The organism is Bacillus sp. FG16 (assembly GCF_057809515.1).
The window spans coordinates 1-40,726 of record NZ_JBMDKC010000053.1; the positions used below are offsets into that span (position 1 = coordinate 1).

Genomic DNA, 40,726 nt, shown 5'->3' on the forward strand with positions numbered 1-40,726 from the left:
GGCATATGAAACTAGTAAAATTAAAAAAGACACCAAAAGGTGGCTGAGTAGTTACGCAAAAAAATATCATATTGATTTGTACGGTAAAGATATATATCAAGTGTTAAGAGAAATTAATGAACAAAAGGTGCTACAATTGGCAGATGAGCTTAATATGGACAAAGCGAACATGAATATTCAAGAGCTAACAGAAAAAATAAAAAAAAATCAACCTGAGAGAGAAAAAGAACTAAATTTTGTACCAGTGATTCGAACGGATGCTGACGCATTTTATTCTTATTTAACGAACTAAAAAGGGCGTGAGAGTGATACGGAGGTTTAAGTGGTATATATGTATATCATTACTAGCTATAGCGGTATGGAGTGTATATACAAATGGAATTACAAAGTATGTGGAGAAGTTGACATTCTTCAATATACAAAACGGAAAAGAATCGGAATTTAGTAACAATGATGAAAAGGTCATTTTATCAAGTGTACCATTAATTCAGCAATTACCAGAGCTAGATAGAGGTTGTGAAGTGACAAGCTTAGCGATGATGTTACAATACGCTGGTGTTTCAGTAGATAAGATGACGTTAGCAAATGAAATAAAAAAAGTTAATTTTATAGAAGATGGTGTGCGCGGGAATCCGAATGAAGGATTTGTAGGTAATATTTATACATTCTCTGAATCAGGATACGGTGTATATCATGGGCCACTTTTTCAGTTAGCGGAAAAATATTTACCTAATAAAGCTGTAGACTTAACAGGGAAGAATATAGAAGAAATTTATAAGAGTGTAAAAGCAGGGCAACCTGTAGTCATGATCACAAATGCAACATTTGCACCATTAGATGAAGATGAATTTACTACATGGGAAACAAATAGTGGAGATGTTTCTATTACGTATAATGAACATTGTGTTGTACTTATTGGGTATGATCAGGAATCTGTATATATTCGAGATCCACTTGAGGATAGCTTAGATGTAAAAGTACCGAGAGAAACCTTTGAACAGGCATGGGTACAAATGGGAAGTCAGGCAATTAGTTATGTAAAGAGCGCTAAATAAATTAGGACGAAGATTTTTAGTAATATGACTATAAGGTGAAGGATAAACATTTGAGGATTATAAGAGAAGTTCTATAGAGTAGACGCTGTTAAGAAATAAGAGAACTTTAGCATATATAATGCTAAAGTTCTCTTATTTTTATGATTAAAATACGTATAAGGAATGAATATGCAAAAATGCATAATTGAAGAAAAAATTACATTTTATCATTATATATTGTTTTATACATGTTAATTGTATAAAATGACACAAGTATCCACATTACATAAAGGAGGCTTATTATGCAAAAAATATTTAACTGGGTTAAATGTATGAGTATCAAGAAAAAATTAATCATTTCATTTTTTATTATTTTAACTATACCAGGAATTATTATCGGTGGTGTTTCATATCAAACTGCCAAAACAAATTTTGAACATCAAATGACAGATAAAGCAAAGGAGAATATTTCAGTTTTAAATACTGTTATTTCTCAAAATATAGAAGAGAAATTTGTTGATGCGACGTACTTTGCAGACATCTTAACAGAGGATACATATCCAAATGGACAAGAAGAAATAGTAAGAACGAAGTTAGCACAATATATAAAGCTTCATCCAGAAGTAGAAGGTATTTATATTGGAACAGAGACGGGAAAGTTTATAAGAGAACCATTTATCCAAATGGCTGATGGGTATAATCCAACAGATAGATCTTGGTATAAAGAAGCACATGAAAATAAAGGGAAAGTAATTGTTACTGCGCCATATCAGTCAGCATCTACAAAAAATATGGTAGTGACAATTGCGAAAGAAGTAAAAGATGGTAAAGGTGTTATAGGAATTAATTTAAACTTAGATAACATCTTAAAAATTTCCAAAATGATTAACATTGGTGAAAAAGGTTATGCAGTTATTTTAGATCAAAATAAGCAAATTGTTAGTCATCCATCTAGAAAACCAGGTGCAAAAGTTACTGATCCTTGGATTAAACCAATCTATGAAGATAAACAAGGAAATGTGTCTTATACAGAACAAAATGATAAAAAGAATTTAATCTTTGCAACAAATGAGAAAACAGGCTGGAAAGTAGTTGGAGTTATGTTCGATGAAGAAATTACCCAAGCTGCCAATCCAGTGTTTTATAAGACTTTGATTGTCATTGCTATTGCTATTGCATTTGGTAGTGTATTAATTTATTTCATTACAAAGTCTATTACAAGGCCATTACGAAAAATAGCTGAATCGGCATATAAAATTAGTAAGGGAGATTTAACAGAGAAAATTACAATCCATTCCAAAGATGACATAGGGAAATTAGGGGATTCATTTAATGAAATGTCTACGTCTTTACAAGATGTTATTACCCAAATTAGCTTTTCAGCAGAACATGTTGCAGCATCGGCAGAAGAGTTAACAGCGAGTGTACAGCAAGCAAATGATGCGACAGACCAAATTACAATTGCAATGGAACAAGTATCAGGTGGCGCTGAATCACAAAGTCAAGGTGTTGAAGAAGGGGCGGCTACATTACAACAAGTAAATACAGCAATTCAAGATGTAACTGGCAGCGCAGAGTCAATTTCTATTTCCTCATTACATGCGCGAGAAAGAGCTGAAGAGGGAGAAGATTTAGTTGAACAAACCGCAAAACAAATGCAATCTATTTCTAGATCGGTATCCGAGTCAGATGTTATTATTAAACTTCTTGATGAGAAATCAAAGCAGGTAGGAGCTATTTCTGAAGCAATTCAAAACATCGCTACTCAAACGAACTTATTAGCTTTGAATGCGGCTATTGAAGCAGCAAGAGCAGGTGAACAGGGACGAGGATTTGCTATTGTAGCAGATGAGGTTAGAAAATTAGCAGAGCAATCAGGAGAGTCATCTGGAGAGATTGCAAATTTAATTGCAGAAATTAAGGCGGATATTGAACATACTGTTAAGGCAATGGATAATGTGAATGGAGAAGTCCAAGAAGGCCTTGATGTTGTAACAAAAACGAAAGTAAGTTTTACGGAAATTTTAAGTTCTACTACACATATTGTTTCTCAAGTTAATCAAATGGTAGAAACAACGAAGAGAATTGCTGGAGATGCAAATGAAGTGACAAATGCTATTGATGAAATTGCAGCTGCTGCAGAAGAAAATACAGCTAGTATGCAAAGTGTTGCAGCTTCAACAGAAGAACAGGTTAATTCCATGGAAGAAATTAGTTCAGCTTCGCAAAACTTAGCTGAGATGGCAGAAGAACTACAAGCGATGACTAGTAAATTTAAAGTATAATAACAGCAGATAAGTAAGGTGAAAATAATATCACCTTACTTATTTTTCTATTCAGCAATTAGGGGAGTCATTAATGGGATGAAAAAAAGAAAAAGACTATGGAATTTATGGAAAACGATTACATTGTTAGTTTGTACAGTTGTAATTTTTTCTTTACTTGTGACAGATATATTAATTAGTCATAATGTGGAACGGACGACGGAGGATAGCCAAGCAGAGAAAGCAAAAACAATTGCACACATTGTGGCGAATGATTCGATTGTAATAGATGGTCTGGTTGGGAAAGCAGATACCTCTGCAATCCAAACGTATACAAATAGGATATTAAAAAACACAGGTGTTCAATTTATTGTAGTTATGGACATGGATGGAATAAGAAAACCTCATCCAGATCCTCAAAAAATAGGTCATCATTTTATTGGCGGGGATGAAGGGCCTGTATTGAAAGGAAAAGAACATGTATCGTTAGCAGAAGGAACTTTAGGTATTTCCATGCGCGTGTTTGTACCAATATTTTCTGAAACAGGTGAACAACTTGGAGCAGTGGCCGTTGGTATTTCAGCAGATAATGTAAAAGAGAGAGTTAGGGAAAGTAGATATATCATTTATATTGGTGTCGGAGTTGGCGTGTTAGTCGGGATTGTAGGAGCGATATTACTAGCTAGACATATAAAGAAAAGTTTATTCGGTCTTGAGCCGCACAGGATAGCAAAAATTCTTGAAGAAAGAAATACGATGCTACAATCTGTAAAGGAAGGTATCATTGCTGTCGATAAAGAGGCTAGAGTAACGCTAATTAATAATGAAGCGAAACGTCTATTTAAAAAAAGCGGACTTGAAGAAGATTTTATCGGTAAAGATGTTGAGTTATATATGCCAAATTCACGTATAAAAGAAGTATTGCAAACGGGAGAAGTACAATTAAACGAAGAACAAAATATTTACGGAATTACGATTGTGACGAATCGAGTTCCTTTATATGTAAAAGGAGAAATAGTTGGTGCAATTGCAACATTTCGTGATAAAACAGAGATTAGAAAACTAGCAGAGGAACTAACTGGTATTAGACTATATGCAGAAGCATTACGGGCACAATCTCATGAGTTTATGAATAAGATGCATGTCGTATTAGGGCTTACACATATGAAACAGTATGAAGAATTACAGAAGTATATAAGCGGCATGGTATCAGAGCATCAATATGAAATTGGTGGAGTTATGAAAAAAATAAAAAGTCCAGTATTTGCTGGTTTTTTACTCGGTAAGCTCAGCTATGCTAGAGAGAAAAATATAAAATTAATTATAAGTGAAGATTCTTATATGCCGGAAATAGATGATGAAAGTATTACTCATGAACTTATTACGATTGTGGGAAATTTAATTGATAATGCATTAGAGGCAGTGACGAATTGTGAAAAGAAGCGAGTTGAAGTTGAGATACAACATGGGGATATATTAACTATTACAGTACAAGATACGGGAAAAGGTATACAAGAAAAAGAAATAGAGGAATTATTTACGAAAGGGTATTCCACAAAGGGAGATAACCGCGGTTATGGCCTGTATCTTGTAAAAGAAAGTATACAGCGAATAAATGGGGAAATTCATATGCATTCATTAGTAGGAAAGGGAACAACGATAACGATTGAAATACCTAAAGGTAGGGATGAGAGGCAAATATGATTAAAGTTTTAATTGTAGAAGATGACCCGATGGTAGCAATGTTAAATACGCATTATTTAGAGCAAGTAGGAGGGTTTGAACTTGTTCAAGCAGTTAACTCAGTAAAGTCAGCGATAGAAGTATTAGAGAAATCACGAGTAGATTTAGTATTACTTGATATTTTTATGCCTGAAGAGACTGGCTTTGAGCTTTTAATGTATATTCGGAACCAAGAAAAAGAAATCGATATTATGATGATTTCAGCTGTACATGATATGGGGAGTATTAAAAAAGCATTACAATATGGCGTAGTAGATTATTTAATTAAACCATTTACATTTGAACGATTTAAAGAGGCATTAACTATATATCGAGAAAAACTTACTTTCATGAAAGAACAACAAAAAATTAGTCAATCGGAATTAGATTCGTTAATTTTACAAAAAGAAAAAAGGGAGCCTATTGTCACGAAAGAGCTTCCGAAAGGGTTAACGAAGCAAACGTTGCAATTAATTTGGCAGAAGATCGAGTCGCTGAATGGAAGAGTGTTTACAACAGATGAAATGGCACAATTAGTTGGAATTTCAAGAGTTTCTATTCGAAAATATGTAATGTTTTTGACTGACATTGGGGTGTTAGAAAACGAAATGATGTACCAACATGTGGGAAGACCTGTAAGTAAATTAAGATGTGTTGATCAAAAGAAAATAGAGTTTTACGTATAAGCGACTTAGTATAAGTCGCTTATACTTTTTTTAATTACAAAATCAATTACAAAACTTACAAAAACTATTTTTACTATTGAAAGCGTTTTAATATTGTTATTAAGAAAACGAGGGGGTGCCATATGGGAATTCAAAAGAATGTGGAAGCGGTATCATTTTCTGAAGGAAATGAAGTACAAGGAGAATCTTTCACTTCTAAAATTATGAATGTAAAAATCGGTGTTATACCTTTACCGTTATATGTAGTATTGGCTGCTATTATTTATGGGGCATCTGTATATAATAAATTGCCAGCAGATATGATTGGTGGATTTGCAGTTATTATGATTATGGGGATTTTCTTAGGAGATATTGGGATGAGAATTCCAATTTTAAAAAATATCGGCGGTCCAGCAATACTTTCGTTATTTATTCCATCATTACTTGTATTTTTTAACTGGATGAATCCAGCTTCAATGGAAGCTGCGACTATGTTAATGAAAAAATCGAACTTTTTATATTTATATATTTCTTGTTTAGTAGTCGGAAGTATTTTAGGAATGAACCGTAAAGTGTTAGTACAAGGTTTCGTTCGTATGTTTATTCCTTTAGTAGTAGGGACGTTAGCTTCTGTAGCAGTAGGATTATTGGTCGGTTCATTATTTGGATTTGAAATGAAGCAGACATTCTTCTTTATCATCGTACCAATTGTGAGTGGTGGTATCGGGGAAGGGATTTTACCATTGTCGCTAGCTTATAGTGATATTTTAAATGAATCATCAGCAACGTTTGTATCACAGCTTATTCCAGCAGCTATTATTGGAAATATGTTCGCAATTGTAAGTGCAGGGTATATGAAGTGTTTAGGTGAGAAGAAACCGGAGCTTAGTGGTAACGGTGTATTAGTGAAAACAGACAATCAAGCAGAATTATTAAAAGAACAAAATACAGAGCAGCCAATTGACTTCTCATTAATGGGAGCAGGTTTATTAATTGCGTGTACGTTCTTCATCTTCGGAGGATTTGCTTCTAAGTTCATCGGTATTCCTGGGGCAATCATTATGATTTTCTCAGCAGCACTTGTGAAATATTTTAAATTAATGCCAGCAAAAATGGAGCAAGGAGCATTCCATTTATATAAATTTATTTCGAAGAATTTAACTTGGCCTTTAATGGTTGGATTAGGATTGCTATATATTCCGTTAAAAGACGTAGCAGCAGTTCTTTCAGTAGGATATGTTGTTGTGTGCGCATCGGTTGTTCTTACGATGGTAGCATCAGGTTTTCTTGTAGGGAAAGTGATGAAAATGTATCCAGTTGAATCGGCGATTGTAACTGGATGTCATAGCGGTTTAGGTGGAACTGGAGATGTTGCTATTTTATCAGCTTCAAATCGTATGGAATTAATGCCGTTCGCGCAAATTTCGACTCGTTTAGGCGGGGCAGCAATGGTTGTAACAGCGACAATATTATTAAAAATGTTTTCATGATCAAACAAGCTAGCTATATTCATATAGCTAGCTTGTCAAATTAAGGGGCGATTATAAGTATGTTAGAAAATGAAATTAATGAAAGATCATTGTTATTGCATAAAGAATTAGTAGGGAAAATTGAAATTACAAGTAAAGTAGAAGTAAATTCAGCGGATGATTTAAGCCTGACGTATACACCAGGTGTAGCGGAGTCTTGTAAGGCAATTGCGGCAGATGAAGAAACAGTGTATGACTATACAGCACGTGGCAATATGGTGGCAGTTGTTTCAGATGGAACAGCGGTACTCGGCTTAGGAAACATTGGACCGAAAGCGGCAATGCCTGTTATGGAAGGAAAAAGTATTTTATTTAAGAAATTTGCGAATGTAGATGCTTTCCCATTATGTTTAGGCACAACGGATGTAGATGAAATCGTTACCCTTGTAAAAAATTTAGAGCCTACATTTGCAGGGATTAATTTAGAAGATATTGCAGCACCGCGTTGTTTTGAAATTGAAAAACGATTAAAAGAAGAAACGAATATTCCTGTATTCCATGATGATCAACATGGAACAGCTATTGTCGTTTTAGCAGCTGTTATTAATGCATTAAAAGTTGTTAGCAAACAAATGGATAATGTGAAAATCGTTATTAACGGTGCGGGTTCGGCAGGAATTGCAATTGGAAAATTATTATTAAAGGCTGGTGCAAAGCACATTACGTTAGTTAGCTTAGAAGGTATTGTTTGTGAAGGTGAAACATGGATGAACGAAGCGCAAATTGAAGTTTCAAAAAAGACAAATCGTGAACATGTGCGTGGAACGTTAAAAGAAGCGATTCACCAAGCTGATATTTTTATTGGCGTATCTGCTCCTAACGTATTAACGAAAGAACTTGTACAGACGATGAGTGAGAAAGCAATTGTATTTGCAATGGCGAATCCAATTCCAGAAATCTTCCCGGAGGATGCATTAGAGGCTGGGGCAGCTGTAGTAGGAACTGGGCGCTCGGATTATGCGAATCAAGTAAATAATGTATTGGCGTTTCCCGGAATATTCCGCGGTGCGTTAGATGTGCGCGCGACTGATATTACAGAAGAGATGAAATTAGCGGCAGCATATGGGATCGCTAACATTATTACGGACGAAGAACGTAATGCGAATTATGTAATCCCGAATCCATTAGATAAAAGAGTTGTTCCAAGTGTTGCAGAAGCAGTAGCGAAAGCAGCTATTGATTCAGGCGTGGCGCAAATTACGAAAATACCAAGTTATTAATAGCTAAAAGCAGTGCCTAAAAAGGCACTGCTTTTTTGAGATAAGAAATCAAAATAATGAAGAAGTGTAGAATTATTTATGTTTCTTCACTATTTATTTAATTCCATTGCAACTTGTTTACCATTCACTAAAACCTCAGTTACTGCTACGATCACTTCTATCATTTTTTTCATCTCTCATCTCTCCTCGTTTCATTTCTTACTTTAAGTATAAGAGAAGAGAGATAATTCAACTATCGAAGTACATGACGTAGAAATTACATTGTTGTAAGAAAGTGGTTTATTTTTGTCACTTTACTCAGCGGTGATTACAAACTGATCATAATATTTTTCATTCACGTATATATTTAATAGCCATAATCCAGATGAAGGTAGTGACATAGTGAGAGGGAGTTCGTTTGTAGTAGAATCGATTGTATTTGAAGTAGTCCACGTTTGCTTGGAAATTTCTTTTTGAAAGAGTATTGGTATTGGAGTTACAGATCCTTGTTTTAGCGCAATAATAGACAATTTTCCAGTTGGTATTTCAGAATCTAGAAAGTACCACATTATTTCATTTTGTTCATTTGCGATAATAGGACTATCAGCCATTGCGATTTTTCCTTCGATGCCTTTTAAAGGTATTTTTCCGTCTATGAATGAGGGTGCTTCTTCCCAATTTACATCTTTTAAAACACTAAGGTGAAAGAAGGAAGGTGCGTTCACTTGAGTGGATGACGTTGTGACAGCTTCTGTTTTAGGTGCTTTTGAATCAGGTTGTGCTTGTGCGCATCCAGTGATGAGGAAGGAGAGAAGTAGCATAGTTCCGATTTTTTTCATGGTGCCACACTCCTAGTTTTTATTGTTAGTGTAATTGTATTTGCTAGAAGGCGGGACAATTCCTTTAAAGTATAAAAAGAGGTCGTAAGTTTTGTACGACCTCTTTTGACATTTTTTATCTCGTAAAAGCCCGATTGGTGTAGGTTAATAATCAGTGGGAGATAGCATCCCCCACTGATTAAAGTTTTACTTTATACTTGTTCCGTTGTATAGGTTGGTTCGTTTTCTTTTTGAGGCATCGTCAAAAAAATAACGGACAGAACGATACATACGCCGCCTAATAATTGATATGTTCCAAAAGATTCATTTAGCCAAGTGATTGAAACGATGGCAGCTACAAGGGGTTCAATGCTAGATAAAATGCTTGTTTCTGTTGCTGCTAAATATTTAAGACTACCGATATATAGAAGGAAAGAAAGGGTACCACTAATAATGATAAGAATAAGCATAGAAAAAGTTTTTAGTGTAAGGGTTTGTGAAAATTGATTCCACCCGAATGAACGATTATAAATAAGTAGTGCAATTCCTCCGATTAACATCCCCCAACCAATTACTACAGTTGTCCCGCATTCTTTAATGAGAGAAGCCGGATGAAGGGTATAAAATGCAAATCCGATTGCTGTTAATAGTCCAAAAATAATAGCCTCTTTAGATAAAACAATATTTTCAATTGAGCCATTTGTAATAATAAAGTATGTTCCTATTAGCGCGGCTATAATTGCGAATAGTTGCATGGAAGCAGGGAATTTTCTTTGTTCAAATGCAACGTACACGGTAATAAGAACAGGACCTAGAAATTGAAATAGCGTTGCTGTGACGGCGTTACTAATATGAACCGTTTCGATAAAGGCGTATTGCGCACCAAGCATGCCGAGAATAGAGAAAATAATAAGTTGTATAGAATATCTAGGGTGTTTCCAAATTTGAAATATGTTTTGTTTCTTTATAAGTAAGAAAGACAAAATAAATATTCCTGCAAGCAACAATCGAATTGTTAAAAAATCAATTGAGGATACATTAGTATGCTGAAATAGCCACTGAATCATTGGACCAGATAATCCCCATAATGTAGCCCCTGTAATAATCATAATGAGTCCGATACGTCTATTATTGTTCATGATCATGTTTCTCCTCTCAGGTATTTGATTTTTTATGTGTGACATGATAAAAGGAATTATATATAAAATCTGGTACTGTAAAAAGTATCAGATTTTAGTTTTATTAAGGGGTCAGATATTATGTTAGAATTAACGCCTAATTTAAATATGAATAGTAAAAAGGCATTGTATGTGCAATTGTATGAGTATATAAAAAAAGAGATTAAAGATGGATCGATTGTCCCTTTTACGAAATTACCGGCTAAGCGAAAGTTAGCGATACATTTACAAGTAAGTAAAAATACAGTAGAGGCAGCGTACGAACAATTACTTGCAGAAGGTTATATTGAGTCGGTGTCGAGAAGAGGTTATTTTGTTTGCGAGATTGAGCAAATTGTTCATGTAGAAGATAGAGGAGAGAGAATAGGAGAAGTATCGTTTCAGGAGAAGAGTTACAAATTTGATTTTACACAAACAGGAATTGATACAAATGCTTTTCCATTCAATATGTATCGGAAAATTGTAAATGAAGTATGGCAGCCGCATAATAATAACCTTCTCTTTCTGGGACACCCCCAAGGGGAATTGAGTGTAAGGGAAGAGATTACGAAATATTTGTATGAATCTAGAGGAGTGCGTTGCTCAGCTAGTCAAATTGTATTAGGAGCGGGGACACAAATATTAGTGAAACTACTTTTTCAATTGTTAAAGGGAAGCAATTATGCAGTTGAAAATCCAGGGTATCATAGGAAAATGGTCGTTTTTGAACAGGGAGAAACAAGGGTCCAAATGTTATCTTTAGATAGAGATGGAATTTGTATTGCAGATTTAGAAAATAGCGATGCGAATGTTGTATTTGTTACACCTTCTCACCAGTTTCCTTATGGAATGATAATGCCTATTACGAGAAGGATGCAGCTTTTACAATGGGCAAAGAAAGAAGAGGGTAGGTATATTATTGAAGATGATTACGATAGTGAATTTCGCTATTCGGGAAAGCCTATACCAGCGCTGCAAGGGTTAGATACAGAGGGGAAAGTTATTTATATGGGTACGCTATCTAAAGCATTATTACCATCGTTACGGATGAGCTATATGGTGTTGCCGAAGAAATTAATTAAAAGGTATCAGCAGCAATATTTATTTTATACACAAAGTGTTTCAAGAATAGATCAAGAAGTGATTAGAAGATTTTTAAATGAAGGATATTGGGAAAAACATATTCATAAAATGCGTGTTGTCTACCGAAAGAAGAGAGATCGACTTGTTTTTGAAATAGAGAAGTATTTCTCTAATCGTGTTGAAGTGATAGGAGAAGATTCGGGATTACACATTTTATTAAAAGTGCATAATGGAATGCGGGAAGAAGAATTAATTCAAGAAGCTGCGAAATATAGTATCAAAATATATCCTGTGTCTACGTACTATAAAGACGGTACGGCGCCTGAGAGTGTAGTTTTACTTGGGTTTGCGATTTTATCAGAAGAAGAAATTGCGAAAGCGATTCAATTATTAAATACAGCGTGGTCTAGAAAAAAGTAAAAAACATCCTCATATAGGAGAGGATGTTTTTTGTTATTTATTTTCATCTAAGAATAAGACCATATGCTCTTCGTCCCAATATTGTCCATTATATTTTAATGAACGTTCTTGTACACCGAATGTTTTAAAACCTAATGATTCATAAAGTTTTTTTGCTCCATCGTTGCCAACAACAACATCAAGCATAACTTGTTCTACTTCTAAAGATTTAGCAAGTTCAAGACATTCTTTAATAAGTGCTTTTCCTGCTCCAAGTCCGCGTGCTTTTGGAGACACATATACAGAACCGATTTTAGCTTTATGTTCCTGTTTTACATATGGTTTCGTTTCCAGCGTTGCAACTCCGATTAATTGTCCATCTTTAAATGCACCTAGCGTATAGTTTTCATCTTGTGCTAATTTTTGTGCTTTATATTCAATCGCACACTCTTTATTAATAATATCTTCATAAGAAGAGCTGAAAGCTTCAGGGTTTTGCTTTAATCCTTCTACACGAAGTTCTAAGTAAATTTCCGCTTCGTCTTTTGTTAATACATGGATATCCAATTATATCACCCTCCAAATCTTTGCAAATGTACCTTTATTTTATATTGAAATAAGAATAATTTCAAAAGCTTAGCTTATATGAGCTGATTTTATGAACAAAATAACACCAGTAGTGTTTACTACTACTGGTGTTTTCACACACATATTATTCAAAAGGTAGCTCAATTATAAAGTTTGTTCCTACACTTAATTTGCTTGTTACTAGAATGGAACCGTTATGCAATTCCACAATTTCTTTTGCAACAGCTAGCCCGATGCCTTTTCCACCTGTAGCTCGTGTTCTAGATTTATCGACACGATAAAAACGGTCAAAAATATGCGGGATATCTTCTTCAGGAATACCTTCACCTTCATCTTGTACACTTATTGTAAAAGAATCTGTTTCCGTGAGTACACGTATCATAATAGACGTGTTTTCTGGCGAATGTTGATAAGCGTTGTGTAATAAATTTAACATAACTTGTTCCATACGCCTTTCATCTATGCAAACTTCTAAATCATCTTTGCAATATACATCAAGTTGCATTTGCTTATTTGTTAATGTTGTTTTTGTTTTTTCTACCATTCGTTCTAAAAATGGCTGAAGAAGTACTTTTTGTTTTTTTATAACAAATTGGTGTTGTTCTAATTGTACAAGCATAAATAAATCTTGGACGAGATCGGTTACACTATCCGTTTCATCCTCAATGATTTGTAAGTATTCTTCTCGCTCCTCTTTTGTTAAAGAGTCTCTCTTTGCTACCTTCGCATAACCTTTCATATAGGTCAATGGAGTTAATAGTTCATGAGCGACACTAGCGAGAAATTCATTGCGCTCTTTTTTCATATACGTAAGTTCACTCGATAAATCTTCAATTGTTTTTGCTAAGCTTCCAAGTTCATCATTCCGTTTAATACCTAATTGAATTGGCCTATTTAATTTTGACATTTTTTCTGTTGCCTTCTTCATTTTTATAAGCGGTTCAGTAATAACACGAGAAAAAACAAAGACAGAAATAGTCGTTAAAATAATCGTCAAAATACTAATGATAAGAAATTGATGCAGTAGTTTAAGTAACATCTTTTCTAAGAAAGAGGTCTTTAATAACATATATAAATTACCTTGAAATCCTTGAATTTCAAGTGGACTTACTGTTGAAATGAATTTTGATTTTTTCCAGTTTCTTTCTACAATTAACCCGCTATTTGGGATAAGTTCTGTTTTACAAGTAAGTTGTTTTTTCATTTCTTTCGTTACGGGTTCGGAGTTAGAAATAATTTTGCCGTTATTGTCAGTTATAACGATTGTTATATCAGTATTAGCAATTAATTCGGAACCGATTAAATCTTCAGCCGCATGTTCGATAGTGAAATCCTGATACCGAGGATGTTTAGGACGTTCTGTGTATTGCTGTTGTTTAGAATATTCATTCCATCTTGCACGGTTTACAATCTTATCACGATACCGATTACCTTTCTCTAATAGAGCATCGGTTTCTTCTTTCACACGCATTGTTGATATGCTTTTATAAAAAGATACGAAAGCAATTGTTTCAATACATAAAGCTAATATTAAAAAGTATGTCCCAATTTTAAGGGAAAGTTTACTCATTTTCTCACCATACCTTATTCATAATAAAGAGTCAGTGGTATACGATTTCCCACTGACCGAAGTAATTATTCACTTTTCCATTTATATCCGACTTTATAGACCGTTTCTAAGTAATCTTCAATTGGAAATCCTTTTTTGCGTAGTTTATCACGGATATTACGAATGTGTGAATCAATGGTTCTATATTCGATATCTGTTTCATAACCCCAAATTTTCTCGATTAAATCATCTCGGCTATAAGCACGGTTTGTATTTTGCAAAAATAGCCCGAGTAACGAAAATTCGATAGGTGTCAATGAGATTTTTTCATCATAAACTGTGACAGTATGTTTCGTTTTATCCCACTCAATACCATTGAAACTAACAAAGCCATCTTTTTTTGTACGGCGTAATATAGCCTCGATTCGTGCGACTAATACATGCTCATCAAATGGTTTTGTAATATAGTCATCTGCCCCCATAGTAAGGCCTTTCACCATATCGTAGTTTTGGTTGCGAGCTGTTAACATAATGATAGGAACGTTGGAAATTTGACGAATTTGATAGCAAGTATCCCATCCATCCATATTAGGCATCATAACATCTAATAAAATAATATCGAATTCTTTTTGTTCGATTAATTTTAGTGCTTCAAGGCCAGAGGTAGCTTTCATACAAAAATAGCCGCGAGGGCTTAAGAACAGATCTAATAATCGCAACATACGTTCTTCATCGTCTACTAATAAAATTTTTACCATAATCTTGTGCACCCCAAACTGTTCATTCTACTTGTATAGTTTACATGAAAATAATAAAAAACTCTTTTTATGTGATTGAATGGAGGGCTGATTTTTTCGCTCAGAGTAATTGACATAAAAAATGCACTAGTTTTGCACAACTATTTTTTATAATAGAAAACGTAGCGACACAAAATACCCTATGTTGCGACATAACGTCATGTCATTTTATTTATAAAATGACAATTCCATTCTATTGTGTATGTGAGATAGAGAGGGTTTTCGTATTCACCTCGCATCGGATAAGAAAAATTTCCTATCTCACACTTTTTTTAAAAGGAGATCATACACATGAATTCAAAAGAAGAAATTTCAAAAAAAGAAAAGCAAGATCGTAATACGGTTGTAATGTGTGTTGCCGTATCTATGGTTATTATTATAAGTTGCGTAAATAAAATTTTGGGGATTTTATAATATAAAAAAGCTGATTGCTTCTTAAAGAAGCAATCAGCTTTTTTCGTTGTTAGGGGGAGTGTTCATATAATAAACCAAGGTAAAATTGCTAATCCAGAAGTTATAATTGCTGTAGTAAATATTAAAAGCATAGCTCGTTTGTTTTGTTTCATGTCACATTCTCCTCTACATATCAAGTACATGCGATCAGTGTGAGAGGGGGTTCCACACTGAGTAAAGTTTCATTTTATATTTTTAGTATAATGAATGGTAAGGATTGGTACGATCGATAAAGGTGACATGAAGATTACATTGTTGTAATGAAAAAAAGCATCTTTCTTATTAAGAAAGATGCTTTTTGAAAACTACCCCGCTGTTTGTGGGCAGTAACTGCCCGTAAAAGTCCGATTGGTTCAACTAATACTCAGTGAGGGGTGGAAAAATCTTCCACCGAGTAAAGTTTCACTTTATATTGAAGTATTAATCATTTAAGAACAGAACCATATGTTCCTCGTCCCAATATTGACCGTTATGTTTTAATGAACGCTCTTGTACGCCGTAAGTTTGGAAACCTAATGACTCATATAGTTTTTTGGCACCAACGTTACCAACTACAACATCGAGCATGAGTTGTTCTACATGTAATTTATTGGCATTTTCAATAATTGCTTTAATTAGAGCTCGTCCTGCTCCGAGACTACGTGCTTTTGGAGAAACAAAAACGGAGCCAATTTTTGCTTTATGTTCTTGTTTAATAAATGGTTTTGTTTCTAAAGTAGCGATACCAATTAAATCATTATCTTTGAAGACACCTAGAGTATACTTATCCGGATTGCTTAATCGTTTAGCCATAGCAGCCACAGGATCTTCATGTTTAAGAACATCTTCATAAGAAGAGCTAAAAGCTTCCGGATTCTTCGTTAAACCTTCCATACAAACTTTTAAATATATTTCTGCGTCCTCTGTTGTTAATAAGCGAATTTCCATAGTTGTAACCTCCCTGGTGGATTTCAAATAAATCCATTACTTTTTATAAGATTGAGTATGTGTTTTTTGTTAGTATTCTCTTTTAATTTGTAAAAGAATGAAAAGATATATGCTACAATGTTTTGTTTTAATTGTGTAATGAAATTATATATTAACTTTATTAACTATTCAAGTGTTTAATATATTACATTTTTATAACTAAAATAACTCCTCAATTGAGGAGTTATTTTTTAAACATTGGATTGATAGCCATCAATTCGTATTGGATGTGTGTAAATATTACAAGATTCATTTCTAATAAACCCTACAACTGTAATGCCTAAATCATGTGCAAGCTGCAATGCCAGTTTTGTTGGAGCGGATTTAGATAGAACAATTTCACATCCGATTTTTGAAACTTTGAGTAAAATTTCAGATGAAATACGTCCGCTAAATGCGATGATTTTTCCTTTAATGGATATATCGTTACGCAAACAATGACCATATATTTTATCTAATGCATTATGTCTTCCAATATCCATTCTTGATAGGAGGATATTGTTTCGATCACATAGCGCGGTATTGTGAACACCGCCAGTTTGGCGAAATGTAGTAGAAGATTGTTGCAAGGTATTCATTAAGTGAAAGCATTCTTCAGGAGTAATTTTTACATGTATATCATGTAAGTCTTTTGCTTTTGCTGCGTCGTTTACGAAAATAAAACCTTGTCTACCTTTTCCGCAGCAAGAAGTGATGTATCGTTTATTATATAAAGTTTGATAGAGCGGATTCACTTTTGATGATTTTACATGGACAATTCCGTTATCCTTTTGAACCCATAGTTCTTCGACATCTTTATAGGAAGAAATAATCCCCTCAGAAATTAAAAAACCAATTACCATATCTTCAATATAATTTGGTGTGCATACGACTGTTACATATTCTTCACCATTCAATTTAATAGTAATAGGAGATTCTGTAACAATCTCATCAAGTTGTTTTGAAAATGTACCAGATTGATAGCGTACAATTGTATAAGTCTCTTGCGTAGGCCCCATATTTAATTCCCCTTTTATATGTATTTCTCTCCCACATTTATCATAAAACAATGGGAAAAATAAAAACACCTATTAGCAAGAAGATCACAGATTATTTTGGTTATTATTGTATATGTACGATATAATAGAACTGTAGAATAGTGATATTTTCAAGCTTTCGTAGTTATACCTTATAACATCTAGAATCGACTTCATAAGAAAGTATTTGGGTAGAGCGTTTCAAAAATATGTACAGTAATGCGATTTTGAAAACGGATTCATAATTGTGTTGTACAGTTGGTTGTAAGGAGAGGGGAAACTATGGCAGAACAGACAGTCCGTGTAACCGTCGATGGTAAAGAATTTTCTGCATCAGGTGAAAAGACGATACTACAATTATTTAACGAGAGTAATTTGGAACATCCTCAAATTTGTCATGTACCAGAAGTAGATCCAATTCAAACTTGTGATACGTGTATTGTAGAAGTAAATGGAAAGTTATTGCGTGCTTGTTCAACAAAATTAGAGAACGGTATGCATATCGAAAGACAGTCCCGGCGTGCAAAAGAGGCACAGACTGAGGCAATGGATCGAATATTAGAGAATCATTTATTGTATTGTACCGTTTGTGATAACAATAATGGTAACTGTAAAGTCCACAATACAGTACATATGATGGGGATTGAGGAACAGAAATATCCGTATGAGCCGAAAGTAAGTGCGTGTGAAGTGGATATGTCACATCCATTTTATCGATATGATCCAAATCAATGTATTGCTTGTGGGCAGTGTGTAGAAGTATGTCAAAACTTACAAGTGAATGAAACTATATCGATTGATTGGAGCTTAGACCGTCCACGTGTTATTTGGGACAATGGTGTAAGTATAAATGACTCGTCTTGTGTAAGTTGTGGACAGTGTGTAACAGTATGTCCATGTAATGCGTTAATGGAAAAAACAATGTTGGGTGAAGCTGGATTCATGACTGGATTGAAACCGGATGTGTTAGATCCGATGATTGATTTTGTAAAGGATGTAGAGCCTGGATATAGTAGTATTTTAGCAGTTTCAGAAGTAGAGGCTGCGATGCGTAAGACGAAAGTGAATAAAACAAAAACAGTTTGTACATTTTGTGGTGTAGGTTGTTCATTTGAAGTATGGACGAAAGACCGCCACATTTTGAAAGTACAGCCTGTTTCAGATGCGCCGGTTAACGGTATTTCCACATGTGTAAAAGGCAAATTTGGATGGGATTTTGTAAACAGTGAAGATCGAATTACAAAGCCATTAATTCGCCAAGGAGATATGTTTGTTGAAGCTTCATGGGAAGAGGCTCTTGAAGTTGTTGCATCCAATATGCAGCATATTAAATCAGAATATGGCAGTGATGCATTTGGGTTTATTTCCTCTTCGAAAGTAACGAATGAAGAAAATTATCTTATGCAAAAACTAGCCCGTCAAATATATGGAACGAATAATGTAGACAACTGTTCCCGTTATTGTCAATCTCCAGCAACAGATGGTTTATTTAAAACTGTCGGTATGGGCGGGGACGCTGGAACAGTGAAAGATATTGCGGAAGCCGGCCTTGTCATTATCGTTGGAGCAAATCCAACAGAAGGACATCCTGTACTTGCAACTCGTGTAAAACGTGCTCATAAATTACATGACCAAAAATTAATTGTGGCGGACCTTCGTAAACATGAAATGGCAGAGCGTGCGGATTTATTCATTCATCCGCGCCAAGGAACTGATTACGTATGGCTCGCTGGTATTACGAAATATATTATTGATCAAGATTGGCACGATAAAAAGTTCATAGCTGAAAATGTGAAGAATTTTGATGAATATAGCAAAATGGTAGAAAAGTATACGCTTGATTATACAGAAGAAATTACGGGGATTTCGAAAGAAAATCTGAAAGAAATGGCTCGTATGGTATATGAAGCAGATGGTACTTGTGTACTTTGGGGAATGGGTGTAACTCAAAATACTGGAGGAAGTACAACTTCAGCAGCAATTTCAAATCTATTGCTTGTTACGGGTAACTATCGTCGTCCTGGTGCAGGAGCATACCCATTACGCGGACATAATAACGTACAAGGTGCTTGTGATATGGCAACATTACCAAACTGGCTTCCAGGTTACCAAGCAGTTTCAGATGATGCGCTCCGTGCGAAATTTGAAACTGCATACGGTACTACAATTCCGAAAGCACCAGGGTTAAATAATATTGCAATGTTACTTGCGGCAGATGAAGGAAAACTGCGTGGTATGTATGTTATGGGTGAAGAAATGGCTTTAGTAGATTCGAATGCCAACCATGTACAACATATTTTAGCGAATTTAGATTTCCTTGTTGTTCAAGATATGTTCTTGTCGAAAACAGCTCGTTTTGCTGATGTTATTTTACCGGCAGCACCAAGCTTAGAAAAAGAGGGAACATTTACGAATACAGAGCGCCGTATTCAAAGATTATATGAAGTATTGAAGCCGCTTGGTGATTCAAAGCCAGACTGGTGGATTTTACAAAAAGTAGCTCGTGCACTTGGCGGGGACTGGAATTATGAAAGTCCAAGTGAAATCATGGATGAAATTGCATCGCTTGCACCTTTATATTCTCAGGCGACATACGATCGTTTAGAAGGATGGAATAGTTTATGTTGGGGTAGCCATGATGGTAGCGATACACCACTATTATATGTGGACGGATTTAACTTCCCAGATAAACTAGCTCGTCTATCATTAGATGAATGGGTACCACCAGTTGTAGCGCCAGATGAGTATGATTTACTTTTAAATAATGGTCGTATGTTAGAACATTTCCATGAAGGGAATATGACGAATAAATCGGCTGGTATTTTATCTAAAGTATCTGAAGTGTTCGTTGAAATCTCGCCTGAACTCGCCCTAGAGCGCAATGTGAAAGATGGTGGTCTTGTAGAATTAGCATCACCATTTGGGAAAATTAAAGTACAGGCACTTGTTACAGATCGTGTAACGGGGAAAGAGCTATATTTACCGATGCATGCAACGGTAAATGAAGAGGCAATCAATATTTTAACTGGAACGGCGACAGATCTTTATACGTGTACACCAGCGTACAAACAAACGATGGTAAAGATGCGTGTACTACGTGAAAAAGGGAATCGTCCGTTACCATCTTCAAACCCGAGAGATAAAAAGCGTAATCCGCAAAACGGTGTTGAAATCCAGCAAAAATGGCAAAGAAAACAATACGTATCACTTGTGGACTAGGGGGCGGAGATAGTGGCGAAAGAAATTACTGTAATTAAAAAGAAAGTTGTAACAGAGGAAGAACAGAAACAGCAAGTAGCAGATGAACTTCTAAATGAGCTATCTAATAATCGTGAAGCAGTAGAAGAAACGATGCAGCTTTTAGCACAGTTGCAGAAGGCTGGTATATTAGATGCGGCAATTAGTTTACTTGCTGCGAAGGAAGATGTTTCAAAAATCGCTGTGGAGCAATTAAATCGTGAACCCGTTAAAAATGCGTTAAACAATATGATGGGGGCAGGAGAAGCGTTATCTTCAGTTGACCCAGAAATAACGAAGCAAATTACGTCAAGTTTAGTTACAGGATTGCAATTTGCAACAGACGAATTAAATAGTGGTAAAAAAACAAAAGTGATGGATTTCTTTAAAGTATTAAAAGATCCAGATATCAATAGAGCTATTACATTCGGTTTTAGCTTCTTGAAAGCATTTGGACAAGGGTTAGAGAAAAAATAGAATAAATGAAAAAGTGATGGGAAGTAGCCATCACTTTTTTCATTATATGTATAAGAGTGTTCATGTTAAGCGGAATATATTATTATTATTAAAAAGATGGATTAGAACTGGAAATGTGGAATCCATCTCAAATACCGTTTTAGAATTTGGAGGAATATATGCAACACCGTAAAAAACTATCTATACCAGGAGTAATGAGACATTCCTTTCAAACAGTTAAATTTGCTTTTTGGAATGTATTAACTTTTCAACTTGCTTATAAATTATTAGCAGCGATTGTGTTTGTTCCACTATTTGGAATCATTTTTAATAAGTTATTGTATTTTGGTGGTTATGCAAATGCGACAAATGATGAATTATTAGCGTTTTTAAAGACGCCTTATGGCATCTTAGCAATCGTAATTTTGTCATTGTTAGCACTGTTTCTTATCTTTACAGAATTTGCGGTGCTTATTATTATTTCGTATTTCGCTCATAAAAGACAGAAGGTGAAATTACGTCCGATTTTATATAAAACGGTAACGTATTTACCTACTCTTTTCACATATTGCTTACCAGGATTTATTTTATATGCTGTCGTATTGTTGCCTCTTTTAAATATGGGATATGAAACGGCATTAATCCCGCAAATTCAAATTCCTAACTTTATTACAGGAGAACTGTTTAAGACAACGATGGGGCAAGTTGGTTATTACACGTTCTTTGCTGTAGTCGCGTATTTGAATCTTCGATGGATTTTCGTTCTACCTATTGTTGTTTTAGAGCAAAAATCATTTCGCGTGGCAGCACGTAAAAGTGCAAATTTAGTAAAGGAAAGCTTTTTTAAAGTACTACTCTTTTTAGTAGGATTTTTTATTTCAATTGGAATTGTATATGTCGTATTTTTGGGAATATATTTATTGTGCCTATGGGGTGTTTATGAATTTACAAACCCGAAAGGAACATTTGCATTATTAGCTGAATCAACGATTTCTGTATTTTTAACGAGTACGTTGTATTTATTTAGTTTTATCGTGACGCCATTTTATATTATGGCGATTACGCGATTATACTTACAAAAGGTACCGGTTGAAGATGTTTTATTAGAAGAAGGATTAGATTATTCGAAAACGAAAGCAGATAAATGTTTCTTCCAAAAACATCGCTGGAAATTTATTGGCGTATATATTGTGGGGATTATTACTGCCGGAATGGTTGTTGCCTTCATTGTAACGTTTATTTCAAATTCGTATAAAGAACCAATTATTATGGCGCACCGTGGGTATATATCAAAAGGCGTAGAAAATACGAAAGAAGCTGTGCAAGGTGCTATTGATGCAAAAGCAGACTACGCTGAAATAGATGTATTACAAACGAAAGACGGTGAACTAGCGGTTATACATGATTTGAAGCTGAAACGTCTCGCAAATGCAAATGTGCATGTGTCAGATTTAACGATGGCTGAGTTAAGGCAGCTTACCCTTAGTCAAGATGGACTTTCAGGACAAATAAGTACACTTGATGAAATCATTAAGCTAGCAAATGGCAAAATCAAACTTAATATAGAAGTGAAGCTTCATGGGGGCGAAAAAGACTTTGTAAACAAAGTCTTAAAAACGATTAAAGATAATGAATTTGAGAAGCAATGTGTAATTCAAACGTTACACTATCCGCTTATTAAAGAGTTTAAGCGTGCAAATCCAGATATAAAAGTAGGGTATATATTGTATGCAAGTAGAGCTAACTTAAAGAATGTGAAGGCTGACTTTTACGTAGCAGAAGAATATATGTTAAATAAGAAATTAGTAAAAGAAGCAAGGAAGTTAAACAAACCAATTTACGTATGGACAGTAAATGATATGGAAAATTTAAAGGCATATTATAAGTTAAACGTAGATGGTATCATAACTGATTACCCTGAAGATGCACGTGAAACAATTAAGATGTTAAAAGAGCAAGAAGCGGAAGAAAGTGATCTGTTTGATAAAATTACTGAAACGACAGATGATTTGTTTTTAAAATTATTTATAAGTTACCCAGCTGCTAGCTAAATGCTAGCAGCTGTTTTTTTGTGAAAAGAATATATCTCTAAAGTATTAAGTAAAGTAATAACTGTATATGTATACGTTATCACTTAGTTTTTTACATTGTTACATTATTGTCAAATAATAAATGATTACTGTTTATTTTGAAGAAGTATAATAAAAATTGAGTGAAAGATAATGGAATGTCACGAAACCCCTAATAGAATCAATGTTTTATATATTTACACTATTCTAAATATATAAACTTTAGAAAAATGATATGTTAGCGTTTTCATAACTTTTAAGTTATGCTAGAATAAGGACATAAGTTATTAATTATTACAAAAAGAAAAAAGAATCTCTTTTTTCTGTTAATTATAAGGGGGCATTTCATTATGCGTATTGGGGTACCAGCAGAAATTAAAAACAACGAAAACCGTGTGGCAATGACACCAGCAGGTGTTGTACATTTAATTCGTAACAATCACGAAGTATTCATTCAAAAGGGTGCAGGTTTAGGATCTGGTTTCACAGACGCTCAGTATGTTGAAGCGGGAGCAAAAATTGTTGATACAGCTGAAGAAGCTTGGAACATGGAAATGGTTATGAAAGTTAAAGAACCAATTGAAAGCGAATACAAACACTTCAGTGAAGGCTTAATCTTATTCACATACTTACACTTAGCTCCAGAGCCAGAATTAACAAAAGCGTTAATTGAGAAGAAAGTTGTTGCGATTGCATACGAAACAGTACAATTAGAAAACCGTTCTCTACCATTACTTGCACCTATGAGTGAAGTAGCTGGTCGTATGGCTGCACAAATTGGTGCGCAATTCCTTGAGAAAAACAAAGGCGGTAAAGGTATCTTACTTGCAGGTGTTCCAGGAGTTAAACGTGGTAAAGTAACAATCATCGGTGGTGGACAAGCTGGTACAAATGCTGCTAAAATTGCAGTTGGACTAGGTGCGGATGTAACAATCATCGACTTAAGTGCAGAACGTCTTCGTCAATTAGATGACATTTTCGGAAACCAAGTAAAAACTTTAATGTCTAATCCTTACAATATTGCAGAAGCTGTAAAAGAGTCTGATCTTGTAATCGGTGCAGTATTAATCCCAGGTGCAAAAGCGCCAAAACTTGTAACAGAAGAAATGATTAAATCAATGGAACCAGGTTCTGTTGTTGTAGATATCGCGATTGACCAAGGTGGTATTTTCGAAACAACTGACCGTATTACAACTCATGATAACCCAACTTACGAAAAACACGGCGTTGTTCATTATGCAGTTGCAAACATGCCAGGTGCGGTTCCACGTACATCAACTCTTGCATTAACAAACGTAACAGTACCATATGCAGTACAAATTGCTAACAAAGGCTACAAAGAAGCTTGCCTAGGCAACTCTGCATTACTAAAAGGTATTAACACATTAGATGGCTATGTAACATTTGAAGCAGTTGCAGAAGCTCACGGTGTAGAGTACAAAGGTGCTAAAGAATTATTAGAAGCAGAAACAGTATCTTGCTAATAGAAGCATTATACAAAACAAAATCGAACAATATATAATACAACATGATAAGAGCTAAGAGATAATACCTCTTAGCTCTTCTTAGTAAAAGGGGGCATACATCGTGGCCAACCTATTTAAAAAGAAATCCGTTACGCAATTGTTAGGGGAAAGTAAAAGTAAAACTTTGACGAAAACGCTAGGGGCATTTGACCTAACAATGCTAGGGATTGGTGCGATAATTGGTACAGGAGTTCTAGTATTAACTGGATTAGTAGCAGCAAGAGATGCTGGTCCAGCAGTTATTTTTTCATTTATGATTGCAGCAATTGTTTGTGGATTTGCAGCATTATGTTATGCAGAAGTTGCATCTACACTTCCTGTTTCAGGTAGTGTGTACACATATTCGTATGCAACAATTGGTGAGTTTGTTGCTCATTTAATGGGATGGACATTACTATCCGTATATGTCGTAACGACTGCCGCAGTAGCTGGCGGATGGACTGGTTATTTCAATAATTTAGTGAGTGGACTGGGACTTGAAATTCCGAAAGCGTTGCTAACAATTCCAGCGCAAGGTGGTATGGTAAACTTACCAGCAGTTATCGTTACGTTAGTGATAACTTGGTTATTATCACGAGGTACGAAAGAAAGTAAGCGTGTGAATAACATAATGGTATTAATTAAAATTGGTATTGTTGTTTTATTCATTGCAGTTGGTGTATTCTACGTGAAACCAGAAAACTGGATACCATTTGCACCTTACGGTTTAAGTGGAGTGTTCGCAGGGGGAGCAGCAGTATTCTTTGCTTTCTTAGGATTTGATGCATTAGCAACTTCTGCTGAAGAAGTAAAAAATCCGCAACGTGATCTACCAATTGGTATTATTGCTTCGTTAGTTATTTGTACAATCATTTATGTTGTAGTTTGTCTTGTTATGACAGGCATGGTTTCTTATAAGGAATTAGATGTACCTGAAGCTATGGCATATGTGTTAGAAGTTGTAGGACAAGATAAAGTGGCTGGTGTAATTGCTATTGGAGCTGTAATCGGTATTATGGCTGTAATTTTCGCTTACATTTATGCGACAACACGTGTATTCTTCGCAATGAGTCGTGACGGTTTATTACCAAAATCTTTTGCGAAAATTAACAAGAAGACTGAAGCGCCAACATTTTCAGTTTGGTTAACAGGAATTGGTAGTGCTTTAATTGCTGGATTTATCGATTTAAAAGAATTGTCGAATTTAGCGAATATTGGAGCGTTATTAACATTCGCCATGGTTGGTGTAACTGTTATCATTCTTCGTAAAACGCATCCGAAATTACAACGTGGATTTATGGTACCACTTGTACCGATCTTACCGATTATTTCAATTGCATGTTGTCTATTCTTAATGGTAAATTTACCGTTAACAACATGGATATACTTTGGTATTTGGTTAGCGATTGGAGTAGTTGTATACTTTGTTTATTCGAAAAAACATAGTCATTTAAAAGACGATGGAAGTTCGCAGGATAATTTAGATCAAGCTAATTAAAGGGATATAAAATAGTAAGCCTTGTGCGTCTAGGGAGCGCGCAAGGTTTTTCTTTTGGATAAAAAAGGAAAGAAAGGTAACTTTATCGAATTTTTATGTCGGAATATGAAAAAAGGGTGGGAGCAAAATGCGAGAAACGAAAGTTGTTGTTGGAGCAGAGGGGTATAATAATAATCCTGGTTGGTTACATACGAATGAAGAAGAATTAAATTTATTGCGAAGAGAAACTTGGCTTGATAAAGTGAAACCCAATTCTTTATCAGCAATTTTAGCGGAACATGTATGGGAGCATTTATCGTACGAAGAAGGAATTGAAGCTGCAAAAATTTGTTATGAGTTTTTAATGGAGAATGGATATATTCGTTGTGCAGTACCAGATGGATTTTTTCCAGATGAAGAATATCAGCAGGGTGTACAAATAGGTGGACCTGGTCCATTAGAGCATCCAGCAGCAAGCCATAAAATTGTTCATAACTATAAAACAATCACGTCCATGTTTGAATCAGCAGGTTTTCAAGTGAGGCTCTTAGAATACTGTGATGAGAATGGTAAGTTTCACTATAATGATTGGAATGAGAAAGATGGATTTATTTATCGATCGAAACGTTTTGACCATAGAAATCGGGATAATCAGTTAGGATTTGTTTCTTTAATTGTGGATGCGGTGAAAAATAAAAAGTAAGTAAAAAGGGGTGTGCGAATTGTACATCCTTTTTTGTATGAGAATATAGAGGATGCGGAAAATATGTATATGCCTTACTAAAATGTGAACGGAATGTTCATAAAAAAATTCAGATTTCATTGACACATATGAGTAGGCGCTCATATAATAAGAGTATAAGATATATGAATGATTGTTCATATGTTCAATTAAAGAGGTGAGCTATAATGGCTGGAAATAAAGTGGAAACACCACAAGAGACATGTTCTCAAACAATAATTCATGAAGAAGTTGTTGAGCAAGTAAAACAAACAATTCCAACTGATGAAAGTTTAAGTAAAGTAGCAGAACTATTTAAAGTATTAGGTGACCGTACACGTACGAGAATATTACATGCGCTATTTGAAGCTGAAATGTGCGTTTGTGATTTAGCTTATTTATTAGGAATGACACAATCATCTATTTCGCATCAGCTTCGTGTGGTAAAGCAAGCGAAACTTGTAAAGAATCGTAAAGAAGGAAAGGTTGTTTATTATTCGTTAGCTGACCAGCACGTAATTCATATCTTCGAGCAAGCGTTTGAGCACGTAAACGAAGAAGAATAAAAAGAACGCGAGGAGGGAGAACGATGGCTGAAGCATTAGTGAAAAAGAAACTGATGTTAGAAGGTTTAGATTGTGCGAACTGTGCAATGAAAATTGAAAAAGGTGTTGGGAATATAGAAGGAGTAAATTCTTGCTCTGTAAACTTCGCAACAAAGACAATGATCTTAGAAACAGCACAAAATAAAGAAAACGAAGTTGTTACGGAAGCAAAACAACTCGTTACAAAATTAGAACCGCATATTAAAGTGCAAGAAGAACAAAAAAATAAAATTGCTAAAGAAGTATTTATATTAGAAGGTTTAGATTGCGCGAACTGTGCAATGAAAATTGAAAATAAAGTTAAGGAAATGCCAGCTGTCTCAGAAGCAACTGTTGATTTCGTATCGAAGAAACTACGAGTAGAAATTGCGAATAAAAGAGAACTAGAAGCGACTGTAGTAAATATAACAAATGTCGTTCAAAAGTTAGAGCCAGATGTGAAAGTTGTTCGTGAAGAGAAGAACGGTCATGAACACGGACATAGTCACGATCATGGTGAAGCAAACGTGAAAAAGATGGTAGGGAGATTAGTGGTCGGCGGAATTTTGACAGCAATTGCTGCATTAGCGGGCTTACCACAAATGGTAACAATTCCGTTATTCGTCCTTGCTTATTTATTAATAGGTGGAGATATCGTTTGGAGAGCGGTAAGAAACATAACTCGTGGCCAAGTATTTGATGAAAACTTCTTAATGGCAATTGCAACTGTAGGAGCTTTTGCAATTCAGCAATATTCAGAAGCTGTAGCAGTAATGCTATTTTATCAAGTAGGAGAACTATTCCAAAGCATTGCGGTAAACCGCTCTCGAAAATCAATTACTTCATTAATGGATATTCGTCCTGATTATGCGAATGTAAAGGTTGGGAATGAAACGAAACAAGTATCGCCAGAAGATGTACAAATTGGCGATTATATTATCGTTAAGCCAGGTGAGAAAGTACCATTAGACGGAAAAGTAATTGAAGGAACATCAATGGTAGATACTTCAGCATTAACTGGTGAATCTGTACCACGTGAAGTTGAAGTTGGAAATGATGTATTAAGTGGCTTTGTGAACCAAAACGGTGTATTAACAATTGAAGTTACAAAAGAATTCGGTGAATCAACTGTATCGAAAATTTTAGATTTAGTTCAAAATGCAAGCAGTAAAAAAGCACCAACAGAAAACTTTATTACGAAGTTTGCGCGTTACTACACTCCAGTTGTAGTTATTACAGCGGCGATCATGGCGTTTATTCCACCGCTTATTTTAGAAGGAGCTACATTCTCTGAATGGATTTATAGAGCTTTAGTGTTCTTAGTAATCTCTTGTCCATGTGCGTTAGTTGTATCCATTCCTCTTGGATTCTTTGGAGGTATCGGTGGTGCATCTAAAAGTGGTGTGTTAGTAAAAGGTAGTAACTATTTAGAAGCTTTAAATGATGTGAAATATATTGTTTTTGACAAAACAGGAACATTAACAAAAGGTGTTTTCAAAGTTACAAAAATGGAACCGAGCGAAGGTACTACAAGTGAAGAGCTATTAGAGTATGCGGCATTTGCTGAAGTGTATTCTAACCATCCGATTGCCCAATCTATTCGAAAGGCATATGGAAAATCAATCGATGAAAAAATAATCGATGATTATAACGAAATTTCTGGTCACGGTACAGTCGTGAAAGTACAAGGAAAAGAAATTTTTGCAGGTAATGCAAAATTAATGAGAAAAGAAAATATTGAATTTAAACAACCAGAAACAGTAGGTACATTAGTTCACGTTGCTGTAGATGGAAAATATGCAGGTTATATTGTTATCTCTGATGAGGTAAAAGAGGATTCAAAACAAGCGATTCAACAGTTAAAAGAACTAGGTATTAAAAAGACAGTAATGTTAACTGGTGATGCAAAAACAGTTGGTGAAGCTGTCGGTAAAGAATTGGGCTTAGATGAAGTTCATGCGGAATTACTACCGCAACAAAAAGTAGAAGAGATTGAAAAAATTGATGCAGCGAAGCACGGAAAAGAAAAAATTGCCTTCGTTGGTGACGGTATTAACGATACACCAGTATTAGCCCGTGCAGACGTTGGTATTGCGATGGGTGGTTTAGGGTCAGATGCAGCAATTGAAGCGGCAGACATCGTTATTATGACTGATGAGCCTTCAAAAATTGCGACAGCTGTAAAAATTGCAAAACGCACAAGAAGTATAGTGTGGCAAAATATCATCTTTGCTTTAGGTGTAAAAGGGATTGTTCTATTACTTGGTGCCTTTGGTATTGCAACAATGTGGGAAGCTGTTTTCTCAGATGTTGGTGTGACACTACTTGCAGTGTTAAATGCAATGCGTGTATTACGAGTGAAAGATTTATAAAAAAGAGGACGCAACCTGCGTCCTCTTTTTTATTAGTGATTTTGTTGAAATTGATTTAATAAAATAATATCAAATATTATTTTACTTTTAAATAGTGCAATATTAAAATTTACAAATAAAACACATTCGTCTTATTATTTTAATATATTTTTACGAATATCCATATAGTATTGAAAAAACAGAGAAGGAGAAACTTCTCTGTTTACTTTTGTATGTTTTTTTCAACTTGTTCTCGAACAGTTTGGATGTAATTCATTTTATGATCCCAACATTCTTGGCTTAAATCGACAGGATATTCTTCGGGATTTAAAGTTCGCATGTATTCTTCCCAAAATAGAGCGAGACTCTGTGCACTATATTGTTGAATATCTAATATACTTGGTAGTTCATATGTTCTTTCACCGTTAACGAAAATGTCTTTATGCAGTTCACGGGCTTCAAAGTTTGTTACGAATTTACTTATATATGTGTGAACTGGATGGAACATTTTTAAGCGCTCTTCTTTTCCAGGTTCTTCAGAATCTAACGCAATATAATCACCTTCTGCATGATCGTTAACACGATTGATAATACGATAAATTCGTTTCAGTCCTGGAGTGGTAATTTTTTCAGGGTTAGATGAAATTTTAATCGTATCATTTAATTTTCCGTCAGTATCTTCAATCGCAACTAGTTTGTAAACAGCTCCTAATGCAGGTTGCTCAAAGGACGTAATTAATTTTGTCCCAACGCCCCATACGTCAATTTTTGCCCCTTGAGATTTAAGGTGCATAATTGTGTATTCATCTAAATCGCTAGAAGCGATAATTTTTGTATTTGTAAATCCTGCTTCATCTAGTAGTTTTCTTGCCTTTTTAGATAAATAAGCCATATCACCACTATCAAGACGAATGCCATAGAAATCAATACGATCTCCAAATTCTTTTGCGACGCGAATCGCATTTGGAACACCAGATTTTAATGTGTCATATGTATCAACGAGAAAGACGCACTTTCTATGAGTTTCAGCGTATTTCTTAAATGCGACGTATTCATCGCGATATGCTTGAACGAAAGAGTGCGCATGTGTGCCAGCTACAGGGATCCCGAAGCGTTTTCCGGCACGAACGTTGCTTGTAGAGGAGAAACCACCAATAAAGGCAGCGCGTGTCCCCCAAAGGGCAGCATCGAACTCATGGGCACGTCTTGTGCCGAACTCTAAAAGCTCATCATTACTTGCAGCATGTTTCATACGAGCAGCTTTTGTTGCAATTAATGTTTGGTAATTCACAATATTTAAGAGGGCGGTTTCAATAATTTGTGCTTCACCGAGTGGTGCATCAACACGTAATAAAGGCTCGTTATTAAATACAACTTCACCTTCTTGCATACTGCGAATCGTCCCAGTGAATTTCATATTTTGTAAATAATGAAGGAATTCTTCTTCAAATTGTAATTCTGCTAAATAAGCGATATCGCTTTCAGTAAAACTGAAATTTTCTATGTACTCTACAATTTTCTCAAGGCCAGCAAAAACAGCGTAGCCATTCTCAAATGGAAGCTTTCGAAAATATAAATCAAAAACAGAACGGCGATTATGAATACCATCTTTCCAATATGTATAAGCCATGTTGATTTGATATAGGTCTGTATGTAAGGCATAACTATCGTCTTTATAATGAGTCATCGCGAGAACACCTCCATAATTTGGTTATAGTATACCAATTTTTCATCATTCGTAGCAAAGAAGAGATATTGATGTGAAGTCAAGAGAGAAAAAAATGAAATTATGCATATTTTTTAGAAAATTAACATTTATCAATTTATATTTCTCTCGATTTTATGTATTATTAGAGTAATGGGGTAATGAGAATGGAGGAGGACAATGCAACAAACATTAGAAAAAATAGGCAAACAAGTCTTTTACAAACGGCTCCAGCAAAAAATGACACAAGAAGAACTATGTCAGGGCATTTGTTCTGTCTCATACTTAAGTAAGATCGAAAATGGAAAGATCGAAGCATCAGAAGAAATTCTACAATTGCTCTGCACAAGACTGGAAATTGCCGTGACGGATTTGAGAGATGTAGAAGAAGATGTGAAGGGGAAGCTGGATGAATGGTTGAATGCACTAGTTCATTTGGACAAGCAACAAGTAGAACGTATATATGAAGAGTTGCAAGGTGAAATGAAGCATGTGTTGGATTTTGAAATTATAAATTATTATAAACTACTGTATACACGTTATTTAATTATGAAAAGGGATTTTCCTGCTGTCGAAGAAGAGTTAGAGAGCTTAAAGAAGATGTACAAAAAGTATTCACCATTCCAAAAATTATTATATACGTATAGCAAAGGGTTATATTATTTTTTACAACATAAATATAAGAAGGCATTGGAGTATTTGACTCGAACAGAAGTAATGGCAAAGGAACAAGGTTATCATGAAAATGGAATATATTTCAATTTAGCTCTTGTTTATAATGAATTGGAAGTTGAGCATATGACTTTACATTTTGCTAATGTAGCAATGGAAGGATTTAAGAATGAATATAAATTCCGTTATGTGATAAACTGCCAGTTACTTATTGCGTTGAGTTATATACAAAAAAAACAATATAATGAAGCGCTATCTATTTATAATAATATTTTGAGGGAAGCAAATTCTTTTGCCGATAAAGAAAGCATAACAGCTATTGCTTTAAATAATTTAGGCTTCTTGTACTATAACTTAAAAGATTATGCAAAAGCTAAAGATTATTATTTACAATGCCTAAAGTACAAAAAGGAAGAGGATTTAAATTATATTGATGCAGTATATGAGATTGCTTTGCAGTGTATTGAATTAAAAGAATTTGAAGAAGCGAAAGATTGGATTGATAAAGGGATAGATGTCGCCAAGAGGGATGAAAAGTATAAAAGTATGCTATATATACTTTCAATGCTTAAGAATAAATACTTTGAAACAAAAGATGTTTATAAAAAGTTTTTAGAAGTTGAGGCAATCCCGTTTTTTAGAGGCGAAGAAAATAAAAAGGAATTAAAAATGGTGTATTTAGAACTAGCAGGATATCACGAGGAATTATTAGAATTTAAGGAAAGTAATAACTACTATAAATTAGCAATTAATTTATTAGAAGAAAAGGGAGGAAAATAATATGAAAAAAATAATTATTGGTGCTTTGGCTTTGGTGGCTGTATTAGTGGTATTGGAACCGCAATATGCTTGGACATCGGATATCTATGGTCAAGGAGAAAAAGTAGTAGAATTAATAAATTCTTAACAGAAACCCCTTTCCAATCGGAAAGGGGTTTTTTTCAATATTTGTTCCTCAAAATTCTACAAAACTTGAGAAAATAATTATTTGAATTTTTAGTATATTAATAGTAGAAACATAATGCTAATATGAAACTACTCTTTTTCAAAAAATTTTTTATTAGGGGGAAGGTTATATGAAAAAGAAGAGTTTAGCATTAGTGTTAGCGACAGGAATGGCAGTTACAACTTTTGGAGGGACAGGCTCTGCGTTTGCGGATTCTAAAAATGTGCTCTCTACGAAGAAGTACAATGAGACGGTGCAGTCACCTGAGTTTATTTCTGGTGATCTAACTGAAGCAACTGGTAAGAAAGCAGAATCTGTTGTGTTTGATTACTTAAACGCAGCAAAAGGTGATTACAAGCTAGGAGAAAAGAGTGCGCAAGATTCTTTCAAAGTGAAACAAGTGAAGAAAGATGCTGTAACTGATTCAACAGTAGTACGTATGCAACAAGTTTACGAAGGAGTACCTGTATGGGGTTCTACTCAAGTAGCTCACGTAAGTAAAGACGGTTCTTTAAAAGTTTTGTCTGGAACAGTTGCACCTGATTTAGACAAAAAGGAAAAGTTGAAAAATAAAAATAAGATTGAAGGCGCAAAAGCAATTGAAATCGCGCAGCAAGATTTAGGTGTGACACCGAAATATGAGGTAGAACCAAAAGCGGACTTATATGTATATCAAAATGGTGAAGAAACAACATATGCATACGTTGTAAATCTAAACTTCTTAGATCCAAGTCCAGGAAACTACTACTATTTCATTGAAGCAGACAGCGGTAAAGTATTAAATAAGTTTAATACAATTGATCATGTGACAAATGATGATAAGTCACCAGTTAAGCAAGAGGCTCCTAAACAGGATGCGAAAGCAGTAGTAAAACCTGTAACAGGAACAAATAAAGTAGGAACTGGTAAAGGTGTATTAGGAGATACGAAATCACTTAATACAACATTATCTGGTTCATCTTACTACTTACAAGATAATACGCGCGGGGCAACGATTTTCACATATGATGCGAAAAACCGCTCAACATTACCAGGAACATTATGGGCAGATGCGGATAATGTTTTCAATGCAGCGTATGATGCAGCGGCAGTAGATGCTCATTACTATGCAGGTAGAACATATGATTATTATAAAGCTACATTTAACAGAAACTCTATTAATGATGCAGGAGCACCATTAAAATCAACAGTTCATTACGGAAGTAAGTATAATAATGCATTCTGGAATGGCTCACAAATGGTATACGGAGATGGTGATGGTGTAACATTCACTTCATTATCTGGTGGTATTGATGTAATTGGTCACGAATTAACGCATGCTGTTACGGAAAATAGCTCGAATTTAATTTATCAAAATGAATCAGGCGCATTAAATGAAGCGATTTCTGATATCTTTGGTACTTTAGTAGAATTCTATGATAACCGTAACCCAGATTGGGAGATTGGTGAAGATATTTACACGCCTGGTAAAGCAGGAGATGCGCTTCGCTCTATGAGTGATCCAGCGAAATATGGTGATCCAGACCATTATTCTAAGCGTTACACAGGTTCAAGTGATAACGGTGGCGTTCATACAAACAGCGGCATTATTAATAAACAAGCTTATTTATTAGCAAATGGCGGTACGCATTTTGGTGTAACTGTAACTGGTATCGGTAAAGATAAATTAGGTGCGATTTACTACCGTGCAAATACACAGTATTTCACGCAATCTACTACATTTAGCCAAGCTCGTGCTGGTGCAGTACAAGCTGCTGCAGACTTATATGGTGCAAATTCTGCTGAAGTAGCAGCGGTTAAGCAATCATTTAGTGCTGTTGGTATTAACTAAGGATTTAAAGGATAGCTATTAATAAAATACCTCAAAAATAAAGAAGGAGCCTATGCTCCTTCTTTATTTTTTTCTCCATTTTTTCCACAAATAATATAATCCGATACAACCTGCGATTGTCACAATCCACTTCGCTTCATTTGTTCCGTTCATGACTTGGTATGCCGAATATACTTCAATCAATAAGGCCGGTATTTTACCTATTGTACTGGCAATACTGAAGGAGAGTAATGACATTTTCCCTAGAGCTGCAAATAAAGTCACGATACTTGATGGGATGAAAGGTATCAATCGAAACGATAGAACGAGTAGAAAGGCCTCTCTACCTTCTACATAAAGAAGACGCTCTACCTTTGGGTACTTATTTACTTTATCGTGAGTGAACTTTTGAAGGCCCATGCGGTAAATATAAAACGAGATAATAGCCCCTAAGGCCTCACCTGCGATCGAGATGATTGTACCATTTGTTACACCGAAGAGCTGTATATTAATGGCGGTTAAAAAGATGCTAGGAATAACACCTAAAAGACTAATGATGATGTTAATTAAGATACTAAGTGGAATTGCGATTGAATAGTATTCTGTTAAGAAATTTTGAATCGTTTCAGCCATTGTTTAAAATCCTTTATCTTTTTTTGCATTACACCATATTTCGATTGTATAGGCAAGGGGAAATTTACATAATGTAGAAAATGTTGATAAGAAGGTATTTATATACCTTATATGGGTATTAGGTATATAAAAATAGGGGTATTTTAAGTTATTTTCAAAAAAGTTTAATAACCCTTTGTTTAAAAGGATTATATGATTTTATTATCGGTATTTTCATTTGGGAAATAATTATAAAATTTAGGGGGTATATATTAAGAGGGGCGGAAAATAGGGTGTTGGTGAAAGTGTGTAGGAAAATAGATGAAAAAAATGAAAACTGATAGGTTTTTTCGTTGTGAAATTGACTTTTAGTGAAGTTACGATAATAATCATGGAAGAGGTGATATGATGAAACGAATAAGCAGTCTTTTCTTGAGTAGTTTATTGGCACTAATGCTGATCTTAAGTGGATGTGCAGGAAAAGAACAAAAAACAGAGAAACAAACAGGGAATCAATCGACATCAGTAGAAAAAATTAGTGATAATATTTTAGATGAAATGGAAGGACCACCTAAAAATGGTCATACGATTGAAAGACATGTAGGCAAATCAGAAGAAGATTTGAAGAATCGCTTGAAGACAGATAAAGTATCAGCAGCAAGTACATACTATGACAAGGAAACAGCAACGAAAGCTGTAAAAGATAGTTTGAAGCAGCATGATAAGGAAATTCAAGACTGGTTAAAAAATTCTAAAGAGGCTCGTCTCGTATTAAATACAACACATTCATTCCCGGTTGGAAAAACGGTAATAAAGAAAAATATGAGTGTAAAAGACAAGTTGGTAAAAACTGTTACTGTTTTAGCGAGAGATAAGTCAGGAGAATTAGGGTTTAAGATTATTACTTCTTATCCATCTGATAAATAAGAAGGGGGAGTACATTATGTATACGACATTACAATACTTTCTTAAATCGTACTGTACGTTAAGTATTCATGAGGATGAAATAGTAAGCGTGATGGAAGAGTTTATTGAACAAGAAGACGAAGAAATTGTTTTGAAATTACGTGATGAATTAATAAATATGAAGAAAAAGAACGCGTGGGAAGAGGCGTGTGTATTAGCTGCGAAGCAAGGCAATCGTATGTGGTCTTTAGAAGAAACGAAAGACCATCTTGAAACTTTTTTACTATTACTGCAAAAGAAAAAGGCGTGATATAATCACGCCTTTTTCTTTATGCTATTCGGTGGATATTATCTATTCTTTTGGAGCGCTTTTATATACGCTTTTTGAAATTTGTCCATTTGATATTACTTCCCCGTTTTGTGTTACTTTTTTATACGTAACTGCTGTTATTTTATCACTACTTCTACTAATTACTTGAGAAGAGACTTCAACATTTTTACCAGTATTTGTACCGAAAATGCGTGTAGTAATACTACCTCCATTTGAAAATGCTTGAATATAAATATGATTGCCCGTATTATTTTTAAATTTTAAATCTGGACCATAATCTGCTACTGCTGCATCTTGCCCAAGTGGTAAATAATTTACCGGCATAGAATGATTGCTTCGAGACACAATACCTAAATCTGCCCTTAAAGCTGCGCTGTATAATGTACTACTGACTTGGCAAACTCCTCCGCCTGCACTTTGTATTACTTTACCTTGTGAATATACTGCTGCAGATTTGTAACCATGTGCAGCATCAGTTACGCCAACGCGGCCGTTAAAACTAAATGTTTCATCAGGTGCGACAATAACCCCACTTAAAGTATTAGCTGACTTATTTACGTTAAATGATTGATTTCCGTTACGGCCAGCCATTGGAGTAGAATATTCAGCGATGACTTCTTTAATACCCATTTTCTGTATGTCTTCTGTAGAACGTTCGGGTTTTATGAATGTAACTGGCAATATAACATCTGATTTACCAGTAGTAATCGCTTCGTTTGTTAAACCGTTTAGCTTCCCTTTATCAATTTTTTCTCCGTTTTGACTTTGACTAATATTTACTGTTGGGCCTTCAATACTTAATTCCGCATTAACAGGATTTTTTAATGTTTCATTATATTTATCTTTTATAAAGGTTTCATAAGCTGTTGCATTTAATTGTGGTGTTAATTTATAGTCACGTTTTAATTCACCGTTTTCAGCTTGCTTCCGCATTTTGTAACGATTCATTACGTTTCCTTCTTGTTCTTTAAAGATTTTGTCAATAATATCTTTCTCTTTATAATTTATCCCTAAATCTTTCCATGTGTAAGTTTGTTTATCGTTTTGGAATATGTAGGTAAGGGATTTTTGATCTAATTCAGTTACCTTTTGATTAATAATTGCTTGAATATCGTTCTTATTTTTTCCATCGAGAGAAATACCTTCAAATGTAGTATTTGGTAATGCAGTAGTATTTAATTGATTATTTAATTTGGATACATATTGATATCCCCCAACACCGCCTACACAAAGTAATATGCCCCCAGCAATTGCAGAACCGATCAGTATTTTACTTAGCTTCATTTATTTCCCCCCAGAAATTTATGTATAAATATATGTATTACATTTTTTGTATAAAAATGATGAAAATAACATTATGTACGTACTAGTATACTATTATTTTCACTGTGTGTAATGTTTTCATAAAAAATGTTACATTGCTGTAATAATTGTCACTTCTTGTCACAATGTGTATGAAAAATATGTTGAAAAATAAAATAAAAAGGCTGTCTAGAAAGATCTAGCAGCCTTTTTATTATAATTTTTTATGTTCATTTTTATTCGTAACACCGAGATGTTTTTGAAGGGTAGTTGAAATAGTATCGACGCTTTTTTCATTTGGAACGTAATAATAAATACCACCTATATATTTATCTGTACCTTCTACTTGCATTTTTTCCATTTTTAAATTTGAATCCATTGAATTTTTTGTAATTGTCATCATATCATCAAACGTTAAATTGGTTTTTAAATCTTTATCGACAGCGTCTAGTAGGCCACCGATTTTATTAATGGAATTAAGAGATAGTGCCTTTTCAGCAATGGCCTCTAATACAAGCTGTTGTCGTTGGCCACGCATATAATCACTATCGATATGACGAGTTCTAGCTAGCGCCAATGCCTCTTCTCCATTTAAATGTTGACGTCCTTTTTTAAGATGAATTGCATCTGCTTCATCTTTACTATTTTGCTCTGTGAACTCAACTGGAACGTCCACAGTAATACCACCAAGAGAATCAACAATTTTGATAAAGGATTTAAAGTTGAATTTTACATAGTAATCAACTGGAACATCTAAAAAGTTCTCTACCGTATCAATTGTGCTGTCTACACCACCGAATACGTGAGCATGTGTGATTTTATCGTATTTATCACGTGACTTAATGTAGACGCGTGAGTCACGTGGAATGCTTACAAGTTTAACGGATTTATCGTTTTTATTAATTGTTGCAAGTAATAACGCATCTGTTCGAGTTGCTTTTCCGTAGCCTTTTTCCCTAATATCACTTTCATCAACACCCATAATTAGTACGGAAATGTTGTCGGTCATAGGTTTAACAGCTTTTTCACGTTTACTGGACTTATCTCCTCGACCTAGTTCAGCATAAGCATTATTTAAGACGGACTTTGCTTTACTGTATATATGGAAGGAGTAGCCTCCTGCTCCAAGTGCTACAATTAGTAATGGAATAAGAAGGAACCAAAGTAAGCGTTTTTTCTTTGAGCGTCCTTTTTTGGCTCGCGTATTGTTGTTCGTGTCGGATTTCATCATTTTTTCTCCTTTAAAACTATCAAAGTGTATACATTTAGAAGTGTATTCAAACACATAAAAAATATTTTACGCTAAATAAAAGCGATTGTACATGTATAAAAAATAGATGTCTTGATTATTTATCCCGCATTAACGGGCAGTAAAACTCCCACCTCAAAGTCCAGCGAATGCAAGGAAGTTAGGTGGGAGTTAACTGCCCGTAAAAGCCCGATTGGTGAAGGCTAATACTCAGAGGGGGCTATCCCCCTCTGAGTAAAGTTTCACTTTATAAGACATCTATTCGTTATTGTGTACAAAAGATAGGGATAAGAAAATGATAAAATTTTACCTAATTACAACATAATGCTTACGATAATTGCAGATAAAATGCTAACGAGAGTAGCTCCATATAGTAATTTAAGGCCAAACCTTGCAACAACGTTTCCTTGTTCCTCGTTTAGTCCTTTTACCGCACCTGAAATAATACCAATGGAAGAAAAATTGGCAAAAGACACGAGGAAAACAGAAATAATACCAACTGTACGGGGAGAAAGGTTATTAGAAATTTTACTAAGATCCATCATTGCGACAAATTCATTCGTTACAAGCTTCGTTGCCATAATGCTGCCAGCTGCGACAATTTCAGAACTTGGTACACCGATAAGGAATGCGATAGGTGCAAATACGTAGCCGATTAATTGTTGGAACGTAATACCGAATATAATGAGGAACAGGTCATTAATACAACTAATTAATGCAACGAATCCAATGAGCATAGCGCCGACAACAATGGCTACACGAAAACCATCCAGAATGTATTCTCCAAGCATTTCAAAAAAGCTTTGTTTTTCACCTTTGATCTCTAAAATATCTTCGTCATCTTTAACGTCGTAAGGGTTAATGATGAGTACGATAATAAAACCGCTAAATAAATTAAGAACGAGTGCGGTTACTACATATTTAGGCTCAATCATTGTCATATAGGCACCTACGATAGACATAGATACGGTTGACATAGCAGAGGCACAAAGTGTATAAAGACGGTGTTTTGGAATTTGAGCTAATTGCTTTTTCACTGTAATAAAAACTTCTGATTGGCCGACAATGGCAGAGGCGATAGCGTTGTAAGATTCTAATTTCCCAAGACCATTTATTTTACTAAGAAAGTACCCAATCCAATGAATGAAAAACGGTAGTATTTTGAAATGTTGTAATATACCAATTAAAACAGAAATAAAGACGATTGGTAATAATACAGTAAGGAAAAATGGCATTTCACCTTTATTTGCAAGACCACCAAATACGAAATTTATTCCATCAGCAGCATACTCGAGTAGCTTGGTAAACAAACTAGAAATGATTCTAATAAGTATGAGGCCGATTTCTGTATTTAATAGTAAATAGGTTAAAATTAACTGTATAATAAGCATGATAAAAATTGGTTTAAATTTAATATGCTTCTTATTATTGCTAGCAATATAAGCGAGCAAGAAAACAACAATTAGTCCGATGAAAAAAGTAATGAATTTCATGGTAAGCCCCCATGCCCATCAACTTAAGAGAACAAATAAAATGAAATTCCCTTCAAAAGGG

Annotated in this window: 33 protein-coding genes and 2 pseudogenes; 23 read left to right on the top strand and 12 right to left on the bottom strand. The window is 34.8% G+C overall.

The genetic code is table 11. The features are described from left to right. From ACODS7_RS18980 to ACODS7_RS19015, 8 genes and pseudogenes are all read left to right on the top strand, one after another. Nucleotides 1-292, top strand: a pseudogene (locus ACODS7_RS18980) (hypothetical protein); the annotation flags it as partial. 13 nt (nucleotides 293-305) lie between these two features. After that, nucleotides 306-1,055 carry a C39 family peptidase gene (locus ACODS7_RS18985; RefSeq protein WP_016083587.1) on the top strand — a complete coding sequence of 250 codons (750 nt, stop codon included), beginning with the start codon at nucleotides 306-308 and terminating at the stop codon, nucleotides 1,053-1,055. A 422-nt stretch (nucleotides 1,056-1,477) separates the two neighbouring features. Beyond that, nucleotides 1,478-2,380: pseudogene (locus ACODS7_RS18990) on the top strand (HAMP domain-containing protein); the annotation flags it as partial. 120 nt (nucleotides 2,381-2,500) lie between these two features. Beyond that, entirely contained in the window at nucleotides 2,501-3,319 is an 819-nt protein-coding gene (locus ACODS7_RS18995) for a methyl-accepting chemotaxis protein (protein WP_445079659.1), read from the top strand. A gap of 78 nt (nucleotides 3,320-3,397) precedes the next feature. Further along, nucleotides 3,398-5,002, top strand: coding sequence for a sensor histidine kinase (locus tag ACODS7_RS19000; RefSeq protein WP_243168221.1), 1,605 nt, complete (start codon nucleotides 3,398-3,400; stop codon nucleotides 5,000-5,002). Beyond that, a complete protein-coding gene (locus ACODS7_RS19005; RefSeq protein WP_016083584.1) occupies nucleotides 4,999-5,706 on the top strand; it encodes a response regulator in 708 nt (235 codons plus the stop codon). Before ACODS7_RS19000 ends, ACODS7_RS19005 begins: the two co-directional genes overlap by 4 nt. A 122-nt stretch (nucleotides 5,707-5,828) precedes the next feature. Continuing rightward, entirely contained in the window at nucleotides 5,829-7,175 is a 1,347-nt protein-coding gene (locus ACODS7_RS19010) for a 2-hydroxycarboxylate transporter family protein (protein ID WP_243168223.1), read from the top strand. A gap of 59 nt (nucleotides 7,176-7,234) precedes the next feature. Continuing rightward, a complete protein-coding gene (locus ACODS7_RS19015; RefSeq protein ID WP_029441530.1) occupies nucleotides 7,235-8,434 on the top strand; it encodes an NAD(P)-dependent malic enzyme in 1,200 nt (399 codons plus the stop codon). Nucleotides 8,435-8,727: 293 nt separating this feature from the next. On the opposite strand, the gene ACODS7_RS19020 is transcribed toward ACODS7_RS19015, so the two are convergent. Together ACODS7_RS19020 and ACODS7_RS19025 are read right to left on the bottom strand one after the other, a co-directional pair. Next, a complete protein-coding gene (locus tag ACODS7_RS19020) occupies nucleotides 8,728-9,252 on the bottom strand; it encodes a DUF4871 domain-containing protein (protein WP_029441531.1) in 525 nt (174 codons plus the stop codon). Between the two features lie 191 nt (nucleotides 9,253-9,443). Beyond that, a complete protein-coding gene (locus ACODS7_RS19025) occupies nucleotides 9,444-10,370 on the bottom strand; it encodes a DMT family transporter (RefSeq protein ID WP_029441532.1) in 927 nt (308 codons plus the stop codon). A 120-nt stretch (nucleotides 10,371-10,490) separates the two neighbouring features. Here ACODS7_RS19025 and pdxR point away from each other — a divergent pair, with 120 nt between their 5' ends. Further along, nucleotides 10,491-11,891, top strand: coding sequence for a MocR-like pyridoxine biosynthesis transcription factor PdxR (pdxR, locus tag ACODS7_RS19030; protein WP_243168224.1), 1,401 nt, complete (start codon nucleotides 10,491-10,493; stop codon nucleotides 11,889-11,891). Between the two features lie 33 nt (nucleotides 11,892-11,924). Here the strand turns inward: pdxR and ACODS7_RS19035 are convergent, their stop codons facing one another. The 3 genes from ACODS7_RS19035 to ACODS7_RS19045 form a co-directional block, all read right to left on the bottom strand. Next, nucleotides 11,925-12,437: a GNAT family N-acetyltransferase gene (locus ACODS7_RS19035; RefSeq protein ID WP_000351216.1), complete on the bottom strand. Its 513-nt coding sequence runs from the start codon at nucleotides 12,435-12,437 to the stop codon at nucleotides 11,925-11,927. Between the two features lie 145 nt (nucleotides 12,438-12,582). Next, a complete protein-coding gene (locus ACODS7_RS19040; protein WP_016083578.1) occupies nucleotides 12,583-14,028 on the bottom strand; it encodes a HAMP domain-containing sensor histidine kinase in 1,446 nt (481 codons plus the stop codon). A gap of 65 nt (nucleotides 14,029-14,093) precedes the next feature. Continuing rightward, nucleotides 14,094-14,765: a response regulator transcription factor gene (locus ACODS7_RS19045; protein ID WP_000238956.1), complete on the bottom strand. Its 672-nt coding sequence runs from the start codon at nucleotides 14,763-14,765 to the stop codon at nucleotides 14,094-14,096. A 330-nt stretch (nucleotides 14,766-15,095) separates the two neighbouring features. On the opposite strand from ACODS7_RS19045, the gene ACODS7_RS19050 reads away from it, so the two are divergent. Next, nucleotides 15,096-15,218, top strand: a complete 123-nt coding sequence (locus ACODS7_RS19050; RefSeq protein ID WP_001085006.1) for a hypothetical protein — start codon at nucleotides 15,096-15,098, stop codon at nucleotides 15,216-15,218. 459 nt (nucleotides 15,219-15,677) lie between these two features. Here ACODS7_RS19050 and ACODS7_RS19055 read toward each other — a convergent pair whose 3' ends face one another. Both ACODS7_RS19055 and fdhD read right to left on the bottom strand, forming a co-directional pair. Continuing rightward, entirely contained in the window at nucleotides 15,678-16,184 is a 507-nt protein-coding gene (locus ACODS7_RS19055; RefSeq protein ID WP_098629105.1) for a GNAT family N-acetyltransferase, read from the bottom strand. Between the two features lie 230 nt (nucleotides 16,185-16,414). Then, nucleotides 16,415-17,221: a formate dehydrogenase accessory sulfurtransferase FdhD gene (gene fdhD, locus ACODS7_RS19060; protein WP_043935536.1), complete on the bottom strand. Its 807-nt coding sequence runs from the start codon at nucleotides 17,219-17,221 to the stop codon at nucleotides 16,415-16,417. A 300-nt stretch (nucleotides 17,222-17,521) separates the two neighbouring features. Between fdhD and fdhF the strand changes: the two genes are divergently transcribed. From fdhF to ACODS7_RS19100, 8 genes are all read left to right on the top strand, one after another. After that, on the top strand, nucleotides 17,522-20,458 hold the full coding sequence (fdhF, locus tag ACODS7_RS19065; protein WP_043935534.1) for a formate dehydrogenase subunit alpha: 2,937 nt from the start codon (nucleotides 17,522-17,524) through the stop codon (nucleotides 20,456-20,458). 12 nt (nucleotides 20,459-20,470) lie between these two features. Next, nucleotides 20,471-20,953: a helical membrane plugin domain-containing protein gene (locus ACODS7_RS19070; protein ID WP_001040540.1), complete on the top strand. Its 483-nt coding sequence runs from the start codon at nucleotides 20,471-20,473 to the stop codon at nucleotides 20,951-20,953. A 158-nt stretch (nucleotides 20,954-21,111) separates the two neighbouring features. Further along, nucleotides 21,112-22,983 carry a glycerophosphodiester phosphodiesterase gene (locus ACODS7_RS19075; RefSeq protein WP_001164720.1) on the top strand — a complete coding sequence of 624 codons (1,872 nt, stop codon included), beginning with the start codon at nucleotides 21,112-21,114 and terminating at the stop codon, nucleotides 22,981-22,983. Between the two features lie 368 nt (nucleotides 22,984-23,351). After that, nucleotides 23,352-24,485 carry an alanine dehydrogenase gene (gene ald, locus ACODS7_RS19080; RefSeq protein WP_001219741.1) on the top strand — a complete coding sequence of 378 codons (1,134 nt, stop codon included), beginning with the start codon at nucleotides 23,352-23,354 and terminating at the stop codon, nucleotides 24,483-24,485. A 103-nt stretch (nucleotides 24,486-24,588) separates the two neighbouring features. Further along, nucleotides 24,589-26,004 carry an amino acid permease gene (locus ACODS7_RS19085; RefSeq protein ID WP_001284896.1) on the top strand — a complete coding sequence of 472 codons (1,416 nt, stop codon included), beginning with the start codon at nucleotides 24,589-24,591 and terminating at the stop codon, nucleotides 26,002-26,004. Between the two features lie 127 nt (nucleotides 26,005-26,131). Next, nucleotides 26,132-26,686, top strand: coding sequence for a class I SAM-dependent methyltransferase (locus ACODS7_RS19090; protein WP_043935532.1), 555 nt, complete (start codon nucleotides 26,132-26,134; stop codon nucleotides 26,684-26,686). Between the two features lie 206 nt (nucleotides 26,687-26,892). Continuing rightward, nucleotides 26,893-27,270, top strand: coding sequence for an ArsR/SmtB family transcription factor (locus tag ACODS7_RS19095; protein WP_243168225.1), 378 nt, complete (start codon nucleotides 26,893-26,895; stop codon nucleotides 27,268-27,270). Between the two features lie 23 nt (nucleotides 27,271-27,293). Continuing rightward, a complete protein-coding gene (locus tag ACODS7_RS19100; protein ID WP_029441536.1) occupies nucleotides 27,294-29,660 on the top strand; it encodes a heavy metal translocating P-type ATPase in 2,367 nt (788 codons plus the stop codon). A 202-nt stretch (nucleotides 29,661-29,862) separates the two neighbouring features. Here the strand turns inward: ACODS7_RS19100 and ACODS7_RS19105 are convergent, their stop codons facing one another. Then, nucleotides 29,863-31,326 carry a nicotinate phosphoribosyltransferase gene (locus tag ACODS7_RS19105; RefSeq protein WP_029441537.1) on the bottom strand — a complete coding sequence of 488 codons (1,464 nt, stop codon included), beginning with the start codon at nucleotides 31,324-31,326 and terminating at the stop codon, nucleotides 29,863-29,865. Nucleotides 31,327-31,524: 198 nt separating this feature from the next. Between ACODS7_RS19105 and ACODS7_RS19110 the strand changes: the two genes are divergently transcribed. The 3 genes from ACODS7_RS19110 (at nucleotide 31,525) to ACODS7_RS19120 (ending at nucleotide 34,793) form a co-directional block, all read left to right on the top strand. After that, entirely contained in the window at nucleotides 31,525-32,796 is a 1,272-nt protein-coding gene (locus tag ACODS7_RS19110; RefSeq protein ID WP_029441538.1) for a helix-turn-helix domain-containing protein, read from the top strand. Nucleotide 32,797: 1 nt separating this feature from the next. Continuing rightward, nucleotides 32,798-32,923: an NprX family peptide pheromone gene (locus ACODS7_RS19115; protein ID WP_000720172.1), complete on the top strand. Its 126-nt coding sequence runs from the start codon at nucleotides 32,798-32,800 to the stop codon at nucleotides 32,921-32,923. Nucleotides 32,924-33,092: 169 nt separating this feature from the next. Then, nucleotides 33,093-34,793 (top strand): M4 family metallopeptidase, encoded by a 1,701-nt coding sequence (locus tag ACODS7_RS19120; protein WP_029441539.1) that lies wholly within the window; start codon nucleotides 33,093-33,095, stop codon nucleotides 34,791-34,793. Nucleotides 34,794-34,856: 63 nt separating this feature from the next. On the opposite strand, the gene ACODS7_RS19125 is transcribed toward ACODS7_RS19120, so the two are convergent. Further along, nucleotides 34,857-35,405, bottom strand: a complete 549-nt coding sequence (locus ACODS7_RS19125) for a TVP38/TMEM64 family protein (protein ID WP_016083570.1) — start codon at nucleotides 35,403-35,405, stop codon at nucleotides 34,857-34,859. Nucleotides 35,406-35,792: 387 nt separating this feature from the next. Here ACODS7_RS19125 and ACODS7_RS19130 point away from each other — a divergent pair, with 387 nt between their 5' ends. Both ACODS7_RS19130 and ACODS7_RS19135 read left to right on the top strand, forming a co-directional pair. Further along, on the top strand, nucleotides 35,793-36,311 hold the full coding sequence (locus ACODS7_RS19130) for an RNase A-like domain-containing lipoprotein (RefSeq protein ID WP_029441540.1): 519 nt from the start codon (nucleotides 35,793-35,795) through the stop codon (nucleotides 36,309-36,311). Nucleotides 36,312-36,327: 16 nt separating this feature from the next. Continuing rightward, entirely contained in the window at nucleotides 36,328-36,600 is a 273-nt protein-coding gene (locus tag ACODS7_RS19135; protein WP_000288803.1) for a hypothetical protein, read from the top strand. Between the two features lie 42 nt (nucleotides 36,601-36,642). On the opposite strand, the gene ACODS7_RS19140 is transcribed toward ACODS7_RS19135, so the two are convergent. The 3 genes from ACODS7_RS19140 to ACODS7_RS19150 all read right to left on the bottom strand — a co-directional run bounded on the left by ACODS7_RS19140 (nucleotide 36,643) and on the right by ACODS7_RS19150 (nucleotide 40,665). Next, on the bottom strand, nucleotides 36,643-37,905 hold the full coding sequence (locus tag ACODS7_RS19140; RefSeq protein WP_243168226.1) for a VanW family protein: 1,263 nt from the start codon (nucleotides 37,903-37,905) through the stop codon (nucleotides 36,643-36,645). Nucleotides 37,906-38,137: 232 nt separating this feature from the next. Further along, nucleotides 38,138-39,154: an LCP family protein gene (locus tag ACODS7_RS19145; RefSeq protein WP_002163841.1), complete on the bottom strand. Its 1,017-nt coding sequence runs from the start codon at nucleotides 39,152-39,154 to the stop codon at nucleotides 38,138-38,140. A 332-nt stretch (nucleotides 39,155-39,486) separates the two neighbouring features. Then, entirely contained in the window at nucleotides 39,487-40,665 is a 1,179-nt protein-coding gene (locus ACODS7_RS19150; RefSeq protein WP_016083566.1) for a NupC/NupG family nucleoside CNT transporter, read from the bottom strand. Between the last annotated feature and the right edge of the window lie 61 nt (nucleotides 40,666-40,726).

What these genes read in the sequence shown, in the direction of transcription:
- ACODS7_RS19125 (WP_016083570.1), bottom strand. Translation starts at nt 35,405, where the DNA reads ATGGCTGAAACGATTCAAAATTTCTTAACAGAATACTATTCAATCGCA.
- ACODS7_RS19150 (WP_016083566.1), bottom strand. Translation starts at nt 40,665, where the DNA reads ATGAAATTCATTACTTTTTTCATCGGACTAATTGTTGTTTTCTTGCTC.
- ACODS7_RS19090 (WP_043935532.1), top strand. Translation starts at nt 26,132, where the DNA reads ATGCGAGAAACGAAAGTTGTTGTTGGAGCAGAGGGGTATAATAATAAT.
- ACODS7_RS19075 (WP_001164720.1), top strand. Translation starts at nt 21,112, where the DNA reads ATGCAACACCGTAAAAAACTATCTATACCAGGAGTAATGAGACATTCC.
- ACODS7_RS19115 (WP_000720172.1), top strand. Translation starts at nt 32,798, where the DNA reads ATGAAAAAAATAATTATTGGTGCTTTGGCTTTGGTGGCTGTATTAGTG.
- ACODS7_RS19040 (WP_016083578.1), bottom strand. Translation starts at nt 14,028, where the DNA reads ATGAGTAAACTTTCCCTTAAAATTGGGACATACTTTTTAATATTAGCT.
- ACODS7_RS19020 (WP_029441531.1), bottom strand. Translation starts at nt 9,252, where the DNA reads ATGAAAAAAATCGGAACTATGCTACTTCTCTCCTTCCTCATCACTGGA.
- ACODS7_RS19050 (WP_001085006.1), top strand. Translation starts at nt 15,096, where the DNA reads ATGAATTCAAAAGAAGAAATTTCAAAAAAAGAAAAGCAAGATCGTAAT.
- ACODS7_RS19135 (WP_000288803.1), top strand. Translation starts at nt 36,328, where the DNA reads ATGTATACGACATTACAATACTTTCTTAAATCGTACTGTACGTTAAGT.
- ACODS7_RS19025 (WP_029441532.1), bottom strand. Translation starts at nt 10,370, where the DNA reads ATGAACAATAATAGACGTATCGGACTCATTATGATTATTACAGGGGCT.
- fdhD (WP_043935536.1), bottom strand. Translation starts at nt 17,221, where the DNA reads ATGGGGCCTACGCAAGAGACTTATACAATTGTACGCTATCAATCTGGT.
- ACODS7_RS19045 (WP_000238956.1), bottom strand. Translation starts at nt 14,765, where the DNA reads ATGGTAAAAATTTTATTAGTAGACGATGAAGAACGTATGTTGCGATTA.
- ACODS7_RS19110 (WP_029441538.1), top strand. Translation starts at nt 31,525, where the DNA reads ATGCAACAAACATTAGAAAAAATAGGCAAACAAGTCTTTTACAAACGG.
- fdhF (WP_043935534.1), top strand. Translation starts at nt 17,522, where the DNA reads ATGGCAGAACAGACAGTCCGTGTAACCGTCGATGGTAAAGAATTTTCT.
- ACODS7_RS19015 (WP_029441530.1), top strand. Translation starts at nt 7,235, where the DNA reads ATGTTAGAAAATGAAATTAATGAAAGATCATTGTTATTGCATAAAGAA.
- ald (WP_001219741.1), top strand. Translation starts at nt 23,352, where the DNA reads ATGCGTATTGGGGTACCAGCAGAAATTAAAAACAACGAAAACCGTGTG.
- ACODS7_RS19145 (WP_002163841.1), bottom strand. Translation starts at nt 39,154, where the DNA reads ATGATGAAATCCGACACGAACAACAATACGCGAGCCAAAAAAGGACGC.
- ACODS7_RS19000 (WP_243168221.1), top strand. Translation starts at nt 3,398, where the DNA reads ATGAAAAAAAGAAAAAGACTATGGAATTTATGGAAAACGATTACATTG.
- ACODS7_RS18995 (WP_445079659.1), top strand. Translation starts at nt 2,501, where the DNA reads ATGGAACAAGTATCAGGTGGCGCTGAATCACAAAGTCAAGGTGTTGAA.
- pdxR (WP_243168224.1), top strand. Translation starts at nt 10,491, where the DNA reads ATGTTAGAATTAACGCCTAATTTAAATATGAATAGTAAAAAGGCATTG.
- ACODS7_RS19005 (WP_016083584.1), top strand. Translation starts at nt 4,999, where the DNA reads ATGATTAAAGTTTTAATTGTAGAAGATGACCCGATGGTAGCAATGTTA.
- ACODS7_RS19095 (WP_243168225.1), top strand. Translation starts at nt 26,893, where the DNA reads ATGGCTGGAAATAAAGTGGAAACACCACAAGAGACATGTTCTCAAACA.
- ACODS7_RS19130 (WP_029441540.1), top strand. Translation starts at nt 35,793, where the DNA reads ATGAAACGAATAAGCAGTCTTTTCTTGAGTAGTTTATTGGCACTAATG.
- ACODS7_RS19140 (WP_243168226.1), bottom strand. Translation starts at nt 37,905, where the DNA reads ATGAAGCTAAGTAAAATACTGATCGGTTCTGCAATTGCTGGGGGCATA.
- ACODS7_RS19100 (WP_029441536.1), top strand. Translation starts at nt 27,294, where the DNA reads ATGGCTGAAGCATTAGTGAAAAAGAAACTGATGTTAGAAGGTTTAGAT.
- ACODS7_RS19055 (WP_098629105.1), bottom strand. Translation starts at nt 16,184, where the DNA reads ATGGAAATTCGCTTATTAACAACAGAGGACGCAGAAATATATTTAAAA.
- ACODS7_RS19105 (WP_029441537.1), bottom strand. Translation starts at nt 31,326, where the DNA reads ATGACTCATTATAAAGACGATAGTTATGCCTTACATACAGACCTATAT.
- ACODS7_RS19120 (WP_029441539.1), top strand. Translation starts at nt 33,093, where the DNA reads ATGAAAAAGAAGAGTTTAGCATTAGTGTTAGCGACAGGAATGGCAGTT.
- ACODS7_RS19010 (WP_243168223.1), top strand. Translation starts at nt 5,829, where the DNA reads ATGGGAATTCAAAAGAATGTGGAAGCGGTATCATTTTCTGAAGGAAAT.